The organism is Micromonospora sp. NPDC049529 (assembly GCF_055586685.1).
Map to the genome: position 1 here is coordinate 342,650 of NZ_JBVJHT010000002.1, position 57,671 is coordinate 400,320.

Below are 57,671 nucleotides of genomic sequence, written 5' to 3' on the forward strand. Positions count from 1 at the left end.
CGTCGAGGGTGAACGCACGAGCAACGCGACGCCAGCGCCGCCCACGGTGACCAACCCACTGCACCTGCGGCTCGGCCAGGTCTTCGTACCGTCCGCCGGAGCCACGCCGACCTTCACCGACACCCGTCAGTTCACCGCGGCACTCGGCGGCATCCTGCCCGTGCGCGGTAGCGCCGACCTGCCTCCCGAGGCGCCCGGCAGCCAGTTCATCTTCCGCCTCGACACGCGCGACCTGCAGATACGCCGGGGTACACAGTGGGTCAGCTACCGACCGCCGCGCGGCAGCGTCGACACCTGGCACCCGCTGTCCGCGTCGGGCTGGAAGAACCACCACGCGGAATACAACCCGGCGGCCTACACCATCACCGAGGACGGGTGGGTCCGACTGAGGGGTCTGGTCGAGACCTCCGCCGCACGTGCGACCGGCGCCGTGATCTTCACCCTGCCGGTCGGTTACCGGCCTCGCTACCGGCATATGTGGCCGGTGGTGTCGTCCAACGGGATCATCCGCATGGACGTCCACAGCACCGGTCAGGTCATCCTCGGCGCTGTCCTCCAAGCCAACGACTGGGTGTCTCTGGACGGCATCGCCTTTGCCGCGCTCGCCACCTACGGCACCTGATGAGCTACACGTATCTGGTCGCCGACCTGCTCAGCGGGACGATCCTGGACGAGCTACCGCTGACCGGGGTCACCTTCGACAAGCGTCTCAACGACACCGGCAGCCTGCGCGGGCAACTTCGGGTGGACGACCCCGGCATCCGGGTCCGCGAGCCACGGCTGCTCACCCAGCCGGGCCGGATCGCCGTCTACGTCGACCGCGACGGCGACCTGCTCTGGGGCGGAATCGTCTGGACCACCCGTTACTCCGCTGCCAGTGCCACCGTCGAGATCGGCGCCTCGGACTTCCTGTCGTATTTCGAGCATCGGCGCGTGCTCGACTATCCGATCACCGAGACGGGTGTGGTGACGTACACCGACACCGACCAGATGGTGATCGCAGCCGGCCTGGTCGAACGTGCCCGGTCCCACCCCGGCGGCGACCTGGGCCTGGATCTGCGCGGTGCCGAGGTGTCCGGTGTGACCCGGACCGTCAGCTACGGCGCGGGTGAGTTGAAGCCGGTCGCCGACGCGTTGCGTGACCTGGCCAATGCGGACGGCGGCTTCGACTTCGTGGCGGACGTCGAGTACGGCCCGGACGGGCAGCCGGTGCGGTTCCTCCGGTGCGGCTACCCCCGGCTGGGTCAGCCCGGCGCCCCGCATGTGTGGGAGTACGGCGCGAACCTCGTCGACTACACCTGGCCGGTGGACGCGGCGAGCATGGCGACGCGGGTCTTCGCGCAGGGCAGCAGCGCGACGGGCGGCGCCGTGCTGCGGTTCGCCGAGGACGATGGCGCGTACCGCGGCGGTTGGCCGTTGCTGGAGGAAACGGCCTCCCAACTCGACACCGAGGACGCGGCACTGGTACTGGCCCAGGCCCGAGGTGAGCTGGCCGCGCGTCGCCGTCCGGTGGTGCTGCCGGAGTTGACCGTACGCGCCGACCTGGACCCGGTTGTCGGCTCGTACGCGGTGGGCGACGACGTCCGCCTGGTCGTCGACGATCCGTTCTTCGCCGGTAGCCGCCTCGACATGACCGTGCGGCTGCTCGGCTTCGCGGTCACGCCCGGGGACGACGCCGGGCAGGAGCAGGTAACGCTGACGGTCGCGCAGACGGCGGAGATGTCATGACGAGGATCAACCGGCCCGATACGCTGCTGACCGAGTTACGTGACCTCAAACGGCGACTGCGTCTCCTGGAGGCGGTCCGGATGCGAGCACAGACAACGGTGGGTGCCACATCCCGCGCCGAGACGGAGTCGGACGGGCGGGTGACACTCGTGCCGCTCATGCCGGCGCGGCCGGCCGACTGGTCGGGGACCTCGGCAATCGGGTGGGAGCGGCTCGCCGTCACCTGGTCGGCCCGGAACGGCCGTCTGGCGGTGCTGCTGGTGGCGGATCCGGACACCACCGGGCAGGCCCGGGTCCTGGTCGACGGCGTCCCGGTTGGCGAGGTACTGCACGTGTCGTCCGTGCCGTCCCGGCAGACGGTGGACGTTGTCGCCGCCGGCCCGATCGAGTCGGAAATCGCGGTGGAGGCCCGCCGGACCACCGGCATCGGGCTGGTCCGGGTGGCCGCCGGACACCTCCCCGGCTGAGGCGTCTTGCGGTCGTGTTCGATTTTCCGGCGGGCGGGTTGTCGGCGGCGGTCATCACGGGGCGACCTGTGCCAGGTCACCTTGATGCGGGCGATGCGGGTCGGATGCGCTACTGTTTCTCCCAGCGACGCGGGGTGGAGCAGCTCGGTAGCTCGCTGGGCTCATAACCCAGAGGTCGCAGGTTCAAATCCTGTCCCCGCTACAAGAGAAACACCAGCTCAGAGCCCGTCTCCTGGGATTTCAGGAGGCGGGCTCCCGCTTGTTCAGTGGGCGATGAGTGGGCAAACGACGCGTCACGATGTGATATTTCGCGGCAGTGAGCAATCGCCAAAGCGCTGACCAACGGACTCGGCACCACGGGCAACGCCTGGACCGGGTCGGCACCATCGGGCGGGAAGCCCGAGTGGTTGATCTGACCGGGGAACTGGGACTGTCCCAGCCCACCGTGTCGGCGCACCTGGCCTGCCTGCGTGACTGCGGCCTGATCGTCGGCCGACCGGAAGGCCGGCAGATGTTCTGCGCCCTGACCCGCCCGGAACTACTCGACCTGCTCAGCGTTGCCCGACGTTACCGGTCCCGCCGCCCGCAGGGCCGTCCGCTACGCCCGGTTCACCATTGGTTACAACCTCATTGAGGGCGTCATCGCCGTCGCCGCAGGCCTGGCCGCGTCGGCGGTCTCCCTGATTGGCTTCGGTATCGACTCCGGCATCGAGGTCGCCGCCGCAGTGGTCCTGACCCGGCTTACCACCGAGATCCGTGGCGGCGAACCCGACGAGGCTAAGGAACGTCGCGCGTTGAAGTTCATCGCGTTGACCTTCTTTGCCCTCGCCACCTACGTCATCGTCGAGGGCGTCCGGGACCTGTTCGTCGGCGAAGTCCCCGACGCCAGTATTGTCGGCATCGTCATCGCCGGTGTCTCCATCGTGATCATGCCGTGGCTGGCCCACGTCAAACGCAAGGCCGGACGGCAGATGCACTCCCGGCTGGTCATCGCCGACGCCGCTGAGACCATACTCTGCGCCTGGCTGTCCGTCTCGACCTTCGTCGGACTGCTCGCCTTCGCCCTGGTCGGCTGGACCTGGCTCGACCCGATCGCCGGATTTGTCATCGCCGGGTTCGCGATCATGGAGGGTAGAGAAGCCTGGGAAGGCGAGCTCGTCGATGACGACTGACCCGAGTTCATTGTTCCTCGGACGGCAGCCAGGCGATGCGCGCGCTGGTGTGCGGGATAGGTCGGGGACCACGTAGCCATCTCGCAAGGCGACTGATCTGTCGCACGTACCGGACGGAACACCTTTGGACGGGTGGCGGCGTGCTCGGAGACTTTCCCCCCTGTCGGGCGGCACCGCTTCGAAGGCCGCCGTGGTTTGGTCCCTCCCGCTGAAACTGCTCATCGGGAGGGGCCAAACACGGTCGTCGTCACGTCACTATTCCCGATCTGGGATGTGTCCGTGATGGCGCAGCCCCTCCACCTGGTAGGGCTGTGGCTCAGGACCTAGCGGACGTGGACGAAGACGGGGTTCGAGTAGAACCAGAGGTCATCCCAGGGGCTTTCCTTGCCGTCGGCGAGGGGTTCGGCCTCGTCGGTGTTGGTGCCGCGTACCCGGGCGTACATGTCGGTCTCGACGTTGCGCAGAGTGTGCCGGATGACGTAGTCGCGGCCCTGCTTGCGCCAGTCGCGGGGGCCGAACCGGGCGACGACCTTCGTGGTGGGGTTGGTGTCGGCGTCGAGGTTGCTGTTCGGGCCGGTGATCTGGCCGGTGATCAGGTCGACGCGGCGAACCTGCGGGCGGTCGCCGTTGGCGTTCTTGCCCTCCAGGGGCCGGAACTTGATTTCGATCTCGACGTCGGTCCGGTTGCGGCGGTTCAGCGTGATGGTCTCGCTCACCGAGGCGTTGCGACCCTGGCCGGACGCGGTCAGGTCGAGGCTGGTGACCAGGTCGCCGGTGGTGACGAAGATCCGGCCGTTGCGCAGCCCGTCCATGATGTCGGCGTAACCCTGGCGGGCGTGCACGTAGGTCTTGCTGTACTCGCCGGGCCAGAAGTCGGAGCCGCCACGGGTCCAGTGCACGTGCGAGTCGGAGGTGGCGGTGATCCACCAGCGCCGGCCCTCGCCGAGCAGCGAGTCCCAGAGTCCGCCGACGCGGGCGGTCATCTGGTCGAAGCCGCCGTGGGTCGGGTAGTTGCCGTAGCCGCCCCGGGCGCCGCCGTTGAGCGGGCCGGCCTGGTGGCCGGGGGCGCCCTCGAAGCCGACGTAGATCTCCGGTGCGGCGTTGTTGCCGTTGCGGAACTCCCGCGGGGTGTCCTGCCCGTAGACGCCGAGGCCGGGCGCCGAGCGGGACGCGTGGTGGGCGATGACCAGCGGGCGCTGCTCCAGGCCGCGGGCGTACTTGAGGAACTCGACCATCTTGGCCTCGGTGTCCCGGGTCGGGTCCGCGGGGAAGGGGTCGTTCTTGGCGAACCGGCTCTCCAGTTCGAACAGCAGCTTCGCCTCGTCGTCGTGCCGCGGGATCATCAGCGTGTGGTGGTCCAGGGCCGGGGCGTCGAACTCCATGCCCCAGAACTGGAGCACCTCGGGGACCAGTTTGCGGGAGAGCAGCAGGTCGGGGTACGCCTGCTCCAGGTTCACCTTCGAGTGCGTCGGCCCACCGTGGTCGGTGCACATCGCCCAGGTCAGACCGAAGTTCTTCGCCATGATCGCGTTCGTGACGATCGGATACACCGCGTCCGCGCCCTTGAGGAACTTGGGCGGGTTGACCGACGTGTCGTAATCGCCGCTGTACTCGGAGTGGATGTGGTGGTCACCCGCGCGCCACGCCCGGCTACCGGAATCCCCGCCGCTGTTCTTGTCCTCCTTGCGGTCGTCGTCGTCGCTCGCGAACGCCGCACCGCTGCCGATCAGCGGGCTTGCGGCGGCGAGCGTCGCGCCGACGCCGGCGTACTTGACCAATCGACGCCGCGACATCTGCGAACGCTCGGTGTCTTCGATATTCTTGTCCTTCAAGGCGGAACCTCTCCTCGATACAGCGATGACCGTGCCAACCGGTGAGCATCGAAGGACCCGCTGAATATTCGGTGAACATGGGTCGGGTCGGCCACGAACAACGACCGCCCCCACGCTGAAGATCACCTCCTGCCGCATGCAAGTCATGCGGGAAATAGGTTGATAGGGGATCTCGCTCTACGGACAGTTGTTGTTTCGTTTCAGTCACACTCTGTTCGGTCGGCCTTGGTGCGGTTGTGTTGGTGTTCCAACCGCCCGATCACCTGGCCGATGTGGCTTTGCCTTCTTTCCGTCGTCAACAAGGCAGAGCCACCGAAGTGTTCTCACGGGTTGGTCTTCCCAGCGCGTTCCTTCGTCGCTGGTACTGGACGTCGCAGCCGAGGCGATGCGGGACCAACGCGGTGCGCTGACGGAGCGATATTCGTCATCCAATGCTGGCGACGCAGCGGGACCTAGTCAAAGAGAACACTCCGGAGGCGGGGGGTGCGTCGTGCGCCGCCGCCGTTGGTCAATGAAGTTACGCAGCCGAGGTCGCCCCGTATGGCGGGTGGGGAAAGGCCCGGCAGCGCCGTTGATTGTCGCGGCACGGGCTCCTGGTTGCCGGTGTTCCTCTGGCCGGGGTGATTCCGGTGAGCGTGGTGGGCGAGACGACCCGGGTTGCTGCGGGCAGGTGAGGTCGAGGGGTCGTCGCGCCGCAACACCAGCCCAATGGTGGTGTTGCGGGAGCTAAGGAGAGATTGCCTCGCCGCACGAAACTGGGATCGCCCGCGCGGATCCGGTGGTGGGATCCGCGCGGGCCGTACGGGTACCCATCGTCGGCCGACCTGACATTCGTCTCGGGTGAGGGCTCGTGACGGGGTGTAAGGGGTCAGCCCGGGCGTCGGAATCCGACGACAGGCATGACGTCGATGCTGCTCATCTTGACGAAATCGCCGGTGCGGGGGGCGTGCACCATCAGCCCGTTGCCGACATACATGCCCATATGGTGAAGGTCGCCGTAGAAGAACACCAGGTCGCCGGGGCGGGCCTGGGCGCGGCTGATGACCTGGCCCTCGGTCCACTGCTTACCCGTGTGGTGAGTCAGGGAGACTCCGGCTTTGCCCCAGGCGAACTGGGTGAGTCCCGAGCAGTCGAACGAGTTCGGCCCGTTGCTGGCCCACACGTACGGCTTGCCGATCTGCGCGCAGGCGGTCTTCACCGCGGTGCCCGCGGGACCCCCGATGTAGGTCGCCGGGCAGGGCCCCTTGCGTAGCGCGCCACCGGCGGTGCTCGAACCGTAGGCTGCCTGCCGCAACTGCTCCAGCCGCTTGATTTCGGCGTCGATCTGCTTGCGCTTGGAGGCCAGTTCGGTGTCCTGCTTCGTCTGCTGCGCGATCAACCCGTCGAGCTTCGCCTTTTCGGCGTTGAACTTGTCGCGGGCGGCGACCACTTCGGTGATCTGCTGCTGCTCCTCGCGGGCGAGCCGGTCGAGTAGCGTCAGTTGATCGGCGAGCATCATCGGGTCACCGCTGGTCAGCAGCGCGTTCAGGGTGGACGACGGGCCGCTGCGGTAGTAGCGGGAGGCGAGCTCGCCGACCCGCCCGAGGGCCATGTCGACCTGCAGGGCGAGCGGTTGGATCTTCCTCTTCAGGTCGTCGGACTTCTTCCGGTTGACGAGCAACTGGCTGTGGACCTTGTTGTACTCCTCGATCGTCGGCTCAAGCTGTTCCCACTGCTTGTCCATCTGCGTTTCGATCTCCTGCGGCGTGGGCGCCGCGTGCGTGACAGTGCCGGGCGCCAGGCCGACACACACCGCCGTGGTGACCAGCAGGAGACGACGGAGCGTCCGTGGCGGCCTCACGCGAGGGGCGGGCGGCCGGTCCGGCGAGCGGGACTGGGTGGGCACGTTTGCCACCAGTACGACTCCTTAGTTGATTGACCGTCGGGGTGCCTCGCCGAGGGCTGAGGAGGGCGAGGCCGACGCCCCACAACCGGTCGATGCACCACATTAGGGAAGGGTCCACTCCGACGCAAGATAGGAGATAGCCTGCCCGGTATCGGTACACACGAAGCCTTCTGGTGGTGAAGGTCGTTGTTCTCGGAACCCGGCGCCGTCGCCCGGCGCAGCGGCGACCACGTGCTCTGACACCTCCATCGGCGACCGGGGCGCGGGCGGCGCGCTCACCTGGGCGGGCAGGCCCGCGACGTCGCACCGAGTCGGCGTGTTGGTTCCCGGAAGGCCGACGTACGCCCCGGTTCGGTCCTGCCGTCCCATGCACATGGCAGTCATTCCCGGCTTGCACATATTGCAATGTGAGCATACGTTCGAGGTGGCGGACGGCTGAAGGGTGCGGGCATGGGCGCGGGTCACGATCATGGCGGTCAGGTGCTGCGGGCCGGTGAGCGGCACCGTAAACGCCTCTGGGCGGCGTTCGCCGTCCTGGCCGTGTTCATGCTGGTCGAAGGCGCGGCAGCCTTCTGGACCGGATCGCTGGCGCTGCTGTCCGACGCCGGGCACATGTTCACCGACGTACTGGGCATCGGTATGGCGTTGGCGGCGATCGCCGCGGCGAGCCGGGCGTCCCGCGAGGGGCAACGGACCTTCGGGTTGTACCGCCTTGAGGTCCTCGCCGCGCTGGGCAACGCCCTGCTGCTGTTCGGTGTGGCGATCTACGTGCTTATCGAGGCGGTGCGCCGGTTCGGTACACCGCCGGAGGTGCCGGCCGGGCCGATGCTGGTCGTGGCCGTCGGTGGCCTGGCGGCCAACATCGTTGCGTTCCTCCTGCTCCGGGCTGGGGCCAAGGAGAGCCTGAACCTGCGGGGCGCGTACCTTGAGGTCGTCGGCGACCTGCTCGGTTCACTCGGGGTGATCGCCGCGGCGCTCATCATCGCTACCACCGGGTGGCTGTACGCCGATCTCGTCGTCGCGGTCGCGGTGGGCCTGTTCATCCTCCCGCGCACCTGGCAACTGGGCCGGTCCGCGGTACGGGTACTGGTGCAGGCGGCCCCGGAGCACCTCGACGTCGGCGAGGTCGAGGCCCGGCTGCGGCAGGTGCCGGGCGTCACGGACGTCCACGACCTGCACGTGTGGACCCTGACCTCGGGTATGGACGTGGTGTCGGCGCATCTCACCCTCGCCGAGGGAGCCGATTCGGCCACCGTGCTCGCCGACGCGCGCGAGCAACTGCATGAGGGGTTCGGTATCGACCACGCCACCCTTCAGGTCGAGCCGCGCACTGCGGCGCAGGACTGCCAGGACTCCTGGTAAACGGCCGGGAACTTGCCTGCGGTTCGCAACGACTACCCGTTGGCCACCCGTCCCCGCAGGTCGCAGGAGTTGACGAAGAAATGCGTCTGCTGCGCCGAGTCGTGGCCGTCCTCGCCGCCTGCGTGATCGCAGTGGTCATCGCACCGTCCCCGGCCTGGGCGCACAACTCGCTCCGCAAGGCGACCCCCGCGAAAGGGGCGACGCCCGCGAAAGGGTCGACCCTGGACGTAGCGCCGACGCAGGTGGTGTTGGACTTCGCCGAGCGCCTGGACCCGAAGTTCACCACCATCGCGGTGACCACGGCCCGGGGGACGACGGTCACCGAGGGAAAGCCGGTCGTCGATGGGGTACGCGGCACCCAAGCCCTGACCCAGCCGCTGGCCGCCGGCACATACACGGTGGCGTTCCGGGTAGTCGCCGTCGACGGCCACCCCGTGCAGGGATCTTTAGCCGTCACCGCCGCTGCCGTCATCCCGACAACCCAGGCCTCCGCGCCGACTCCGACACCCGCGTCAACCTCCGGAGCACCAACGCCGACACCGGCTGCTGCCGTCACCGCGGATGACAGCACCACCGGCCGATCCGGCGCCGCGCTGGGATGGGGCCTCGGCGCCGCCGCACTGGTCGCCGCTGTCGCGGCTGCCCTCATCGTCCTGCTGCGGCGGCGCGGGACCAGCCGGTCGTGACCAGGACACCGGTTCACGGCTGGTGGCCGCGCGCGGTCGCGGCCCTGGCAGTCGCGGGCGGCGTGATGGCCGCGTTGCTCTGGTACGGCGGCGCGGCCCGCCGTGAGTCTCTGCCCGGGCTGGTCGACCCCGGGGCAGCCACCGCGTGGGCGTTGCCCGCTGCCCGGCTGGGCATGCAGGTGTTCGCGGTCGCGACGATCGGGCTCCTGCTCGCGGCGGTGCTGCTCTCTGCCCGCAGCGAGGCGGGCGGCCTGTCCGCGACCGGGTACCGGCGAATCCGTGCCGCCGGCTGGACCGCCCTGGCCTGGTGCCTGTCGTCCGTCGCAGCGCTGTGCTACACCCTGTCCGACCTCCTCGGCGTTCCCGTCGCCGACGCCGTCTCCATCAAGGCCGTGATCAACTTCGCGACCACGGTGGGACTCGGCCGCGCCCTCGGGCTGTCCGCGTGGCTCGCCGCGGTGATCTTCTTGCTCTGCCGCGCCACCATCACCCCGCGCGGTGCGACGACCGCCCTCGTCCTCGCGGTGGTCGCCATCATGCCCCCGGTGTTCACCGGCCACGCCGCTGCGGCGAGTAACCACCAACTCGCCGTGTCCGGGCTGCTGTTGCACGTCGTCCCGGTAGCGATCTGGGCCGGTGGGCTACTCGCCCTGGCCCTGACGAGTCGGGCACCGACGGCGGCACTGCCCGTCGCGGTACGCCGGTTCTCACCACTGGCGACCGTCTGCCTCGCCCTCGTCGGGGTGTCCGGGCTCCTCTCGGCCTACGTCCGGTTACCCGACCTCGACGCGCTCGTCGACACCCGCTACGGCCAACTCGTCCTGATCAAGGTGATCGCCCTGGTCGGGCTCGGCGCCGCCGGGTGGTGGCAGCGCCGGGCCGCGATGCCCGCCCTGAACGCGGGGGATCGCCGCCGGTTCGTCACCACCGCCACCGTGGAAGTGCTCCTGTTCGCCGCCGCTATCGGCACCGCCGTCGCTCTGTCCCGCACCCCGGCACCGGTCCAGGCGGCCAGCGAGGAAAGCGTCGCCCAGGCGCTGCTCGGCTACCCGATGCCGGGCCCGCTGACCGCCGACGGTCTGCTCGGCGACTGGCTGCCGGAACCGTTGTCGATCGCCGCCGCCATCATCGCCGTCGGCCTCTACCTGCGCGGCGTCTGGCGGCTGCACCGGCGCGGCGACACGTGGCCGGTGTCGCGGACCGTGGCGTTCCTGGCCGGCTGGGCGGTCATCGTCGTGGCCACGTCCAGCGGCGTCGCCCGGTACGCCCCGGTGCTGTTCAGCGTCCACATGACCCAGCACCTGCTCCTGACCATGGTCGCCCCGATCCTGCTCGCCCTGTCCGGGCCGGTCACCCTCGCCCTGCGGGCACTACCCGTCTCGAAAGACCCGCACTGGCCCGGCCCCAGGGAGTGGATCCAGGCCGCCCTGCACTCCCGGCCGGCGAGAATGCTGACCCACCCGGTGGTCGCCCTGGCCCTCTACGTCGGCAGCCTCTACACGATGTACTTCACCGGCCTCTACGAACTGGCGCTGCGCTCCCACGCCACCCACCTGATCGTGGTGGTCCACTTCGTCGCCACCGGCTACCTCCTCTTCTGGGTGGTCATCGGCATCGACCCCGCCCCCCGCCGCCCATCCCACCCGCTGCGGATGCTCCTCGTCCTGGTGGCGATGGTCCTGCACGCCTTTCTCGGCGTCGCCCTCATGCAGTCCCGCACCCTGCTCGCCGCAGACTGGTTCACCGCCCTGGCCCGTACCTGGGGTGACACCCCGCTGGACGACCAACGCACCGCCGGTGGCATCGCCTGGTCCTTCGGGGAGATACCGACGCTGATCGTCCTGGCCGTTCTCCTGGTCCAGTGGATCCGCGCCGACGAACGCGAGCAACGGCGCCTGGACCGCGCGGCCGACCGCGCGCAAGCCGAAGGCCGCGAAGACGACGCCCTCGCCGCGTACAACACCATGCTCACCCGCCTCGCGCAACGTGACCAGGCGACAGCCGGCCGCCAACCCGGCGCCATCCCCGAGACGCCAGACCATGCGGATACCTGACCCGACGAGGTCACCACTAGCAGTGGACCGGGCATGCTGCCGTGGCACGGCGCATCGACAGGAGCGGGCAACCCTGCACACTTCGGCCGATGACCGGTTCGCGCAGGCGGTGGCGCGATGAAAATGTTGTACCGTGGCCGCATGCCGGCGCCCGTTGACCAGCCGCGCGCGCCCCACGAGGCACGCGCCCTGATCATCATGGTCGCCGCTCTGGCACTCGCGTGGCTGCATGGCGTGCAGTGCGCGGCCGGTTTGGTCAGTCCCGCCGTGGCAGCCACCGGCACCGCGATCACCGCCGTCAGCCACATCCCCGAAAGCGTCGACGTCGCTCAGGGGGAGTCGCCCGGTTCGGACCTCGCCGTGGCCGTTGACGTCGCCGCCGGCACGGACCACGGCAGCGGGACCGTGATGACTGTCGGAGCATGCCTGCTCCTGCTGGTCCTCGCGTTTCTTCTCGTCAACCGCGAGACCAGGGGCTACGCCGCGGACGACCCGCGGACAGGGCCACGGCCCGGAGCACGACCGCGCCCGTCTCGGCCGGCGCTGTCCCAGCTGGGCGTCCTGCGAACGTAGCAGCCGGCTCCACGGCTCGTCGCCACCCTTCCCGGGATGGCGGACCTCCCTTGCCGCACCTGGGCGTCACCCGCGACCCCGGGCTTACGTAACCCCACCCAGGGGCCTGCCCGCATCACGTTGAGCGGGCCCCTTGGGCACCCACCGAAACCGGCCTGGCGTGCCTCCCACGACGCCGTCCCGGCGCGGGTGGCCCGCTGTGCCGTACCCGTGTGAACGCTCATGACCGAAGGCGGTCGACCATGCACGAAGCCGTCACCTATCACCTGATCGTGTCCGGACTGAGCGGTGTCCTGGACGCGGTCAGCGTCAACGACACCCTTCAGGGTCTGCCGGGGGTGTATCACGCCCATACCTCGGCCCGCACCGGGCGTTGTGTCGTTGACGCCGACCCCACCACCTGTGACCCCCAGCAGCTCGCCACCGCGCTGACGATCGCCGGCTACCCGACGGAGGTAGAACACCCGTGACCCACCCATGTGCCCTCTCGCCGTCGACGCCGATCCGGACCTCGCGGTGATGGCCGGCCTGTCGGACCAGTTGCTGGTCGTCTCCATGGGCTGTTACCTGGTGGCTCTGGTCGCGCACGCCGCCACCTACGCCTGGAGCCTGCGCAGCCCCGCACACCGCGCCCAGCCTGGGCACACCCAACTGGTGCGAGTCGGTGCCGGGCCGAAGGGTCCCGCGGTCGAGGCACCGCCCATCGCGACGGACGTCCCACCGAGCGCCGTCGAGAAATGGTCGGGCTCGGTGGCGGCGACGGCCACCGTCGTGGCCGCCGTCGCCCAGTCGGGTGCCCTGATCGCCCGCGGTCTCGCCGCGCAGCGGGTGCCGTGGGGCAACATGTACGAGTTCATCCTCGCCGTGACCCTCGCCGGCGTCATCGCGTGGTTGCTCGTGGCGAAACGACGGCCCGAGCTGCGCCCGCTCGGCCTCTATGTCACGACCGCCGCGCTGATCCTGCTCGGCGTCGCCGCCCTGCAGGTGTACACCCCGGCCGGTCCGCTCGTACCCGCCCTCAACTCGACCTGGCTGAAGATCCACGTCAGCGCGGCGGCCATCTCCTCCGGGGTCTTCCTCCTCGGAGCACTCACCGCGGCCGCGTACCTGATCGCCGTGCGACCCGACCGGGGGAGTAGCAGTCTGCTCAGCACCCTTGCCGCCCGGCTACCGAGCCCACCGGAGCTGGAGCGGCTGACATTCCGGCTGCACGCGTTCGCGTTCCCACTGTGGAGCTTCGCGGTGATCGCCGGGGCGATCTGGGCCGAGGCGTCCTGGGGCCGGTTCTGGGGCTGGGACCCGAAGGAGACCTGGGCGTTCATCTCCTGGGTCGTGTACGCCGGCTACCTGCATGCGCGGGCGACGGCGAGCGTCCGGCGTTCCACGACCGCGTGGCTCGCCATCGTCGGCTGGGCCACGATGATGTTCAACCTCTTCGCGGTCAACCTCGTCATCTCCGGCCTGCATTCCTACGCGGGCACATAGACGCAGCCGTGCCCGAAGGACTTCCGCCATCGTCGAACCCGGGCTACCCCGACCGCCCGGACCGGGCCGATCGCGGCTTGCCGGTCCCCAGCCGTCCGCCCGTAGGCGTGTACGTCGCCGCGCGGCGGAGCCGCACCACCCGATCCACCCCGTCGCCCCCATCACAACCACGACGCGAAAGGGACCACCGTGAGTCCGAAGAGCAGCCGCCGTCAGCGCAAGGCCGTCCCGGTACGCCCACCCCGGCCATGGGGTGTGATCGCCCTCGTCACAGCCGTGGGTGTACTCGCGGTCACGATCATCAGCTACGCGGGCTTCGCTTCCTGGCGGGGATCCCGACCCTGGTCCGATCGGCTCACCACCATCGCCGGGGTCGTCGACTACGTGTCCCAGAAGCCGGCCTGGCTCGACAGTGGCCACCGGTCCGGTCCGCTGACCTACGAGGTCACGCCGCCAGTCGGTGGCCAACACAACGGGGCTTGGCAGAACTGCGTCGGCGATGTCTACGACGCCCCGATCGCGAACGAACACGCCGTCCACAGCCTCGAACACGGAGCGGTCTGGATCACCCACCGTCCCGATCTACCGGCCGATCAGGTCACCGCTCTCGCCACCCAGGTCAAGGGCACCGAGTACATGCTGATGAGCCCGGTGGAGAACCTTTCCTCGCCGATCACCCTCCAGGCCTGGGGATACCAGCTCAAGGTGGACTCCGCCGACGACGCGCAGATCACCGAGTTCATCAACGCCGCACGGATCAATGCCGGTCTCGAGCAGGGCGCCGCGTGTTCCGGCGGGGTCACCGCGACGGGCACCACCCCACGCGACCTCGACGGCCAGCAACCATGACGCCGCACCGGGAACCATTCCCACCCCTGGCACCGACCAACGGTGCGTAACGGGGCGTATCAGCGTTTGTCCAGCAGGGGTTCCTCAGGAGGAGGTCAGCAATGCGCGTTTCTCACCTGCGCCGAGCCGTGATCGTCATCGCCGCCACCGGGGCGACGGTGGGCATGCTCGCGGCGCCCGCCCGGGCGCACGTCGAGGTCAGCGCGAACAATCCCCAGGCCGGGGCCCGCGATGTCACGGTCACCTTCGACGGCGAGGCCGAATCCACCCGCTCCGGCATCGTCTCCGAACGCGTGATCCTGCCTGCCGGCATCCGGCCCGAGGACGTCAGCCTGGCCAAGGCGCCACCCGGCTGGAAGCTGGTGCCGGCCGCCGACGGGTACACCGTGGCCGGTAAGGCCCTGCCAGTCGGGGAGAACGCCGTGCACTCGATCGTCATCACCCAACTGCCCGCCGATGCCACCGAACTCGCCTTCAAGACCATCGAAACCTACGGCGACGGCAAGGTTTCCCGCTGGATCGGTGTCGCCGCCGCGGGCCAGCCGGAGCCGGACAACCCGGCACCGGTGCTCAAGCTGAAGCCGGCGGCCCTGCCTGCGCCGACCTCCGCGGCACCGACAACCACGGCGCCGACACCCACGCCGAGCAGCGCGACGCCAACGGCCTCGGCCGACAGCAGCCCAGCCCCCACGGCGGGTGCGGGCCAGGACGACGGTCCGCCTCTCGGCCTGTGGATCGCCGTTGCCGGTGTGGTCGTGATCGCCGCGGCCGCCGTGGGTCTGGTCCTTTACCGCCGCCGGACGGGACGGGCGCGGACGTAGCAACACCCGCCCCGGGAGCATCGCGGTCGCCGGGAACCGCCGGGACACCGACCTGTCGCCAGCACTGACCGCGACCGGTCGGTGTCCCGGCGGGCGATCCTCAGCCGTTGGTCCGGTCGGACGTTCCCAGGACCGCCGCGGCGGGGTTTTGCAGGTGTACCTCGGATCCGCCGCTGCGGTGATGGGTGGCCCAGGTCAGTAGCGCGGTCCGGCATGCCTCGTCGAGGTGCCGCAGCTCGGACAGGTCGAGGGTGACGGCACGGTTGTGCGGGACGGACTCAAGGACGTCGAGCAGGCGCGGCAGCCGGAGGAAGGTGGCGTTGCCGGCGAACGCGATCCGCGTCGCACCGGCGTCGTCCTGCCGCCGTACCTCGACGTGCGACATGTTCCAGGCAGACTTGACCAGGGCCATGAGCAGCCCGGCGATGACCCCTTCCAGGAGGTTGGTGGCGACGATCGCCGTGGTGGTTCCGACGAACACCGCCACCTCACCCCGGTCGAACCGCCAGAGTGTCACCAGCCGCTTGAACGGCAGCAGCTTCACCCCGGCGTGGATCAGGACTCCGGCGAGGGCGGCCATGGGAATGATCCCGAGAACCGTGGGGAGGAACGCGGCGAACAGCAGCAGCCACAGGCCGTGCAGCGTACGGGACGCCTTCGTCGTCGCCCCGGCCCGCACGTTCGCGGCGCTGCGGACGATGACCGCCGTCATCGGGATCGCGCCGAGGAGACCGCAGATGCTGTTGCCGACTCCTTGGGCGACGAGTTCCTGGTTGTACCGGGTCCGGGGTCCGCGGTGCATCTGGTCCACCGCGGCCGCGCTGAACAGGCTCTCGGCGGAGGCGATGAGGGCGAACGCCACGGCGGTGCCGAGCACACCGGCCTGGGTGAGGGACGCGAGGTCCCCGACGGCGACGGGGTGCAGGGTGTCGAGGATTCCCTGCACCTGGACACGGTCCACGGGCAGGTCCAGAACGGCCGTGACGGTCGTCGCGATGGCGATCGCGACAAGTGACCCCGGGACGGCCCGTACCCGTTTCGGTGTGTGGGGCCACGCGGTGATGACCGCGATGGTCCCCAGTCCGAGGCCGGCCGCGACCAGGACGGCGGGAGTGTGAACCGCGTCGGACAGCAGACCGGGTAGGCCGGTCAGCCCCGCCACGGCGGACGCTGGGATCGCCTGGTCGAACGCCGCGTACGTCTGGCCGATCACCAGGACTACACCGATACCGGCCAACATGCCCAGGACGACCGACGAGGAGATCGCGCGGAACCAGCCGCCGACCCGTAACAGGCCGAGCAGGACCTGCACCACTCCGGCCGTGAGGACGATGACGCCCAGCGTTGCGAGGCCGTAGGCGCGCACGGCTTCGTAGACGAGCACAGTGAGACCGGCGGCCGGTCCGCTGACCTGCAGGCTGCTGCCCGGTAGGAGACCGACGACCAGGCCACCGACAATCCCGGTGACCAGGCCGAGTTCGGCTGGGGCACCGGATGCGACGGCGATTCCGAGGCACAGTGGTATCGCGACCAGGAAGACGACCAGGGACGCGGGAAGGTCATGACGGAGGGCACCGAGTGCCCCGCTGGTTTTGAAATTCATCGCTATCGCCTCGCGTGACAGGGCAGAAACGTCATGAGTTCGTTGCGGGGCGATCACCCGGCGGAATTCGCGGGCACGGTCGATCAAGGGCGCTCTGTGCGCCCGTTGAGGACAGTTGCGTCACCGTCGCGTGAGATTGCGCTTCAGGCAGGCTGAAACCCGGTGCTGAACTGAGGAACGTCGACGCGGAGCGTCTCTAGCAGCGGATCACCTGGGTCGACGGCACCGGAGGGTTGCCCGAGTCGGGACCGTCGCGCCGACAGGATCGGGCACCGGGATGCGCGGCGGCGGCCGGAGCGGTGGGCGCCGTCGCTGCCGTGCTCGGGTCCGGGATGCCCGTGACCGGCGCGGAGGAGACAGCCAGGACGGTGCGCCCCCGAAGGGCGTCGTCATGTGCCTGGTGGGGATGCGCGGGACCGCTCACCGAGGCACCCGGATGGGGTGTCGTCACCTGCGCCACCGCACAGTCGAGGCTGAGGCCGAAGGCGAGGAGCAACCCCACGAGCGGGACGCCGAGCGCGCCGGTGAGCGTTCGCATGAACGTCATCGCCCCACCCCCCGGCGTCTCCCAAACCCCCAAAAGGGGCCTACGACAACTAGGTGGGAGTTTGCCCGATTAGCGTCGATACTGTCAACGGTTACGTACCCCTAAAGACGAGTTGAATACCTTTTAGAATATGAATCCGGTTTCAGTTCATTGATAATGGTCCATCGGTGTGTGTCGACGGGCGTAGTGCGCCGTGGCGACGGAGGTTGACCCCGCCCGGTGAGTGGCTGACCGATCGCGGCGCCGGGCGGCGCTCGCTACAGTGAGGCCCGACGAGGAGGATCGACATGCGCGGGCTGGGGGACCTGGAATCGGCGATCATGGACCGGCTCTGGACGTGGCGCCGGGCCGCCACCGCCCGCGAGATCATGGAAAGCCTCTACGAGGAACGACCTCTCGCCTACACCACCGTCCAGAAGGTGATGGACAACCTCTTCCGTAAGGGTTGGCTCACCCGGACCCAGCACGGCCGGGCGCACCTCTACGAGGCGACCGCCTCACGCGAGGTCGCGGCGGCTAACCTGATGCGGGAGGCGTTGACGGACACCCCGGACCACCGCGCCGTCTTCGCGCACTTCCTCGCCGGCATGGACGACGAGGAGGCCAAGGCGTTACGGGCGGCACTGCGCCAGCGCGGGCGGCGAGAACAACAATGATCACCGCCCTGGTCCTGCTCGCCTACGCCACGGTCGTGGCCACCGCCGGGCGGCACCTGCTGGTACGCACCACCCAGCGGACCGCGTACCCGCTGGTGGCGGTCGCCGGCTGGCACATGACCATTGTGTGGATGCTCGCGGCCACGGCGACAGCTGCCGCTCTCGCAGCCCTGCACCCACCCGGGGTGATCACCGAACTCACCCTCACGTACGCGGTCGTGGCTAGCCGGGCTGAGGCCCACGTGCCGCTACTGGTCGGCCCCGCCGCCCTCGCCCTCCTCGTCGCGGTGGCGCTGCGTTGGACATGGGTCGCCGCGATCTGCACCATCGCCGACCTCAGACGACAGCACCGACACATCGGCATGGTCCGCCTCGTCGCACGGACCGACACCGCGCACGGGATACACGTCCTGCCGGCGGAGGAAGCCGCCGTGTACTGCCTCGCCGGCCGACCCCCCGTGATCGTCGCCACCAGCGGCGCCCTGCGGTCATTGACCGACGCCCAACTGGCGGCCGTCCTCGACCATGAGCGTTGCCACCTGCGTGAGCGCCACCACCTGCATATCCGCTGGTCGACGATCCTCGCCCAGGCGTTTCCGTTCGTGCCGGTCTTCACCGCCGCGCAACGGCACGTACCGGCCCTGCTGGAGCTACGCGCCGACGACGTCGCCGCGCACCGGCACGGCGCGCGGTCCGTCGCCGAGGCGCTCGCGGTACTGGCCACGGCACGACGCCAGGGCACGCTCAGTGCCGGCGGTCCCGGCGCCGCGGTGCGCGCGCACCGACTGTTGGGCGGACGCGCGGGCCGGGAGCGCCCGTGGCGGCTGGCCGTCGTCCTGCTCGCGATCGCCACGGGGCCGCTCAGCGTGTTGCTCGTCCCGTTCTGCTGGTAGGGACCGTCAGACCGGCGTGCCACCGGTTGCCGGTCGGTCGGGTTCACCCGACGGTCTCCACCCCGAGTTCCAGATCGACGCCGAACGACCGCAGCAGCGGAACGGGGTCGTGAGCCGCCCCGTCGGTGTGGATCTCCAAATGCAACCGGGGACCGTACGTGTCGCCGGTAGCGCCAACCACACCCAGGACGTCACCGGCGGACACCGACTGACCCTCGGTCACCCGCAACGTCGACGCGTGCCCGTACAAGGTCTGGAGGCCGTTGCCGTGGTCTACCACCACGCTGTCCCCGTAACCGCCCCGCCAACCGGCGAACGTCACCTTGCCCGCGTGCACCGCCCGGAACTCCCGCCCCCGGGCGGCGGTGAGGTCCACCCCGGGGTGGCTCTGCCCGGCGACGATCCCGTACGCGACGGTGAACTCGTACTCGTCCAGCGGCAGCCGCCACCGATCCTCAGCGGCCCGGACACCGTCCTGCGCGGAGCCGCGCGTTCTGGACCGGGACGCGCGCTCGGCGGACTCGGCCCGCGCCGCCACGTCGGCCGTCGGCGATCCGGCGCCGAGGTCGACCAACGCGGGGCGCTCGGCCGGTTTCGTGTCGGGAAGGTGCTGGATACCCGCGACGGTCAGTCCGGCGCCGACTATCGCGGCCATCGCCACGTTCCCGTAACGCCGCCGGGCCGGACGCGGCACCCGGCGACGCCCACGATAGCGATCGGATTCTGATGAAAGCCGTTGCCGCACACACTCTCCCGCCGTAACACCGTCAATGGTCGCGGTAACGGTATCCGCGAACTGCCGGCATCGCCCATCGGTACACTGACTATCGGTGGGCGTCCGTGGTTTCCGGAGGAGCCATCGTGGCGGCAGGGTGCCCGTTGAATGAGTTCAATGCAGCCTGACCAGGAATCGAGAGATCAGGAGCTTCGCGTGAGCGACGACCAGCAGCACCTAGTGACGTCCCTCACCGTGCGTCCCCGGCGACTGCGCCGAATCTCGATCGTGGCCGCGCCGATCATTCTCACCGCCTACGTCTGGTGGGGTTGGACACTGAGTGGTACGACCAGCAACGGCGGCGCGCTCACCGAAGAAGACCGGTGGGCTCTCATGGGTCTCGGCCCGATCGTCGCCGCCCTGGCCCTGCTTCCGCTGCGGCTGCGGGTCGATGCCGACCCCCATGGCGTGCGGGTACGCGGATTTCACCGCGACCTGACCGTGCCGTGGACGATGGTGTCGGCCGTCCGGTTCAACCGCACCGCCCTGTGGGGGTCACTGGTGCTGACGAACTCCGAATCGGTGCAACTGCTCGCCATTCAGATTTTCGACGGACCACGCGCCGTCGCGGCGATCCGGCAGTTGCGCGCAATTCACGCGGCCGCCCAAGCCGATACTTCCGCAAATGACCGCGCCACCGCGACAGCCGCAACCAGCGAATAAAGCGGCGGCAGCTCGTCAACGGTACCCCTGCCACACCTCAGATCGGCGCGGGCTGACCGCGACCGCCAACCTTCCCGGCGGTCGGTAACGTCGCAACTACAAAGCCGTTGCGCGGGCACTGTTCGAGCCTATTGAGGACCACGACGTGACCGCTGTAGTCGCAACTACAAAGCCGCTGCGCCGGCATCTCGACTCTCCACAAGCGGTTAGCGCTTCACGGACCGATGCACAGCACGATCGGTCGCGCCAGGTGTGTCCGCGCGCCTATCCCATGCGTGCTCCCGGATCGACCGACGCGGCGGCGAGCATCAGGACGGTCGCGTTGCGGTCCTGATCGTATGTCTGACCACATCCCGTACAGACCACCATCAGCGACGCCGCGTACCGCCCGTCGCGATCACCGACACGACCGCACACCGCGTGGGTCCGGGACAGGCCTGCGGCCGTCACCACCCGGACCGGAACGCCACGCCGCCCGGCGGCCTCCGTTACCGCCTGCCGCAACCGCCCCGGGGCCACCAGCGTCGCCCTCGCCCGTGCGGCATGGGCGACATGACCAGGCAGCACGGGGTCGTCCTCGGTGGCATCGTCGCGTTGCCTCAACACCGCGAGATTGGCATCGTCGACCACGACGAGCCCCGCCAGGCCCGCCAACCACGACCCGACGCGACGCCACGCGTCGTCACGAGCGTTCGTCACCTGGGCCCGCTCGTGGGCCTCCCACTCCCATAACCGGCGATCCTCGTGCCGCCACGCCTCCAGCGCTTTCACCACAACCCCGGCGTCGGGCGGTGGATCCTGGCGCCACCGCAACGCCAACGCGGCAAGCCGCCCCGGCGACCGCCACGCCCGTACCCGCGCGCCGGTCAACAGCCGCTCCGGATCCTCCGGGCGAGGATCGGGCTGCGGATGCTCGTCCAGCCACCGGGCCACCTCGTCGCGCGCCGGCGCGAACCCCACGTCCCGCGCCGACCTCGTCGCGTCCGGCCGCTCGGCGATCCCCATCCACCGGCCTGGGCCCGACGTCGCGGGACGGACCACGATCTCTCCCCAACTGCCGGCGTCGTCAGCGGTGACGATGTCGGCGAGGTGGCCCGGAACGGGAAGTGGGTCGCTGCTGGCCCATGTGGCGACCCGCACCGCGCCGTGGGGGCGGGATCTCCAACCGACGTGGACGGCGACCCGAGGCCCTTCGGTGACCGGCGACGGGTCCGGCAGCCGGACCGTCACCGCGACCTGCAGCGACCAGTTCCCCGCGGTGCGGCGACGGGTCAGCTGAACTTCCACGACATCGGCGTCGTCGGGCATCATCCGATGCACCTGGACCGGAACGGTGATCATTCGCCCACCGCCGATACAAAGGACAGCCTCACCGCGCCCGGCACGCCGCTGTTCGGCCCGGCTCATCGCCGCCCATTCGACCGCCGGCACCCAGGGCCGTAACTGGAACACCTTGCGCCAGCTACCCCCACCCGAGGCGAGCAAGGCGGGTGTACGCGGGGGCTGGCCGGAGCTGCGCTGCAACTGCACCCGGATCGTGCCCTCACCGGTCCACCGCCGGGACCGCAACTCGGCGGACTGTCCCTGCTTACGGCGGGCCTCGACAGCCTTCACGGTGGCTCGATGATGGTCGACGACACCGTTGTAGGTGGCCCAGTAGAGGCCACGCTGCTGGACGAAGTCCGCATAGGTCGCCTTGACCGCGGTGTTGTGGTCCGCTCGTAGTCGTTCGACGTCCGCCTTCAGCAGCGGGTATGCATGGTGGATCGCGTCCCGACGGGCGACCCGCGCCGCTCTCGCCTCAACACGGGCAGCCGCCAAGGCGGCCGCGGTGTCGGGGCGAGTGGCGGCCGAACCGTCCGCTACGTGCTCCTCGGCCACCTGTCGCAGGAGCTGCTTGACGCATGCGGTCGTCTCGTCGATACGGCTCTCCAACGCGGCGACGGTGGGGTTCTCCGACCACAGTGTCCGCATGGCCTGCTCGTGCTGGCGGGTGAGTTCCACGAGTGTGTGTCGCAGTTGGTAGGCGAGGTGGAGCTGTTCGACCGCCTCCCCGGGCAGCTCGAACCGCGCGGGTGTCCCGTACCGGTAGACGGTGGCGATGATCGTGGCCACTCCTTCCCGATCTCGAAACGTGCGGTTGCTCCCGGCCGTAGGGCCCATGCCGGGCATCGACGCGGGAGGTCTCACGCGGATGCCATCCGCTCAACCGAAAGGATTGCCTAACGGGTCTTCGGCGAGCTTCTGGAACCGCTGAGCGATCGAAGCACCAGGCTAAGGGACCCGTGACTCCGAAGCAAGATAGGAGATAGCTCGCTCGGGTGGGTCTGGCCCCTGCCTTCGTGGGTGCCTCGGGGACGCCCGAACGCCGCTGTTCCTGACCGGGACGCGGGTGCGGTGGTCCTGATCCTGTTCTCCGCCGCCTGTTCTTCGGTCCTGCCGGTTCCCGACGCGTCATGGTCCGGTACGCCTTCGGCGTCCACGAACCAGGCGGCGGCCACGGCCGTCGGAAGAAGGCTCTGGGCGACGATGATGCCGAGCGCGGCGAAGACTCCCCACACGCCGCCCATGAGGATCTGTCCGGCGAACAGTCCTGCCGCCGTACCGGTCGTGGCGAAGCAGATGTTCGCCGCAACCCCGAAGGCTGCGCCGAGCACCATCAGCCGCACCATTCCGATCCTGCGCCCGACGAACACGGCGAGGGGCATCAGGACCAGTTCGACGAGCGGCTGGATCCCGATGATGGCGCCGCTGAGCCACTCCGTCAGCTTGTCCGCGGTCGACGACCGTACACCCCGGAAGCCCGGATGGACACGGATCCGCGCCCGATGGTAGGCCCGTTTGGATCTGGTGACACGTTTTCTACCAGCACCCACATAGGCCGCATCGATCGTTGGGCTTCCAGGTGACGGGCCGAGGTGCTGGTGCCTCGTGGTGAGGGTCTTCGATGTCGTCCTGTTGACGTCAGGTTCATCTTCCGGGCACAGTCCAGGCAGACGAAACTCCACTTGGCGACACGGGATCGCGGTCTGTCGATCTGCCCTGTGTTGACGAGCGGCTCCGTGCCCGCGTCAGCTCTCGCTATCCAGGCTGGCCAGTACCGTCGTGGGCCCCTCTCGACAACTTGGCCGGTCGCGCTGCCGCACAGGATCCCGCATCCACCCGGGACCGACCGCCCGTGAACCGAGCAACCGAGGATCTCGTTGCAGACGCATGGCGTCGTCGTCAGGAGGACGGAACGTGCGGCTTGGTGGAATGTTCCAGCGTGGTCGTGGCTGGGTCGCCGGCTGTGTGGCGGCGGGTATCGCCGTCACCGCGGGCCTCTGGGTGGCCGCGTACGCCGATTCTGAGGAAATGGTCGGGCGGTCGCTGTCCGACGTCCAGATGTCGGCGGTCCTGTCCGCGGGACACGCCTGTCCGATGCTGTCCTCGGCTCGGATCGCCGGGCAGTTGATGGCCGAATCCGGCCTGGACACGAGCGTGACCCGCACGGTGTCCGGCGGCAGTGGGCTGGCCGGCCTGAGCGACCAGCAGTGGCGGCGGTGGGTGCCGTGGCCAGGCGCGTCGCGCGCCGACGAGCCTGCCACCGTGGCCGCGTTGTCGCACCTGATGTGCCAGATCAGCGGTCAGATCCGGCAGCTCGGGGTGGATGGTGAGCCGTGGCGGCTGTCACTGGCCGGTTTCCTGGTCGGCGTCCCGGCGGTGACCGAGGCCGACGGGGTGCCCGACACGGCGGCCGAGTATGTGGACCGGGCCGTCGGCTACGCGACCTATTACCAGGGCCTGCCGCACTTCGCGGACGCCGGAACCGTACCGGTCACGGGTGGGCCGGCGCCCGACGCCGTACCGCTGCCCGACGCGCTCGTGCCGTTGATCGCCCGCGCCGGCCGGCGATGCCCGCAGGTTCCCGGCGCCGCGCTCGCGGGGCAGTTGATGGCCGTGTCCGGGTTCCGGACGGACGGACCGGGCGGCATCGCCGGCACGTCCGCGAAGCTGTGGCAGCGGTACGCGCCCGCGAGCGCGTCGCCGCAGGACGCCGAGGACGCGGTCGACGTGCTCGGTGTGGCCATGTGCGGGCTGGCAGACGGGCTGGCCGGACTGCCGGGCGACCCGTACCTGCTCGCGCTCGCCGCGTGGCGTGCCGGCGAGGACACCGTCCGGCGCGCCGGTGGTGTCCCGGACGCGATGACTCAGTCCTTCCTGGAACGGGTCCGCCGGTACACCGACTACTACCGGCTCGACACCCGCCTGGGCGCCGTGCCCGCCCCCTCGCCGTCGACCACGCCATCCCCGACGCCGTCGACCTTCCCCGCCGCGCCGAGCGTCCCGGCGTCCGCCCCGGCGCAGCGGACGTCGGCGCCGCCCAGCCCGTCGCGGAAGCCGGCGACACAGCCCACCACGGTCCGCCCACCCACGGGAACGATGTTCGCGCACGAGCAGTCCGGCAAGTGTCTGGATGCGGGCGCGGGAACCGACCTGCTGGCCTCCCGCGTCGAGCCGTGCGATCCGTCCTCGGTCTCGCAACGCTGGCAGGTCCGCGCGGACAGCACGATCCGGTCCGCCCGCAGCGGGCTCTGCCTCGACGTCAACGACAGCGGCGTCACCGACGGCACCATCGTGCAGACCGCCAGGTGCAACAGCGCCGCCACCCAGCGCTGGACCGTCCGCGACAACGCCCTGATCAGCGCGGTGAACGGCGGCATGTGCCTGGACACCGGCCTGGACTGGACGACCACGGTCATCTGGACCTGCGTCTACCACGACAAGCAGACCTGGCGGCCGATCACCTGATCCGGTCGCCGGTCCGTGGTGAGGGAAACCCCCGGAGAACCTCTCGCGGCGCTTCCGGACGCCCCGCACCCGCCCACCGGCTGGTTGTCTGGTGGTGCCCAGCGATCATCGGCGCACAGGAGGCACCCAGCATGGCGATCACCGATATCACCCCGCAGGACGTCGAGAACGCCGCCAAGAACCACGACACCGCCGAGCAGGACCTCGACGCTCAGCGCAAGGGTCTTGACGACACTGTGAACACCCTCTACTCGGCCAACAGCGGCGAACTCATGGAGAAGCTGAACTCGGTCCAGGACGCCTGGAGCGTGGACATGCGCGGCATCCTCGACAAGCTCGTCGACTGCGCGGAGTACCTGCGCGAGTGCAAGACCGAGCTGGAGCGACTGAACCAGGAGCAGGGCAGCTCCCTCGTCTGATCATCGTCCTCACCCTCAGATCCCAAGAAGGAGCTTCCCCGATGTCGGATTTCATCAAGTACGACTACGACTCGATGGACGTCGCGTACGACGAGATGAAGCGCATCTCGGACAACGTGCTCGCCCAGCTGGATGTCCTTCAGCAGGAGGCGCGCAAGGTCCTCGCATTCAATGGTGACTACGTCATCAACTATGACAACAAGGCCCAGGTCATTCGGGACGGAATCACCGAGCTGAACGACACCACGCTCAAGCGGAGCAACGACCTGGCCGACAAGTTCGCCGACTACCAGGCGACCGACAAGAAGCTCGGCGCCATGTAGCCCGCGCGGGCGGCGGGGAGTCCCTGTGCCTCCGCCGCCGCCCGACCCGCGGAGCGTACGCATCGGCCCGGAGAGGAGCCAAGGACATGGCCAGCTCGGACAGCACCCAGATCGACCTCGCGGCGTTGCGCGACGCGGCGAAACAGATCGAGGGCCTCATCACCGACAGCAGCATGACGATCTTCGAGACGGCGGCGGACACAAGCACGCTGGAGGCCGGCAAGCTCGATGCCGCGCAATGGCTCGAGGCCGTGGTCGCCGACCGCGGCGCCGGACTGCACCAGCACGCCCTCGACCTGCAGGCATCCTTCGAGGCGCTCGGCGAGCGGCTGCGCACCATCGCCGACATCTTCGAGCAGCAGGACCAGGCGAACGCCGACTCGCTGCAGGGCAAGGCCACCGACGAGATCGAGGCGTGGACCGGGTCGGTCGGCGCCCTCACCATCCCGCCGACCGAGGGCGAGGAAACGTACGACACCGGAGACAACACCAACCGCGACGGCGCGCGACTCGGCTTCGAGGTCGACCCGATGACGGGCGAGGCGACGAAGGCCGAGGACGGGACCATAGCGGTCACCCTGCCGGCGCCCGAGGACCTGAACGTCACCGTCTTCCCCGACACCTCCATCACCCCCGACGTGGTCTTCGCCGACACCGAGGTCCTCGACTTCGACTACGAGGGCGGATTCTTCACCGACGGCAAGAACAACCAGTCGGTGCCGCAGAGCACCAGCTTCACCGTGGGCGTCGAGCCCGAGGACAACGAGAAGTAAGCCATGCCCGAGGATTCCGTCGGTTCACTTCAGACGCCCGCCCCCCGGGGACAGACCTTCGCCTCGCTGCACGTGTGGACGGACCTGCATCCCTACGTCAGCGAGCTAGTGGACAACACGGCCGAGACCGGCAACGCCTGGCACGACGCCGGCGCCGCCTTCGACAAGGCCGCGGCCGAGCTTGCCCTCATCAACGACGAGTTCGACCGGATCAAGAAGGCACTGGACCCGGGGTTCGTCGGCAAGGCGGGTGACACGTTCCAGGAACGGACGACGGAGCTCCTCAACCACAGCAGGGCGGTGCACGACCGGCTGGACGGGTACGGGCAACTGGTCGGCGACGTCGGGCACGACATCAAGGTGTTCGCCACCGCCTTCTGGGAGGCGGTCGAGACGTTCCACCAGCTCACCGACCAGCAGGAGGAGCTGTTCGAGCAGGCGGTATACAACGCCTACAACGCGGTCGAGATGTCCCCGCCGGCGGACATGCTGCAGAAGGCGCGGGACGCGGCGTACCAGATGGTCGAGCAGAACATCATGATGCCGCACATGCGGCAGTTGCTGATGACGCTGAGCGACAAATATGCCATCAAGGGCGAGGCAATGGATCCGCTGGAGATCACGCCGCCGAACGTCTTCACCAGCGCGGCGGACGACTCTTCCTCGTCTTCCTCGTCTTCCGACGACGATTCTTCGTCCGGCGACGACTCTTCGTCGTCCTCTGACGATGACGACTCTTCCACGTCGTCGGACGGCTCGTCGTCAGATGGCTCCGACTCGGAGTCTTCCTCCGATGGTTCCGGCTCGGAGTCCTCTTCGGGCGACGACGCGGCGGAGCGGGAGGAGGCTGAGTCCCGGGCGGAGGAGGCGATCGACGACCTGCAGGATGCCGCGCCGGACGACAGCGCGGGAAGCTCGGATGGGTCGCCAGGCGGCCTGTCCGGCAGCGGTCTCGGCGACAGCGCGCTACAGGGCAGCGAGTCCGGCTCGGGTTCCGGCTCCGGCTCGGGTTCCGGCGGTGGTGAGTCCGGCTCCGGCTCGGGTTCCGGCGGGGACGACGGCGAGGCGCAGCGGCAGGCCGCTCTGCAGGATGCGCAGAACGCGGCGAACGACGCGATCGACGGCCTGATGAACTCGGGCGGGGAGACCTCCGGCGCGGGCGGTGGCATGCCGGGTCTGGGCAGCGGCGGCGGGAGTCCGGGGTCAGGCAGTTCGGGGGGTGGCAAGGGCAGCGGCGGCGGGAGTCCGGGGTCAGGCAGCTCAGGTGGCGGCAAGGGCAGCGGCGGGGGCAGCCCCGGTGGGGGCCTCGGCAGCGGCAGCAGCCCGGGTAGCGGCGGAGGTAGTCCCGGCAGCGGCAGTTCCGGCAGCGGGGGCGGCATGCCGGGCGGCGGATCGGGCAGCTCCGGCGGCGGCAAGGGCAGCACCGACGGCGGTGCCGAGCAGGCGCGCCAGAAGGCGCTGGACGACGCGCAGAAGGCGGCCAACGACGCGATCGAGGGTCTCCAGTCGGCCGGCGGTGGAGCGCCGGGCAGTGGCTCCTCGGGAGGCGGTCTGCCGACCGAGTCCTCCGACCCGGCGAGCGGTGCCGGCGGCGTCAACCCCGGCACCGGCACAGAGACGGGTAGCGGCGGGGAATCGTCCGAGGCCGCGCGACAGAAGGCGCTGGACGACGCGAAGGAGGCTGCGGACGACGCGATCGCAGACCTGTCGTCGGGGATGCCCGGCGCGGGGACCGGCTCGGGCAGCGCCCCCGGTTCCGGTAGTGGCCCGGGTTCCGGTGGCGGTCCCGGATCGGGCAGTGGGCCGGGCCCGGGTAGCGGGCCGAGCGCCGCCGCCGAACGACAGCAGGCGCTCGACGACGCCCGGCAGGCTGCGGGCAAGGCCATCGAGGACCTGAAGGGCGCGGGCGAGGCGAGCACGGCCGGGGAAGCCGTGCAGGACGCGCGGGACGCGGCCAACGACGCCATCGATGAGCTGCTTGCGCAGAATGAGGCCAGTGGCGCGGACCCCGAGTCCAAGGAGCAGCGCCGGGACGCGCTTGAGGAGGCCCGAGACGCGCTTGAGGACAGCCTGGACGAGCTGGCCCGCTCGGCAGACGGCACCGTGGATCCGGAGGATGCCCTGCACGACGACGCCGTCGGCGATGCCCGGGAGGCGCTTGGCGACGCGATCGACGACTTGATCGCGGACGCCGAGGCCCAGCCCGGCGAGAGCGCCGAGGAGAAAGCCCGGATCGAGGCGCTGGAACAGGCCCGGGACACCGCGACCGCGGCCCTCGACGACCTCATCGAGGAAAACGGCGTGCACACCGGGGATGGCCGGTCGACCAGCCTCGCCGACTTCCTCGGCGGAGCCGGCTCCGGCGGAGGAGCGGGCGGCGGCTCCGGCTCGCCGAGTGGGCCGGGCTCGGCCGGCGGCGGGGGGTCGGCGGGCGGTGCGGGATTCGCGGGCGGTGTGGGCACTGCCGGCGGACCACTCACCGATCTGCGCCCGGCCGTCCCGACGGCGCAGGCCGGTCCGATCGGCCCGGGCGTCGACCCGTCCGCAGGTCAGGGTATGCCGATGATGCCGCCGATGGGCCAGGGCCACGGGCACCAACCGCCGCGTGACCGGGAACGCAGCATCTGGCTGGAGGGCGACGACGACGCCTGGGAGGAACACGGCGACGGGGCCTCCGCCGAGGCGATCGGACGGCCGTCGTGACCGTACCCATCGCGCCGCTGGAAGAGGTGGCTGCCCGGCTGAGCATCACGCCGCCCGCGTGGCTCTACGCCGCCGCAGACCGCTTCGAGGACCGCCGCCAGGCGTTCGCGGAGCTCGGCGACCGGTTCCGGCGAGCCCTGTGGGACGCCGAGGACGCCTGGCAGGTGACCAACCCCTCGTCCGCCGTGACGGCGTCGCCCGCTCACGTCGCGGCCGTACTCGACCAGCTCGCCGCAACCGACTTCGCGAGCGCGCTGCGCCGGGCCGGCGACTCGCTGGCCGACGCCCGCGACCGACTGGGCGAACTGGTCGCCCGGCAGGCCGCGGACCCGCAGGCCCGGCCCAGCTCGTACGACGTACAGGGGCAGGTGGTCCTGCGGTCCGCCGCCGTGGCGCTGGTCCAGGCCGGGCACGATCTGCCGGCGCCGCCCCCGGTCACCGCGACCGGGCGGCACCTGACCGGCTCGGCGCCCCCCGGAGTCGAGCTGTTCGCCGGCGACCTGGACCCGGATCCGGACATCCCGCCCGGTCCGCCGGGCAACGCGTCCCCCGGCGCGGGGGCACCCATGATGCCGATGATGCCGATGAATGGGATGGGCATGGGGATGGGCGCGGTCGGCACGCAGCAGCGCGAGCGGCGCGTGACCATCCCCGCGCCGGTCGATCCCGGACCCTGGGCCGAACCGGCCGAAGGCTGGGGAATCCCCGGACGCGGCCGGTCCACAACACCCGTACGCCCCGAGAGGAGCCCGTCATGACCGACCAGAGACACCCCGGTGCCGGTGACGCGACCGCCGGCTTCGAGGCCGCCTTGCAGACGCTCGCCGAGGAACGGGAAAGGCTCGGGCGGATGCACGAGCGAATGGCCCAGGGTACGACGACCACGTCGAAGGACCGCATGCTGTCGGTGACCATGAACGGTCGCGGCGAGATCCTCAAGCTGACATTCGCGAACACCCGGTACCGCCAGATGGCCCCGGCCGAGCTGGCCTCGCTCATCACCGAGACGATCGCGGCGGCCCGCGCCGAGACCCTGACCCAACTCGCCGACGTCGCCGGCGACGAGGTGCTGCCCGGCATCTCGTTCCGAGACCTGGCCGGCGGTGAGGTCGACCTGGATCAGGTGGTGGGCAGCTTCCTCAGCGCTTCGCTGGACGCCCTGCCGCCGACCGCGGTGTCCGCGGCCGACCGGGCGCGGTTGCGGGGGGACGGCTGATGCCCGAGATCACCTCCGCGGACGTACCCGGCGTCCACGGCATGGCCGACCGTCTCGAATCGGCGGGCGACCGGCTCGGCAACGCCCTCAAGGGTTTGCAGCGCGACCTCGGCGCCGTCCACGGCTGCTGGGGCGACGACGAGCCGGGCAAGGCGTTCGAGGGCAACTACGTCGGTCCCGCCGAGCAGCAACTCGCCGACATCGGCACCACGGCCGAGACCCTCGGCGTGGTCGCCGACAACCTGCGCCTGATCGCCGACGCGTTCCAGCAACTCGACGCCGAAGGCGGCGGCGTGCTGGAGCTGCGCAACGAGTAGAGAACGGCGCGGAGGACCAGATGGCGGAGGATTCCGGGCCCGGGGTCGTCGACCTGCCTCCCGACCTTCAGCGGCTGCTGAAGGTCGTGGTCGGCATGGAGTGGCCGGAGGGCAACGAGGCGCTGCTGCGACGCATGCACCAGATGTGGACCGACCACGGGGAGGTCCTGCGGGCGCTGCGCGACGAGCTGCCCCGGCTGGCCCGCTCTCTCGGCGACGCGATGACCGGCTCGGCCGCCGCGGCGTACACCGATCTTGTCCGCCGCGATGTCCCCAGTGTCGTGGACGCCCTGACCAGCGTCGTCGAGGACCTTGCCAAGACCTCGATGAATGCCGCCGCGGACATCCAGAAGTCCAAGGTGACGATCATCGTGCAGCTGATCGTGCTGGCGGCGTCCATCGCCTGGCTGCTGGCCACCCTCTTCGGTGCCCTCTTCATCCCGGTGGTGGTCGCCACCGCGCGCGGCATCCTGTACGCGATCCTCCGGACACTGATAACGGAGATCGCCACCGAGGTCGCCATCGGCTTCGGTGTGGACCTCGCCACCCAGCTCGCCCAGCTCGCCCGCGGCCTGCGCATCGGCGGTCTGGACACCGACTCGCTGCTGGTGTCCGGCGTCGGCAGCGTGCTCGGCGGTGTCGGTGCCGGCGCGGGCCGCCTCGTCGCCGGCGAGGCGGCCCGGCACCTGGCGAACGCGTGGACGAACTCCACCCGGAGTATCACCGGGGACGGGCTGCGCGAGATCACGGACATCAGGTTCAAGGGTGCGTACGGCGCCATCTCCGCGACCGCGCAGGGCGTCGGCGGGGCCGTCGCGGACGCGAGCACCGGCGCGATCTTCGGCCAGCAGTTCAACTGGGGTTCCGTGACCGCGGCGGCGATCGGCGGCGCGTCCGAGGGCGGTCCATCCGCGGGCGGTCACGGCGGCGGCGTGGGCGAGGTGGCGGTGCCGGATCTGGACGGCCTTCCCACCTACGAGGAGGCCGTCGACGAGTCCGACGCGAAGCCCGGCGACCAGGTCGGGGAGAAGTCCGGCGATGACGTCACGGAAAATTCAGGCGACGGGTCCTCCAAGGAGGACACCTCAGTTGGCGTGCCGGACGCTGGGTCCAGTTCGGAGGGCGCGTCGAAGGCGGGCTCCCCACCCGTGTCAGCTTCAGCCGCACCTGTTTCGACGCCCACGGATTCGACCTCGGCGTCGACCGGACCGGTGACCTCCGGTGGCGCGGCGGCGGTGTCTGCGTCGCCGGTCTCGTCTGCGGGACCGGCGTCTACAGCCACGCCCGCCAGGGGTGCGAGTTCCGGGGTCGCCGCAGGACCATCGGTCGGATCGGCTCAGACAGGAGCCACCTCCGGGACCGCGTCGGCGGCTTCCGGGTCCGGTACGCCTACGGGTGTTGCGGCCGGCAGCGCGCCGGTCGCGACGGTCGGCGGAGCGTCGGCGGGACAGCTCGGCGGCGGCGCCGCGCCGACCGGTTCGGCAACGACGCCCACGTCGGCATCGCCGAACAGTACGTCCGCAGGTGGGGGCGGGTCTTCTTTGTCCACGCCCGGCGGCGGTACCTCGCCGGTTCCGGTGTCAGCTGGCGTCGGGTCGCAGAGTCCGGTGGGAGGGGAGCCGACTGCGATCGCAGGTTCGACCGCAGCGGCTCAGGGCTCGGAGTCGGCGGCCGCCGGTCCTTCCGGAACGGCGAGCCACGGCGGACCTCCTGCCGCAACGGATTTCGGCAGCGGTGTCACAGGCCCGACGGCGAGCGAGGGCGGTCCGCTGACCGCCACCCCGGAGGGTGCGCATACCGGGTCCGGTCCGGCCGGCGACCGGGAGTCCGGAAGCCCGGCGGTCGGCCCCGCCACCGCATCACCCGCCGCCTCGGCGCCAGGCATCCCGGCGGCGACGACGGCCGGTACGGCGGTGCCCGGATTGGCTGCGACCTCGTCGCCGGCCACGTCAGCTCCATCGCTCACCACGGCACCGTCGTCGACACCGACGACCGCAGCACCTCCGGCGGTGACGGTCGGCGGAACACCGCTCGCGACCGCCGGCGCACCATCACCAGCCACCGCGGCGTCGGCGTCCACACCGGCGTCGGGATCAATGACGCCCACCGGTACGCCGACGTCCGCCGCTGCGACCCCGACCCCGACCTCACCGGCTACGCCGCTGTCGACAGCGACATCCGCACCTGCGCAGGCGCCGGCAACCACCTCAATGTCGACGGCTTCGCCGACTGCGGCGTCCGCCCCACCTTCGGCGGCCGCCTCGACGCCGACGGCTACCCCCTCCTCGACGGCGTCGCCGACGTCAACTGCCAGCTCGGCGCCGATGGCAGCGTCGACATCAGCGACCACTCCGTCTTCGTCGGCCGTGCCGTCGCCGGCCGCTACCCCCGTCCCACCAGCCACCCCGACGCCGAATCCATCCCCACTCCCGTCCCCGTCCCCGACTCCGACAACGTCCCCGTCCCCGACTCCGACAACGTCCCCGTCCCCGACTCCGACAACGTCCCCGTCCCCGACTCCGACGGCCACGCCGACTTCGACGGCCTCGATGACGCCTATGCCTGCGGCGGGGGATGCCGCGTCGGCGAGGCCGGCGTCGACCGTCTCGTCCGGTGATCCTGCAACGGGTGCCCGGCATCATGGGCAAACCGCCACGACCGGCGTCAGCGTTACGCCCCATGTCACCGGACCCAACGCGCCGGCCACGCGGGACGACGGCGACGCGAGTGGCGCCGTGTTCGGATACGTGGTGCCGCGCCCGGCCGCCCGCCCCAGCGACGACCGGGCATCGACCGGGACGCCGACGTCCGCCCCGGACGGGTCGAGCGGCGACCTGTTGACCGCGGCGGACGTTGCGGGCGCAGTGCCCGTCGATCGCAGCGAATGGGTCCCGGTAGGCGATCCGCTCACCGTGGACGATATGCGGGAGCGCTACCCGTACCTGGACCGAGCCAACCCGTCCCGGTCGCTGCTGAACTGTGTGTTCGCTGCGGTGGTCACCGATCTGCTGCTGCGCTCGGGTGGGCGGGACCGGTTCGAGGCGCCCGCGTCGGTCGCCACCGAGGTGGGGGTGCTGGGCTTCTACGCGGGACGGCCCGTTCAGGAAGCCGACGGCTACGCGGCCGTGGTCGACGCGATGCGCGAGGCACCAGTGGGGTCGCGCGGTGTCGTGGTCGTCAACGGCGTCGCAGGGTCGGTGGCGCACGCCGTGAACGTGGTGCGTGACGAGCACGGTGTGTTCTTCCTCGACGGTCAGACGAACGCTCCGGCGATCGTGCCGCCCGCGCCGTCGAGGGTCCGCTTCGTCGCCACCACGACGGACGTGCCGGCGCCTGCCGTACCTGCGGCTCCGGAGCCGACGACACATCCCGACCTCGCCGGATCGGATTACGCCGCGCTGTTCGGCCTGCAACCGCTCACCGACCGGCCGGGCGACCTCGTCGCCGCGGTGCTCGCCGCGACGGGCCAGCCGCAGGAGCCGGACCCGGTGGCGCGGCGGTGGGGCACGAACGATCCCGGCCGCCTCGCCGACGGCCTCCGGCTCCGGCTCGTCGTGGTCGGCGAGGACGGCGCTCTGCGGGCGTACGGCGATCTCGGCCGGTCCGAGGCGTTCGTGGCGCGGCGTGGCGGCGGCTACGTGGCGCTGACCGCCACCGCTGGGCGCGAGCCGGTGCTGCCGGGTGACGGGGACGTCGAGGCGATCGGACAGTCGCGGGGCCTGACCGGCCGGGACGGCGACGAGCCGGTACGCGCAGTCGTGTCGGACCTGCTCGACACCCACGACGGTGGCGTCGATCAGCATCGCTGGACCCTCGACGGCCGCCAGGTGAATCTGAGTCGTCTGCTGACCCTGTCGTCCGTGCACCGGCTCCTGCCCCGGCTACTTCACGATGGCGGCCTGGTGCTGCGGCCAGACCGGTCCGGCCCGCGGACGCACCGGTTCGAGCTGCGGCTGACCGCGCGCCGCGCGACTCCGTACGACCTCGGTGTGGACCACCTCGGCAGCCGGGTCGACGTCACCGTGACCCTGCACCGCATCGGCCAGGTGCCCGGCACCAGCAACCGCGAGTGGCGGCGCACGGTGGAACTCACCGAGGAGTTCCGGCGTACGGTCCCGCTCCTGCCCACCCTGTCGTCCGGGCTGTCGGAGACGACGGGCGTCCCCTTTCCGGTCACGTCCGATCAGCTCCGCACCGGCGCGGTGACCGTCGGCGCGACGAGCGCTACGCCGGGCCGGGCCCGGCCTTCGGTGTTCACGGACGCCTCACCTGTCGGCTTCGTCCAGCTCGGTGACCGCTACCGCCTGGTGGTCCAGGCCGACCGGGACGGAAGTCCGGTGGAACTGTTGCTCGACGTCACCGCCGCCGCCGAGCTGCGGGACCACTTCGCCGGGCCGGGTCTGGCCGGCCTGGCGCCGTACGAACGCCCGCCGGGGTACGAGGAGCCGTCGCGCGGCCTCGGGCCCGCGCCCGCCGGAATCGATCGCGTGATGTGGGCCGTGGTGCGCGACGACCCGGCCGTCGACCTCGACCGGCCCCGATGGGACGCGCTCACCGTGACCGGCCCGGACGTACCCGCCGCGCGGCTGCTCAGCTGGATCCGGGTGATCGGCCGCGCGCCCGGCGACCTCACCGCCCTGGCCGGCCGCGTCGGAGTCGACCCGCGGTCGTTGCTGACACTCGCCGTCGAGCTCGGCGTCGACCCGCAGGCGCTGACCGTGTTCGCCAACCACCTCACGCAGCCCGGTCCGGTCACCGCGCGCGAGCTGCGGAACAGACTCGATCCGTACGGTCGGATCACCGACGACGACGTCGTGGCGGTCGCGGACATAGCCGGCCGGTTGGGCCTCGAAGCCGACGCCCTGCCGGCGGTCCTCGGCTTCGTCGGCCATGGTGTGCCGTTCGACCTTCTCACCGCGCTGCCGGACACCCTGCTCGCCGAGGCCGTCGTGGTGGCCCGGCTGCGTCACGCGATCGAGACACGGGCCGACCGGGTGGCCGGGGCGCTCGGCCTCGACAACCGTGACCAGGTCGAGGACCTGGCGATGGCACTCGGCGTGGAGCCCGGACATCTGGCGGTGATCGCGCCGGAGATCCGGGACGCCGCATTGCCGGACCTGGACGTTCCCGGCCCGAGTAGCGCCCCGGCGGCCGGGCGCGCCGAGGCCGTCCGCGACCTTCTGCGCCGCAACGGCTACCTGCCGCACGGCAGCGCGGCGGGCCTGACCCGTCAGCTGACGCTGGCCGGCCGGCTCGGCTTCCACCCCGGTCAACTGTCCTTCCTCCTGCCGTCGCAGCACATCGTGCTGGTGGCCCACGAGTTCCTTGGCGACGTGCCGCTGCAGCGGGTCGAGTTCACCCTGCGGTTGCTCGCCGAGGACCTGACCGGCCCCTCGGGAGCGCTGCTGACGGGCCTGCCGCGCACCGACGTCACCGATGCGGAACTGACCGAGTGGGTGGACCCGTTGACGACGACGGAGGTGGTCGCCCAGGAGTTCCGGGCCCACGCCCGATTGTTGCTCGACCGGCCGTGGGGTGACCTGGCCGTGGCGACCGCGCTGGGTTACCGGGCGGGGTCGTCGTTCCTGAACCGCTTCCTCGACGTCGCCAGGGTCGCCGAGGCCAGTGGTCGGATGCCGGTGGACCTGCTCCGCCTCGCTCACCGCCTGAACCTGTCGGTGGACACGGTGCTGGCCGCGGCCGGCGTCATCGGGATCGACCCGCGGTACCTGCACCCGTTTCACGCGCCGCTGGTCCGCAGCGAGCTGCCCGCGTCCGACCCGGACCGTCAGAGCGTGGTGGAGATCGCCGCGATGCTCCGGACGTACGCCGCCGGTCGGTCACCGGTGCAGGACGAGTCGCTGCGCGTGTCGTGGATGTTCCGGCAGGCCGCGCGGGGTGCGGCCGGCGCCTGGGGCGCCGTGTTGACCCCGGCGGTCCTGGCTGCGGCACTGGATCGGCTGGGGCGCTCGGAGGCGCCCGAGTCCGGCACCGACCGGCTGCACGACCGCGCCACCCGGCTCCGCGAGGCGGCGGTGCGGTTCGCCGACGACCTGCCCGCCGACCGGATTGCCGGTCTCGGCGACCTCCCCGACCTGCTGATCCGGTGGACGCGAGGGCTGGAGCAGATCACCGGCATGTACGCGGCCGTCGCGGCGGCCACCGCCGGCCGGGACCCGCTCCGCAACGCCGTCGTGGCGCGCGACCGGCTGGAACGGTCGATCACCCGGCTACTGAGCGCCGACCGACCGACCGTGTCGGAGCTGCGGGCGGCGTGGGTCGACCGGGACGGGGCGCTGTGGCGGCTCACCGTAGAACCGCACCAGCGCATCCCCCGTACGCTGCCCGGATTGTTCCTCACGGTGCTCACCGCCGACGCCCGATACGCCCGGCTGCTGTCCGCGGCGGTCGCCGTGGACCTGCGGCAGCGGGTCGAACTCCGGGAACCGGAGGGGTCACCGCACCCCGCCGTCGCCGACCTCGCCGACGCGTTGGCGGCGGCGGGAAGGACGTTCGAGGAGAACCTGCACAACCAGCCGTTCTTCCAGCGCCCCGACGACCTGACCGCCCTGGAGCTGGACGAACGTCTCGCAAACGCGCTGCCGGACACGTACGGAAACGTCGCGGACGACGCCGAGGGCAGGGCGCGCTCCGGTGAGGCGTGGCTGGGGACGTACTGGACGCGGCGGTTCGCCGACCCGCGGTTCGACCTGGCGACCTTCGACCGGGACAACGAACTGCGGCCGTGGCTCGACCACCGTACGGTCCTGGCCCTCGCCCGGGCCGCCGGCGAGTCCACGTGGACCGTTCACCGCCTGGTGGCCGACCAGTTGGAACGGACCCCGGCCGAGCTGCTGGACCCGGCCAACCGGCACGGCATCCCACTCGGTCGGCTGTTGTACTACGCCGGCCGCTGGCTCCTCGACCCAGCCGTGTTCGGGCTGCTCGACCACGCTGCGCTGGCGGACGACGACCGGCACGGGGCGTACGCCGAGCAACTCGAGGAACTCCTGGACGACCGGGACAGCGACGTCAGCGAGTTCGTGTTGGCCCGCGCGACGCAGGGTCGGTTCGCCGGGCCGCCGGCTGACACCATGCTGTTCGACGACCCGGCGGCCGTGGTGCTGAGCATGGGCCTGCCGCGGGCATGGGGAACGGGTGACCCGCTTCCACGGCCGGCACTGGAGGAGTTCGCCCAGATTCATACGGCGCTCGTCGACGTCACGGGCGTCCAGGAGCCGTCCATCGCCCTGGGCGCCGAACTCGGCGTGCCGTCGATGTGGGTGGCCATGGTCGGCGCGCGGATCGGCCGGGTGCCGCTGGACCTCGCGGCACACGCCGCGCGGCTCGGGGTGGCGGACCCCTTGCTGCTGTTCGCCCTGGTCGCGGAGATCGGCGTGGACCCCGCGGTGCTCACCGCGGCCGACGGCCTGTGGGCGCTGAACGACCCAGCCCCGCTGGAGGACCGGTACGCGCCGGTGCGTGCCCTGATGGCGGACCCGGTGACCGGCCCCCGGCTCGCCGGGGCTCCGGCCCGCCCGGGGGCACGGGTCAACCCGGCACCTGGCGGCGACCGACCGCCGGCGCCGCTGCCCGAGTCGCTGTGGCACATCTACCGGGCGACCGGCCGCGTACCCACCGATCTCTTTCGGCTGGCGGCCAGCGCGTACCTGCACCCGGCCGTGCTCGCCGACATCGCCGCCGACCTGGGGATGGACCCGCGCACGGTATCGGCGATGGTCCAGTCCATGCCGGACGGCCCACACCGGGACCCGGCGTCCGCCGCGCCTCCCGCGCCCCGGGTGGACCGGGCCGGCCGGGTACGCGGCATGGCCGCGGAGTGGGCGGACCGGATCCAGCGGCGCCACTCCGTGTCCACGGACGACATCGCCCCACTGTTCTTCTTCCTCCAGGGGCGTGGGCACACCCTCGCCATCCTCGACGACGGGCCGGCCGTCCGGGTCGCGGAACTGCTGGCGCAGTGGCATGCGGAGCGCTCCGCGCGGCAGGCTCGCGCCGGCACCGCATCACCGGTGAACTCGCTCGACAGCGAGGACACCCTCGACAGCGAGGACAGCCTCGAATTCCAGGACACCCTCGAATTCCAGGACACCGGCCCCGGGGCTCGGCCCGACGCGATCGAGGACCCGCCCGGCCTCCTGGACTCTCTGCGGGCCATCCCGGGAATCGAGGTAACCGACCTGGCGGACGCGGAGCCGGAGGACGTCGCGGCGCAGTGGTGGACAGCCGGAGCGCGCCCCGGCGAGCCGGCCGGCGACTCGTCCAGCGCCTCGGCGGACGACTCGTCCAGTGACTCGGCCGGCGACTCCGCCGATGGCGACGCAGGCAGTGCCGTCGACGCGCTGACGCCGGCACGGCGTTCTGCCACGGAACCCGGAGCGATCGGCGACCGCGACACCGACGGGATCGCGTACCCACGGCCGCCGGCCGCTGAGATCGTCGGGCGCGCGCTGCCCGGTTTCGGCCAACCGGGTGGCCGAGACCCCGAGCGGCTGCGGCAGTGGGTGGCCGAGGTGGAGCCGGACCGGCCCGGCGACGAGGTGGTGCTGAGCGAGACCGACTGCGTCGTCCGGGCGTACGGCGCCTTTGTCGCCCTGCACGGCCGCAGCGCGAACGTCGCCGACAACCGGGCCGCCGCCTCACCCGAGTCGATGACCGTCCGGGACCTCCAGGATCTGCTCGACGGGTCGCTGACCCCGTTGACGGACTGGTCCGCCCTGGTCGACGGGTTGCGCGCCACCCCGGGCGCGATGGCGCTGATTCACCTGCCGGCCAGCGACCTGGTGCTCGCGCCGGGTAGCGGTCCGGCCCGCGGGCACGTGTTCTGGCTGTGGTCCGACGACCGCGACGGGACACCGAAGCTGCGGGTGATCGACACCCAGCGCGCCGGCCTGCTCGCCGACGAGGCGTTCACCGGCGGGCCGGGCACCCGTTGGGAGCGGGCGCTGACCGGACACGGCGTCCGCGCCCTGCTGATCGACCCGGACGGCCGTCCCCGGACGTCGCAGCTCGATCCGGACGGCCGTCCCCGGACGTCGCCGCCGCTCCACACCACCTCGGTTGACGCGCTGACCCTCGCCCCGCGCTCGCCCGCGGAGCCGGGTGCGCTGGGGACACGCCGTGGGACCGGCTCGGACGCCGTGGCCGCCGCACTGACCCTGCCGGGCCGCGACACCGGCCGCGACCCGGACCGGTTGCGCAACTGGGTGCGTACGGTCGAGGCGCAACGCCCGCCGGAATCGATGAGTCATGACGTTGCCCGCGCGTACGGTGCCTTCGTCGCGATGCACGGCCGGGCGGCGAACGTCGTGGACAGCCGGATGTCGGCGGACGCCGCGGCGCTCACCCTGCCCGAACTCCAGCGGATCCTCGGCGGCGTCGCCCGACCGCTGAACGACGTGCCCGGCATGCTCACCGCCCTGCGCGCCGCGCCCGGCGCGATGGCACTGGTGCACGTGCCCGACCGCGACCGCGTGTTCTGGCTGTGGTCGGACGGAGCCGGCGATACGCCGGCCCTGCGGGTCGTCGACCCCACCCGTGCCGGGCTGCTGGAGCGCCCCGCCCCCGGCGTGCTCCAGAAGTTCCTGCGGATGCCCGGCGTCACCGTCCTCGGCCTGGACCCGGCCGGCCGGCCCATCGGCGACCCGCCGGCCCGCGCGGTGCCGCCACCGGCCGCAGCGGATCCGGAAACGACCGTGCCCTGGTACCTGGAGGACGGCGCGCTCGGGCAGTTCACCGTCCTGTCCGCCGGCCGCCCGGCCGCCGCCACCGACTCCCCGGCGCGGATCGCGGAGGGCCTCGTCACCGGTCTCCCCGCGATCCCCGGGGTCCCGGACCGGGACGAGACGGCGATCCGGGACGCGGTGCGGCGGGAGATCACGCACGCGCTGACCGCGCCGGAACGCGATTCCGGCGACGCCGCGTACGAGCAGCACCTCGAACACTGGGACGAGAGGCTCACCAGCGGTGCCCACCTCAGCGTCGGCGGTCGTCTGGTGTGGATCCTGCCGGTGCCACGGGAGGCCCGGCCGGCCCCGCCCGCATCCGAAACCGATGCCCGGGTCTACAAGGTCAGCTTCGGTTCCACCTCCCGTGGCTGGAGCAGAGACGCAGAGCGGCCGGCCGGCGGAGTCTTCAGCCCGGACACCGCGCTCGGCGGCCTCAGCCGGTATCTGACCCGGGTCATCTTCCAGCTGCCGGACATCACGTTCGGCAGCCACCGTGAGCGCGGCACCTCCGAGGGCCGCAAGGTGCTCGCCGGCCGTCAGATGTTCGTCACCGACTCCACCCCGTTCCAGGCCGGCCTGGCGTTCAAGGTGTACGTCGACGGTCGGCACTGGGCCACCACCGAGACCCGGCCAGCCACAGACGAGCTGCTGCTCATCCAGTTCCCCGAGCCGTACACCCATCCCGCGAACGGACAGCCACGCCCGGCCCGCGCCGACGTTCCCACTGCCGCGCCGGCGGCCAGCACCTCGCACGCCGACCGGGTGTTCAACGCCCTGGCCACCGAACAGCTGATCACAGGCTGGCACCGGGCCCTGCGGGAGAGCCTCGACTCCGACGAGGCCGCCGACTTCGCCCGGCAGGGCGTGGCGCAGTTGCTCAACGAGCGGACCATGCTCAACCGCAACCGGCGCCTGCTGCACGGCTCGGACCGCGCCGCCGGCCTGCACCACGGCCGTAAGACCATGTCACTGCACCTGATGCTGCGGCCGGTGAGCCTGCAGCACCTCGGCGACACGCACGGCGTCGCGGTCCGCGACGACCTCGGCGTCATCGCGGAGGCAGGCACCAGCGCCGACGGCGCCCGGCACGTCGCAGTCGCTGGCGAGGTGGCGTCGTACGGCATCAGTCACCTCGCCCGCGCCCTGCCCGCACCGGACGGCACCCTGCCCAAGGACAAGCGGTGGCAGGGCACGGTCAGCGGCGAGGTCGGCGGCAGCGCCGGCCGCGACGCCGGCGTCGAGCTCGGCGAGAGCGTGCTCAACCACACCGTGCTCAAGCGCACCGGCCCGCAGACGCGGTACCGCCAGCAGTTCGAGGTGGTTCTGCTGACCCGGCTGAACTCCGGCGAGGTCCGGCCGGTCGTGCTGCTCGCCATGCCCGGCGAGGTCGCCGTCTGGCAGGACCAGCGCGCCGCGTACGAGCAGGCTCTGCTCGGGGCCCCCGCGCACGGCCCGATCGTGTCCGTGCCGCCGGCCGCCCGGCGCACCGGGCGGCCGGTCGGCGAGGCGGAGATCAGCGCCCGCCTCGGGCCCCGCGCCGTCCGGACCCTCACCGGCGGCCGGGTCGTCGACCCGTCGACCCGCCGACTGATGCCCACCGTCGAGGCGCCGCAGCTGCGCGGCCGGTACCCGGCGGCTCCGGCGCCCGGTGAACCCCTGGCCCTCGCCACGCGGCGCGGCCTGGGTCCGACCGCGCCCCTGTCCCTGCCCGGCGCCGAGGTCGTGCTCGACACCGCCACCGAAGGTCTGCTGGCCCTGTCGCACCGGGACGAGCTGCCCGTCGACGTGCTTGAGGACCTGGAGATCTACCTCGGGCGCGACGCCATGGAGGCGGACTTCAGCCAGTTCCAGCCGGGTCGGCCGTTCCAGGTCACGATCGACCGCATCCCGTACGACGTGCTCGTCACCGCGTACGTGGAGGAGTTGCGCGACCAGACCGCCTATCCGATGGATGTCAACCTGCGCGCCCTGCAGGGCAGCTCGGTGGAGGGGTCGGTTGGCTCCTCAAGCGGCCTCGGTGGCGGATTCGGCGGCGGCCTGCTCATCCCGCTGCCACGCGACGAGTGGAAGTTCCAGCTCGGGCGTGGCGAGCTGCAGGGCGAGTGGGAGTGGTCGCGCTCCGACGCGTACGACGGCGCGGTCAAGCACTACCGGCGCACCGAGACGACCGGGGACGTCACCGAGTTCCGATACCGGGTGATCTACGAGGTCGTGCTGCGCCGGGCGCTGGAACCGCGGGTCACGTACCTGATCGGCGACGACGAGAACGAGCCGGACGTCACCGCGCTGCGCACGGTGCTGCCCGACGAGCACCGGCCGGAGCAGCCGGTCACGCCGGCCGAGCGCGACCGGGCCGGACGGGCGGCCAACGTGACGTTCCGCGAGTGGAACCGGGCCGGCCGCATCCCGTACGAGAACGAGTCCGCAGCCGGCGTCTTCCCCTTCCTGAGTGGCCTGCCCGAGGTCGCCGCGCGGGCCGCCGACGCGTACGCGCAGCTCAACAACCTGGACCGTACGTGGTTCGAGGAACCGCTCAACTGGCCGCGCCCGCTGTGGGACCTGGGCATCGCCAGCCAGCTGGCCGGGCGCCTGGCCGAGTTGACCGACGGCTACGGCTGGCTGATCCCGCTGCCCGACGCGGGTGGGCACCACCAGGCCGTACGCGTACAGCTGCGGGCGTTCGACCCCGAACAGACCCGCGGCGCGTCCGACATCGAAATTGAGCACTACCAGCAGTTCAGCGCCGGGCACAAATGGTCGCGCGACACCGGTCGCGGCGTCGGGATCAGCATGTCCGCCGGTCCTGTCTTCCCGCTCGGCGGCTCCGGCAAGGCCGACGACCCGACCGACCGGGGCGCCCCGTCCACACCGGTCCGTCGGCAGATCGGCGGCATCGGCAGCGGCGGCGGCCCGCTGCCCAGCGGCGACACCACCGGTGAGGGCGGGCTCGGCCGTATCGCCTTCGGGCCGTCCGGCGGCTACCGGTGGTCCCGCGAGGACGGCGTCTCCGACGAGTCCGGGTACATCGACATCACCCGGGCGACGTACGGTGGCCGGACCCGACACTATCGCAGCGACCTCGTCTTCAAGATCACCGCCGAGCGGTGGGACGGCGAGCAGGGCGACATTCGTACGGAGACCCGGTACCTACGCATCAACCTCGGCAAGGACTTCATCGCACCGGACCGCCTCGCCGCTGCCCTCGGGCTGCCCGACGCCACCGCCGTCACGCCGTCCCGGCCGCCGGCCCACCGCCCGGTCGATCCCGAACCCGTCCGCGCGTGGTCGCACCCGGAACGGCTCGCCGCCCGTGCCGTGCTGCCCGCCGTCACTCGCGCGCTGTCCGTCTGGAAACTGCTGCCGCGCCGGGCCGACCCGGCCGACCTCCCGCCGACCATCCTCGTCCGCGCTCTCACCGCCCGGCTGCGGCCCAGCGCCCTCGAAGGACAGTTCGCCACCCTGACCGGCTCCGGTATCCGGTTGTGGCAGCCGATCGTCACCGACGGGAAGATCCGGTTCCTGCTCGTCCAGGTGACCGGGGACCTCCAGCCGCCCACCGAGGACCTGCCCCGCGACGACGTCGCCCTGACCGAACGCAGCGAGGCGGTGACGGCGCACTCGACGGACACCGCGCACTCGGGCACGCTGCACGTCGGCGGCCGAACCCGGGCCCGCGGCGAGATCGCCTCCAGGGCCGACCTGGCCGGTGAGTTCCGGGCCGAGTGGCAACGGTCCACCGGCGTGGGCAGCGGCCTGGCCGACGAGACCAAGGACATCATGCGGCTCGGCATGAAACGGTCGCACGAGTTCACGCAGCCTCTCACGTTCCGGGTCGACATCGGTCTCACCACCGAACTGCCGGAGCTCGTCCGGTTCCTCACCACCGCCGGCACCAACCTCTACCGCGCACTCGAAGGGCTCGTCCTACGCGACGCCGGCTCGTGGAGCCGCTGGTCGGCCGACGCGCCGGTGATCGGCCGAGCCGAATGGTGGGAACGGACCACGGTGATCACCGACATCACCGGCGACGCGCGGCTGCTCGTTCCGGCGTACCTGACGATCCCGGACAACCCGCCCGCCGCCGTCGGGCCCGTGAACGGCAGCTGGGCGCCGGCCGGCCCGGCCCGGCCCGCGGCGACACCCGCGGTGCGGGTCGAACGAGGCCCTCGCCCGGCAGCGCCCGCCCTCAACGCCGAGGTGCTGGCCGACCCCACCTTCACCCCGCAGTCGATGCGGCGGATCGCGCAGTCCGCCCACGCCTGGGCGAAGCTGGTCACCGAGCCCTTCCGGACCTGGCCGGGCACGTTCGACGAAGACCGTCCGCCGCGGATCAGCCGCAAGGGCGACTACAGCTCCCTGGGCCACGCGGTTGCCCACCACACCAAGGACCGCCAGCTCAACCGGCGGTTCGACGAGCTGCTGGAGCACCGGTACGAGGTCGGCGACACCGGTATCCGGTTGGGCCTGGACCTCCGGGGCGCGTCGTACAACGTGGACCTCGCCCCCGACGGCACCGTGGGGCCCCGCGGCTTCGACCACAAGGGACGCAACTACCGCCAGCGGGACGCCAAGCCCAGCTATGAGGCGTCGGAGAGCACCAGTTCGTCGGTGGGCGGCGGGGCGACGTTGCGCGGCACCATCGGCAACGTCCGGACCGGCCCCGGCGGCTCCGGGTACGGCGGGTTCGGCGGTGGCCGGGGTTACGAGGGCGAGACCAGCAACGTCGGCGAGCGAAACAGCGAGCGGCGGGCCAGGTACCACCTCATGCGGTACGACGTGACCCTGGTGATCTACCCGCCGGGCGACCCGGGCCACCGCCTGGTGATCGACCGGGACGGGGCGTTGTTCGCGGTGACGACCGTGCGGCCGGACACCACGTATCAGCCACCGGCGCGGTTCGAGCCGCCCAACGTCGATCCCGAGCAGGGCATGGAACTGGGGCGCCGCATCGACAACACGCCACCGGACCGGCAGGAGGCGCGGCAGGGGGAGGAGGCACGGCAGGGGGCGGAAGCGCGACAGGAGGAGGCAGCGCGGCGGCAGGAGGAGACGCGCCAGCAGCAAGAGGGGCAGCGACAGGTGGAAGCACCCCAGCGGGATGAGGCATCCCAGCGGGATGAGGCGCGCCAGCGGGATGAGGCGCGCCAGCGGGATGAGGCACCCCAGCGGGATGAGGCGCGCCAGCAGGAAGGGGCACGCCAGCAGGAAGGGGCAGGGGAGGGCACCGCGCCGGCGGGTGGGGCGTCGCGGCCCGAGGCGCCCGCGCGGACGGAGGTGGAGACCCCGCCGGCCGAGGCTTCCGGTGCGCGGAGGCCGGCCCGGGAGGTGGCCGATGTCCTTCGGCCGGTCAGGCCGGTTCCGCCGGAGCGGGTACCGCTGCCGCAGACACCGCCGGGCGTGGAGTCGCCACCGCGGCGTGCCTCGCAGGAGAACCTCGACCGGCCCGTGCCACTTCCGGTCGATCCGCCGCAGTGGATTCCGCTTCCGCTCACGCCGGTGGAGGACGCCGCACCGGTCCCGACGGACGAGTTCGAGGTGGCCCTCGTCAAGCACGACGACCCCCCGGCCCCGGACGTCCTGAGCCTGCTGGGCACGGTGAACCCGTCGCTCGGCAAGCATCCCGACGCCCTGACGAACTGTGTGCTGGCCGCGATCGGCACCGACATGACCCTGCAGCACCGGGGATCCGTCACCCACCAGGTCCCGCCCGACGGCCTCCAGGACCTGACCACGCTCGTCGCGTACGCGAACGACCCGGCACGCGGAGTGCCCCTGCCGCCGGAGCCGTTCCACTTCGTCCGGACAACCGTCGGGCAGGTCCGGACCGGGCTCGCCGCCGCCGACCGGTGGGAGCGGGGGGTGGTCGTGGTGCCCGGCCGGCCGCTGCACGCGGTCAACGCGGTCCACTCGCCGCAGGGCGTGGTGTTCCCGGACGGCCAGGCGCACCGTCTCGTGGACCTCGCCGACGACGTGGAGGCACTCTTCCTACCGCTGACCGTGGGGACCGGGGTCACCGGCGCGACCGTCACCGACGACGAACTGCGGGGCATCAGGGCGGGTGCCACGGTCGATCTGGAGGCGGTACGGGCCACTCTGCGGAACCGGGCGGCCGCCGGCGACGACCCGATCCCGTACCGGATGGCGGATGTCCTTCCCGGCCCGGACGCATCCGGCCTCACGCTGACGCTGCACACGGCCCGGCCGGTGGACCTGGCCGGGCTTTCCGGGCGGCTGGCCGACCCGGACGCGGTGACCGCCGATCCGGACGGCCACGGCGTGACCCTGCACGTGTCCGACAGCCGCGACACCTGGGCGGATCTGCGGGCCGTGGCCCGGCACCTGCGGGCGTCCGGCGAGCGGGCCGTCTCCGCCACGGTCGACGCGATGCTCGGGCCGGGCGACCACACCGCGCTCGCCGGGCTGGTGTCCGCCCACCGCGCGGCGCTCGACCGGATCGTCGGGGTCACCGAGACGACCGCGGACGCGTTGCGCACCTCGATCGCCCGGACGAGCCTCAACCTCGGCGTTCTACAGGCCCAGATCCGGCTGGTGCAGGCGCTGCGCGGCGCCGGCGCGGCAGCCGCGCCGGCCTGGGTGGGCAACCACCACTACTGGTGGTGGGACGACGAGCCGGCCGACGTGTCGCAGCAGGCGCGCCGCCTGCTGGAGGTCGTCGCCGCAGTGCTGCCCGACCACGCCGATCTGGCCGCCCTCGCCGTGCTCGCCGACGGCGTGAACCCGGGGACCACCGACCTCGTTGGACAATCATGACTATCCGCATGATCTGGGCTGGCGGCCGTCGGCACGTGTCGGCCGGACATCCGGCGGACCTGCTCGCCGAACTGATTCCCGGATACACCAACCTGCCGCCTCAGCGTCGCCGCACGGCGCGGGTCACCCACGCGGAGAGCTCGCTCGTCCGGATCCGGCGGCGGCTCGCCGCCGCGTTCGGCTCGGACGCCGCGGCACCGACGGTCCTCGTCGACGTGCGCCACCCGGACGAGCCGCGCGACGCCGCCGAGCCGGTGATCTGGCTGTCCACCGACGACGACGAGCGCTATCTGCGTTCGCTGGCCACCGCCGGCGAGATATTCCTGACCTTCGCGGAGGGGCATCCGCGCGGGATGCCCGCCGCCCCCGCCCCCGCCGCCGCGACCGACGACGGCGGCCCGGCCGCCCGCGCCCGCCGGTAGGAACCGGGCATGCAGAGACGGCATACGGTCGTGGGCCGGCAGGCGGAGCTCGACGTACTGACCGCCGCCGCGCGCGACACCATGGACAGCGGCCGGTTCGCGCTGGTCCGCGGCGTCGCGGGCAGCGGACGGACGGCACTGCTGGCCGCCGCCGCCGACGCGTGGCGGGTCGAGGGCGCCGCGGTGCTGTGGATGCCGCCCGCCGGGCCGGGGGAGGGACCCACCGCCGGGTTCGAGGCGCTGCTGCACGCCGTCCGGCGGCACTACGAGCTGCTGGGCGAGTCGACCCTGGCGGCGCCGGTCGCTGCCCTCGGCTCGCTGTGCGCGCCGCCCGCCGACCGCTCGCCGGGCCGGACAGCCGCGATGGCCCGGGAGGCCGCCGCCCTGTTCTACCTGATCGGCCGCCGTGGCCCGGCCGTCCTCGTCGCCGACGACGCCGGCGGCGAGCCGGGCCGGGTCCTCGCGCTCGGCGCCGCCACCCGTCCGGGCGTCCTGGTCGTCGCCGCCACCGAGCCGGACGCGCCGGCCACCGGACGCCTGGAGGCGGTGGCCGAGGTGGTCGTCGACCTGCCGCCGCTGTCCGTCCACGCGGTACGGGACCTGCTCGGCCGCCGGTACGGCACGCCGGTCGACGACGCGCTCGTCCCCGCCCTGGGGGAGGCACTCGGTCCGTTGGCCGGGCACCCGGCGACCGTCGTGGCGACCGTCGACGCGCTGCGCCAAGAGGATCGGCTCACCGTCGCCGGCGGGCACCTGTGCCTGCGCGACCCGTACGAGCCGATCCCGCTGCCGCCCGGCCACCCGCTGACCGCCCGCCTGCACACGTACGGCACCGCCGCTGTGCGCCTGGCCACGATGGCGTCGGTGGCCCGGTTCGGCCTGGCCGACCTGCCGCTGTTCGCCACCGCCACGCTCGGCGACCCGGACGGTTACGGTGCGATCCTCGACGAGCTGGTGTGCGCCGGGGTGCTGGTCGCCGACCGGCTCGGCGGCATCCGGCCGCAGAGTCCCGCGCTGGCCGCCCGCCTTGTCCGCGACGCCGGGCCGCAGGCGGTGGCCCGGCTGCACCGGGCCTGTGCCGCCGCACTGTTCCGTCGCACGGGCGCGGGTGACCCCGCGGACCGGGCCACGCTCGCCGACCACGTCACCTCGGCCGGCGCCGCGGTGCCGCCGGATCGGCGTACCGCGGTCACGTTGCTGTCCACCGCCGCGCGGGCGACCGAGCGGGAACCGGGCCGGGCGGTGCACTGGTTGACCGCCGCGCTGCGGCATTCCGACGGTGGCGACACGGCCGGGGACATCCAGGCGCGGTTGCTGCGGCTGCTGGTCCGGACCGGCCAGTTCGCTCAGCTTGCCGCCGAGGTGGACCGGATCGCCGCTTGCGGCGTACCGCCCGCGGACCGCGCCGACCTGGCCGCCGCCGTGCTGCTCGCCGCCCTGCACACCGGCGACCCGGTGCCGGAGCGGGTGCGCGCCGCGCTGGCCGGCCCGGACGGGATGGTGGCGTTCGGGGACGCGTGGCCGGCCGGCGACCCGCTCCCGCCCGCCGATTCGGCCGGCGCGGGCGCGTCGCTGCTGACGGTGCACGAGTTCGCCACCGTCCGCCGGGCGCTCACCGGCGGCGCGGGGGCTGACCCGCTGCTGCGCGTAGGCGGCATCGGCGACCTGGCCATGGTGCTGCGCCTGGTGCTGGGCGACGCCCGGTACGGCGTGCCCGTCGCCGGCCCGGTCGCCGCGTACCACCGGCTGCACGAGCACCGCGCCCGTGGCGACCTCGCCGGTGTGCTGTCGGCCGCCCGGGAGGCGAACCTCACCGGGGCGCCGGACCGGCTCGTGCCGAGGCTGGCGCGGCTCTGGGCGGCCGAGGCGCTGGCGCTGCGCGGGCAGACCGAGGCCGCGGCCGAGTGGGTGCGGTCAGTGCCGGCCGAACCGCCGTACGCGGCCCTGCGCTGGTGGGTCTCCAACGGCCCCGGATGCGAGCCGTGCGACGCGGCGGAGGCGGCCGGGCGGATTGCCGCCGGCTGGCGCGCCTACGACGCGCAGCGGGCGTACGGCAGCGCGATCGGCGTCGAGCAGCTGCTCGTCCGGATCGCCGAGATCGATGCCCGGTTCGGCACCACCACAGCGGACGTCCGGCTGCGGGCCCTGCGGGCGGCCGGCGGTCCACCGCTCACCGCCGAGGCGGCGTCGCTGATCCACGCGTTCACCGACCGGGACGCGGCGGCCGCCGAGGAGGGCGCCGGTCACGTACGGGCCCGCGGCCACCGCCTCGACCTGTGGCATGCCACCCTGGCGCTCGGCCGGACCGCCGTGGACGCCGGGGCGTGGCTGCTGGAGGCGCACGCGGTGGCCCGGACGCTGGGCGCGGCGCCGGCCCGTGCGGCGGTCGCCGGGGCCATGCGCGGGCGGGGGATGCCGTTGCCGCAGACGCGCAGCGCCCGGCCCGCGTTCAGCGCGGTCGAGTTGCAGATCATCGAGCTGCTGCGGGGCGGACGTACGAACCGGCAGATCGCCGCCCGCCTGCGGCTGAGCGAGAAGACCATCGAGAACCACCTGACCCGACTGTTCGCCCGTACCGGACTGCGTTCCCGGGTGGAGCTGGCTGCGGCGACGTTCGGGACGGACGTTCTCGGTGCGGTTTCCTGACCGGCTGACGTGGAGGTACGACCCGTCGTGAAAAGCAAGAGGATCCTCGTCTCCCGGACCGCCGGCGGGTCCTGCCGCAGCATCCGTGAGGCGTTGCAGAAGGCCGAGCCCGGCGCGCTCATCATGGTGGCGCCGGGCCACTACCCGGAGAACCTGGTGCTGGACAAGGTGGTCACCGTGGCCGCCGAGGAGGGGCCGGGGACGGTCAAGATCACCGCAGCCAGTGGCCCGGCGGTCGTGCTGACCGCCGAGTCCGCAGCTCTCAACGGACTGACCATCGAGGCGCTCGACGCGGACAGCCCGGCCGTGGCGTTCGAGGCCGGTCAGCTCGCGGTGACCGAGTGCGAGCTTTCCGCGGGCTCCTGGGCGACCGTCTTCGTCCTCGGCCGTGGCGCCCTCACCATGCGCGGCAGCCGCATCACCAATCACGCCGGTGCCGGGGTGGTGGTCACCGCCGCGACCGGCAGCGTCCTCGACGACTGCCGCCTCGTCCAGCTCGGCACCTCCGGCGTGGTGGTCGGCGAGAGCGGCGTTCTGCGCATGAGGGCCAGCACGGTGGAGGGCGCGGGCGGCAACGGCGTGTGCCTCAACGGGCGCGCGTCCATCGACCTGGAGGACTGCGAGATCATCGCCGCGGCCAAGCCCGCCCTCGCGGTGGAGCAGCAGGCCGCCGGGGTGATCCGGCGGCTGACCGTCACCGGCGGCGACGGCATCGGCGTGTACCTGGCCACCACCGGGGCGGTGTCCGTCGAGGACAGCACGATCGCGGGCAACGGCCACGACGGCGTGTTCGTCAGCAGCCGGTGCGCGCCGAGGCTGACCCGGGTGGCGGTGCGCTCCCCGGGCCGGCACGGCCTCCGCTTCGTCGGGCAGGCCGCGGGTGTCTTCGAGCGGTGCGCGGTCTCCGCAGCGGGCGCCGCCGCGGTCAGCGTGGACGAACGCTCCACGCCCGAGTTCAGCGAGCTGGAGGTGGACGGTGGCGCCGACGCGGCGGTCCGGATCGAAGGCGGCGCCGACCCGTTCTTCCGCCGCCTGCGGGTGACCGGCTGCACCGGCACGGCCGTCGTGGTCACCGGTGGTGCCCGCGGCACGCTCGACAACATCAACGTGGACCAGCCCGGCGGCCACGGCCTGACCGTCGAGGACGGGGCGCGCATCACCGTCACCGGGCTTAGCCTGCGCGGCGCCACGGCCACCGGCCTGCGGGTCGCCCAAGCCGTCCTGACCTGCACCGACGCCGACATCGCCAGGTCCGGTGGTGCGGGGATCGAGGCAGTCGCCGGGGCCGAGCTGTCGCTCACCCGTTGCCGGGTGCACGATGGCCGGGCCGACGGGTGCGCGGTGGCCGCCGGCGCGTCCGGCGTGATCGCGGAGTCGGAGTTCGACGGCAACGCGGGCAACGGCGTCACCGTCGCCACTGCCGAGCCGGTGCGCCTGACCGGCTGCGCGGTGCGTGACAACCGCGGGTCCGGGCTACGTCAGTTGGTGCCGGGCGAGCTGACCGTGGACAGGCTGAGCAGCGCCCGTAACGGCGCCCCGGACGCGTACGGGACGACCGCCGCCGGCACCGCCACCGCCCATGCCGAGCTTCAGCCACCGGAGCGCGCCGAGATCCGCCGTGCCGGTGACCCGCTGGCCGAGCTGCACGACCTGGTCGGCTTGCAGAATGTCAAGCACGAGGTGTCGTCGTTGATCAATCTCAACAAGATGTCACAGCGCCGCAAGGAGGCCGGCCTGAGCGCCCCGCCCATGGCCCGCCACCTCGTCTTCGCGGGACCGCCCGGCACCGGCAAGACCACGGTCGCCCGGCTGTACGGTGCGATCCTCGCCGACCTGCGCGTCCTCCGCTCCGGGCATCTCGTCGAGGTGTCCCGCGCCGATCTGGTCGCCCAGATCATCGGTGGCACCGCGATCAAGACCACCGAGGCGTTCAACCGAGCGCTCGGCGGCGTGTTGTTCATCGACGAGGCGTACACGCTCAGCACCGGCCGTGGCGGAACCGGCCCGGACTTCGGTCGGGAGGCGATCGACACTCTGGTGAAACTCATGGAGGACCACCGCGACGACATCGTGGTCATCGCCGCCGGCTACTCCAAGGAGATGCAGCGCTTCCTCGACACCAACCCCGGCCTCGAATCGCGGTTCAGCCGGACCATCGAATTCCTCAGCTACAGCGCCGCCGAGCTGGTGACCATCGTCGAGGAGCAGTGCCGCCGGCACGACTACCACCTGGACGAGGCGGCGGTGACGCTGCTGCTGGAGCACTTCGAGACCATCCCCAGGACCGGCACGTTCGGCAACGGCCGCACCGCCCGCAAGGTGTTCGAACAGATGGCCGACCGCCAGGCGTCCCGGCTCGCCGCGTCCGACCGACTCACCGACGCGGACATGCGGCTGCTTACCGCTGCCGACTTCACCGACGACGCATGACGGGCGCCGACCTGCTCGGCGGGCCGGCGCTCACCGTGGTCACCGGGCCGGCCGGCGTCGGCCGTACCTACGCGCTGCGGGCCGCCGCGGACGCCGCCGCCCAGCAGGGCAAACCTGTGCTGACGCTGCGCTTGGCGCCCGAGGACCGCCGCGAGCCGTGGTACCTGGCCGGGCGCATCCTCGCCTCGCTCAGCCTGGCCCGTCCGCCCGGCCGGGCCGCCGGGCCGCCGGCCGCCGCCCTCGCCGGCCTGCTGCGCCGCCGGCCCGGGCTGGTCCTCGTGCTCGACGACGCCCAGTGGGCCGACACCGAGTCGGCGGAGGCGATCCGGGACGTCCTGGACGAGCCGGCGGGCTCGCCCATCCTGTGTGTGGCCGCCGTCCGTACCGGCGGCGGCCCGCCCGTCCCGCGCCTGCGGCCAGGTCTCCGGGCCCGGGTCGTGCCGTTGCGGCCACGCCGTGCCGACGACGCCGAGGCGCTCGCCGCCCGGCTGCTGCGCGCCACACCACACGAGGACCTGGCCGCGGCGCTGCGCCGGTACGGCGTCGGCGTGCCCGCCGCGATCGACGCGGTCATCACCGGATACCGCGACACCGGGCAGCTCGTCGTGGCCGACGGCCGGGCCGGGTTGCGCGACCCGGCAGCCGTCCCGGTCATCCCTGCCGGGCACCAGCTCCTGCGGCCGGTGCACCGGCTCGGCCGGCCGGCACGCGCGGTGGCGCGGGCCCTCGTCGTGCTGCAACCGTTCGGCCCGTCCGCGCCCGCGCTCATCGAGCGGGCCCTCGGACTGACGGCGGACCAGGTACGCCGGCAGCTCGCCGCGGCGCGGGCGGAAGGCGTGATCCGTTCCGGGGCGGGCGGCTGGACCGTCACCTCGCCCGCCCTGGCGCTCGGTCTCATCGCCGGCCAGGGCCCGTACGAACGGCGCCGCATCGCCCGGGTCGCGGTCGAGGCTCTCTGGGCCGACCCGTCCGCCGTACCCGATCCGCACTACCTACCCGACCGTCTCGCCGAGGCTGGCGCGTCGGTCGACCCGGACCGGGCCGTCGCCCGGCTGCGGGACGCCGCGACCGCCGAGGCGGGCCGGTCACCGGCTGACGCGGCGCGCTGGTGGGCCGCCGCCGCCGAGCTCAGCGGATCGGTCTCCGACCAGGCGGAGGCCGCCCTGAGCGAGGCGACGGTGGCGCTGCGGCGGGGGCTCCGCGACGAGGCCGCCCGCGTTCTCGAGCCCCTGCTGACCGTCTACGCCGACGACCTCACTCCGGTCCAGCGCGACGAGGCCGTAGGCCTTCTCGCCGGGACCGTACCGGATGCGGATGCCGCGGGCCGGGACACCGCGCCCGGCCGCGAGCGGAGGCGGGCCGCCGCGGCCCTCTCCCGGGTCCGGGACGGGGATCCGGGTGCGGCCGGGCTGCACCCGGCACAGCTGACCCTGGCCGACCGGTGCCTCCTCGACTTCCGGGCCGGCCGGTGGACCGCAGCCCTCGACGGTGCCGTCCTCGCCGAGGCCGCCGGGCAGGCCGCAACCGGCTCGTCGGTCGCCAGGATCGCCGCCGAGGTGCTGCTCGCCCAGGGCCGGCCGGCCCGCGCCCGGACCGTGCTGGACGCCGCCGTCGACCAGCCGCCGCACCTGCTGGCGCCGGCGCTCACCGACCTGCACCGCGCCCTCGGCGACCCGGCGGCGGCGGCCCGGACGGTGCGGGCCGCGCTTGACCGGTCGGCCGCCGGAGAGCTGTGGGTGTTGGCCGCCGAGTTGGCCGCCGAACACGGCGACCCAGCCACGGCGCGGGCCGCGAGAGAGGCGCGGCTGCCCGCGTACCCGGCGGCCGTCGTCCGCATGATCGTCGACGGGGACTCCGCCGCGGCGGAGGAGGCGGTGGAGCGGGCGCGAACTCTGGGCCAGCCGTACGAGTTGGCACGCACCCTGGAACGCGCGGTGCGCTGGGCCGGCCGGAACCCGGTCGCGCTCGCCGAGGCGTACGAGATACTCGGCGGCCTCGGGGCGCTGCTGCACCGGTCCCGGCTCCGCCAGGCCGCCCGGGAACGCGGCACCTCGATCGCCGGCCGCGCCGAAACCGTCGCCGAGGGCGACCGGCTGCTCGCCGTCCTCGTCGCCGACGGACTGTCCAACAAGGAGCTGGCCGCGGCGACGCAGAACAGCGAGAAGAGCGTCGAGGGTCGACTGAGCCGCCTGTTCGCCCGGACCGGCTACCGCTCCCGCGTCGAGCTGGCCACCGCGGTGCTGGCCGGGACGTTCCCGGCCTGAGCCGCAACAGTCAGCGTCGGTCCGTGGCGATGAGGCTGGACAGCGGCAACTCGATGCCCTTGGCCCGGGGCCGCCACCGGTCATTCTCGGCGTACAGTACCTGGTCCACCGTCGTCCGCTCGTAGTAACGGCTGGGCAGCAGCATCGTCACCCCGTTCGCCACCAACTCCGGCAGGCGCGACCGTACCGATGTCAGACCGGCCAGCGCGGCCGCGCTGGCCACCACGTCCACCGCGCGGTTCGGCGCGACCTGCAGACGGACCAGCCGGTGACCGGCCCGGACGGCGGGACGCCTCGCCAGCAGGACCAGCAGGTCGTCGTCCGTCACCACGGCGTCCGGCCGGTCCGGCACCACCGCCCACATCCGCCCGCCGCGCGGCGCGAACACCACCTCGTTCGGCAGGCCGTCGGTGCCGTGCCGGGCGCCCTTGCAACGCAGCGTCAGCGGGTTTGCCGGCAGCTCGACCGGATCCCGCGGCTGCCCGGCCTCGTCCACTCGATAGCCCTGCTGGAGGCGGGCCAGGTCCAGCCACCCCGCCGGCAGCAGGAAGGTGCCGTCGGCCACCTGGTGACGCAGGTCCGCAGGCAGGTCGACGCCCACCCGGCCCAGGTCCACCGCCCCGCCCGCCTCCACCCGCAGGCACAGCAGGTGCCGCTGTGGGCTGGTCCGGGCCAGCCGGTCGCCCGCCAGATGACCGACCAGGTGGAGATTGGCCGACGGCACTCCCTCGACCGCGACGCGCTGCGCCGGCCACGGCGACGACAGCCACAGCCGCACCGGCGCCGCGTTGACCTCCGGCCGCTCCGGCAGCCACCTGACGCCGTGCGGGCGGCTACCCCGCGCGGACACCGTCAGCGGCGGCCGCGGACTGGGCGGCGGCAGCGGACCGGCCGTCGCCGGGGCCATCGCGGCCGGCTCCGTCACGGCCGCGGCGACGGGCGACGGCTCCGGGATCCGCTGCCGCACCGAGACCAGCCAGCCGTCGTCGTTGCACCACCGGCTGCCCTCCGGGTCCGGTCCGGCACCGGCCGCACGCTGCCAGCGTGCTGCGAGCCGCTGCTCGTCCACGGCACGCGGCAACCCCTCCTGTACGGACACCTCGGCGCCCGGCGCGAGCGTCCACACCTCCACGCCCAGTTCGTCCTCCAGCACCCGCAGGTGCTCGTGCAGGCCGTCGACCCGTTCCGGCGGCACCGGGGTGAGCAACACCAGGTCGCCGCCGTGCCAGCCGGACATCTCCAGCAGTCGGCGCAGCTGGGCGGTGCCTGCGGCCAGTACGCTGCCGTCACCATGGCGCAACCCCAGCCGGCCGTCCTCCAGGATCGTCAGGTCGATGAGCGTCATACCCGGTTCGGCGGTCAGTTCCCGGTACCGGTCCCGCATCTCCGTCTCGCGCCGCTGCGACGTGCTTATCAGCGCCACCTCCCCGGCCGAGGCGACCGTGACGCCATCCGCCGGGGTGAGCCGTCCGTCCAGGTCCGTGTCGAAGACCGACTCACCGGACGCGTACGGGGGACGGACCGCCCGCCACGGCACCGCGTGTCCCGACCGGTCCCGCGCCGCCAGGTCCTGGCAGCCTTTGAGTAGCAACGCCTCCGCGCCGACCGGAGGAGTCCACACCGTCGCGCCGGTCGCCTTGGCCAGCGCACGCACCTGGGTGTCGAGTATGCGCTGCTCCGCCTCGTCCATCGGCCAGCGCAGCCACAGCCGCAGGTCACCGCCGTACAGCGGGATCGAGGACAGTGCGGCGGCGACCTCGTCGGCGCCGTGCACGCCGGTGCGCCCCCGGTACGTGGAAAGCACGAAGTCGCCACCACGCGTGGCGAGCGCCACGGTCGCCAGATCCGGATGAGCGGTGCCCAGCCGGGCCGCCGCCGCCCGCCGCACCACGTAACCCTCCCGGTCGGCGAACTCCAGACCGTTCGGCAACGGCAGGGTGACCAGCCCGCCGCGGTGCAGGACCAGACCACCCGCCAGGTCGTACCAGCCCGGTAGCCCGGTGCGCATCGACGCCGGCTGGACCAGAACCCAGTCGACCACCTCCCCGCTCGCCCGGTTCACCGGCACGGCCTCGGTCCGGCCCGCGGCCGCCGGCGTCGGCTGGACTGTCGCCCCGGCCGGCGTCACCAGCACGTCCCGGCCGAGCGCGTCCGCCAGCCGGCCGAACATCGCCGCGTGCCGGGCGCCGTCGTCCATCAGCACCCGCAGGTCCTGCTCCCCGGCGCCCGCATTCCGGGCGAGGTCGGCCAGGGCCTGGACGGTCAGCGCCGTGCCCGGATCGTCCGGCAGGGCCAGACCACCCTCGTCGGAGCGGATCAGTTCGATGTCGGCGAGGCCGAGCACCGGCGCCGGGCGGTCGTCCGGGTTGCTGGTCGCCACATCATCCGCGAACTCCGGAGTGCGGGTCTGTCGCATCATCTCGCCGGCCCTTCTGTCATCGCGCGTACGGACCATCGAGCCGACGGGGCCTCGCCGATCACCACCGGGACGGTACGGTGCCCGGCCGTGGCCAGCGACCGGCGCTCTCGCCACAGGGTGCCCGCCGACGTCCCCGGGCAGAAGACCACCCGCAGCGCTGCCGGCTCCAGCCCCGCCAGCTCACCCACGGACGCCAGGCGGCGGGTCCGCTCCGGCAGTGGTTCCGCGCCGAAGGCGTCGCCGATCACGACGACGTCCACCGCCGGGGCGAGCTGCGCGAGCAGCCGTACGCCCAGCCGCCGGCAGGTGTCCTCGTCGCCGTGAAGGGTGAGCGCGTCGGGGGCGGCTGCCAGATCGACCCACAGCCGCCGGCCGTC

39 protein-coding genes, 1 tRNA gene and 2 pseudogenes (2 of these 42 running past the window's edge) are annotated in these 57,671 nt (G+C 72.1%); 31 read left to right on the forward strand and 11 right to left on the reverse strand.

Annotation, left to right across the window (positions count from 1 at the left end):
• The 6 genes and pseudogenes from ACZ6QQ_RS04305 to ACZ6QQ_RS04330 all read left to right on the forward strand — a co-directional run.
• Positions 1–622, forward strand: partial view of a hypothetical protein gene (locus ACZ6QQ_RS04305; RefSeq protein WP_465874232.1) — the 3' portion only. 335 nt of this gene lie to the left of the window's left edge; only the last 622 of its 957 coding nucleotides appear in the window; its start codon lies beyond the left edge, outside the window; it ends in the stop codon at positions 620–622.
• The gene (locus ACZ6QQ_RS04310) at positions 622–1,728 is read left to right on the forward strand and encodes a hypothetical protein (RefSeq protein WP_465874233.1); all 1,107 of its coding nucleotides are present in this window, start codon (positions 622–624) and stop codon (positions 1,726–1,728) included. The genes ACZ6QQ_RS04305 and ACZ6QQ_RS04310 overlap by 1 nt, the downstream gene beginning before the upstream one ends.
• Positions 1,725–2,195, forward strand: coding sequence for a hypothetical protein (locus ACZ6QQ_RS04315; protein ID WP_465874234.1), 471 nt, complete (start codon positions 1,725–1,727; stop codon positions 2,193–2,195). The genes ACZ6QQ_RS04310 and ACZ6QQ_RS04315 overlap by 4 nt, the downstream gene beginning before the upstream one ends.
• Before the next feature lie 128 nt (positions 2,196–2,323).
• A tRNA-Met gene (locus ACZ6QQ_RS04320) sits at positions 2,324–2,397 on the forward strand.
• A 192-nt stretch (positions 2,398–2,589) separates the two neighbouring features.
• Positions 2,590–2,829 (forward strand): annotated as a pseudogene (locus ACZ6QQ_RS04325) (ArsR/SmtB family transcription factor); the annotation flags it as partial.
• Entirely contained in the window at positions 2,753–3,367 is a 615-nt protein-coding gene (locus ACZ6QQ_RS04330; protein WP_465874236.1) for a cation efflux transmembrane domain-containing protein, read from the forward strand. The pseudogene ACZ6QQ_RS04325 and the gene ACZ6QQ_RS04330, both read left to right, overlap by 77 nt.
• A gap of 323 nt (positions 3,368–3,690) precedes the next feature.
• Here the strand turns inward: ACZ6QQ_RS04330 and ACZ6QQ_RS04335 are convergent, their stop codons facing one another.
• Positions 3,691–5,160: a phosphoesterase gene (locus ACZ6QQ_RS04335; protein ID WP_465874237.1), complete on the reverse strand. Its 1,470-nt coding sequence runs from the start codon at positions 5,158–5,160 to the stop codon at positions 3,691–3,693.
• A 907-nt stretch (positions 5,161–6,067) separates the two neighbouring features.
• The gene (locus tag ACZ6QQ_RS04340) at positions 6,068–7,084 is read right to left on the reverse strand and encodes a C40 family peptidase (protein WP_465874537.1); all 1,017 of its coding nucleotides are present in this window, start codon (positions 7,082–7,084) and stop codon (positions 6,068–6,070) included.
• 450 nt (positions 7,085–7,534) lie between these two features.
• Between ACZ6QQ_RS04340 and ACZ6QQ_RS04345 the strand changes: the two genes are divergently transcribed.
• From ACZ6QQ_RS04345 to ACZ6QQ_RS04380, 8 genes are all read left to right on the forward strand, one after another.
• Entirely contained in the window at positions 7,535–8,446 is a 912-nt protein-coding gene (locus ACZ6QQ_RS04345; RefSeq protein ID WP_465874238.1) for a cation diffusion facilitator family transporter, read from the forward strand.
• Positions 8,447–8,526: 80 nt separating this feature from the next.
• On the forward strand, positions 8,527–9,132 hold the full coding sequence (locus ACZ6QQ_RS04350) for a copper resistance CopC family protein (RefSeq protein WP_465874240.1): 606 nt from the start codon (positions 8,527–8,529) through the stop codon (positions 9,130–9,132).
• A gap of 65 nt (positions 9,133–9,197) precedes the next feature.
• A complete protein-coding gene (locus ACZ6QQ_RS04355) occupies positions 9,198–11,186 on the forward strand; it encodes a bifunctional copper resistance protein CopD/cytochrome c oxidase assembly protein (protein ID WP_465874539.1) in 1,989 nt (662 codons plus the stop codon).
• Between the two features lie 141 nt (positions 11,187–11,327).
• Complete coding sequence (locus ACZ6QQ_RS04360; protein WP_465874241.1) at positions 11,328–11,759, forward strand: hypothetical protein; 432 nt, start codon at positions 11,328–11,330, stop codon at positions 11,757–11,759.
• Between the two features lie 242 nt (positions 11,760–12,001).
• Positions 12,002–12,229 (forward strand): heavy-metal-associated domain-containing protein, encoded by a 228-nt coding sequence (locus ACZ6QQ_RS04365; RefSeq protein WP_465874243.1) that lies wholly within the window; start codon positions 12,002–12,004, stop codon positions 12,227–12,229.
• A gap of 49 nt (positions 12,230–12,278) precedes the next feature.
• Positions 12,279–13,244 (forward strand): c-type cytochrome biogenesis protein CcsB, encoded by a 966-nt coding sequence (gene ccsB / locus ACZ6QQ_RS04370; protein WP_465874541.1) that lies wholly within the window; start codon positions 12,279–12,281, stop codon positions 13,242–13,244.
• Positions 13,245–13,520: 276 nt separating this feature from the next.
• The gene (locus tag ACZ6QQ_RS04375; protein WP_465874244.1) at positions 13,521–14,093 is read left to right on the forward strand and encodes a DUF3105 domain-containing protein; all 573 of its coding nucleotides are present in this window, start codon (positions 13,521–13,523) and stop codon (positions 14,091–14,093) included.
• 101 nt (positions 14,094–14,194) lie between these two features.
• Positions 14,195–14,914 (forward strand): DUF1775 domain-containing protein, encoded by a 720-nt coding sequence (locus tag ACZ6QQ_RS04380; protein WP_465874245.1) that lies wholly within the window; start codon positions 14,195–14,197, stop codon positions 14,912–14,914.
• Positions 14,915–15,014: 100 nt separating this feature from the next.
• Here ACZ6QQ_RS04380 and ACZ6QQ_RS04385 read toward each other — a convergent pair whose 3' ends face one another.
• Together ACZ6QQ_RS04385 and ACZ6QQ_RS04390 are read right to left on the reverse strand one after the other, a co-directional pair.
• Positions 15,015–16,517 (reverse strand): SulP family inorganic anion transporter, encoded by a 1,503-nt coding sequence (locus tag ACZ6QQ_RS04385; RefSeq protein WP_465874247.1) that lies wholly within the window; start codon positions 16,515–16,517, stop codon positions 15,015–15,017.
• 196 nt (positions 16,518–16,713) lie between these two features.
• Positions 16,714–17,064: a hypothetical protein gene (locus ACZ6QQ_RS04390; RefSeq protein WP_465874248.1), complete on the reverse strand. Its 351-nt coding sequence runs from the start codon at positions 17,062–17,064 to the stop codon at positions 16,714–16,716.
• Between the two features lie 287 nt (positions 17,065–17,351).
• On the opposite strand from ACZ6QQ_RS04390, the gene ACZ6QQ_RS04395 reads away from it, so the two are divergent.
• Positions 17,352–17,720, forward strand: coding sequence for a BlaI/MecI/CopY family transcriptional regulator (locus ACZ6QQ_RS04395; protein WP_465874250.1), 369 nt, complete (start codon positions 17,352–17,354; stop codon positions 17,718–17,720).
• Entirely contained in the window at positions 17,717–18,613 is an 897-nt protein-coding gene (locus tag ACZ6QQ_RS04400; protein WP_465874252.1) for a M56 family metallopeptidase, read from the forward strand. Before ACZ6QQ_RS04395 ends, ACZ6QQ_RS04400 begins: the two co-directional genes overlap by 4 nt.
• Before the next feature lie 43 nt (positions 18,614–18,656).
• Here the strand turns inward: ACZ6QQ_RS04400 and ACZ6QQ_RS04405 are convergent, their stop codons facing one another.
• Positions 18,657–19,358 carry a murein hydrolase activator EnvC family protein gene (locus ACZ6QQ_RS04405; RefSeq protein ID WP_465874253.1) on the reverse strand — a complete coding sequence of 234 codons (702 nt, stop codon included), beginning with the start codon at positions 19,356–19,358 and terminating at the stop codon, positions 18,657–18,659.
• 186 nt (positions 19,359–19,544) lie between these two features.
• Here ACZ6QQ_RS04405 and ACZ6QQ_RS04410 point away from each other — a divergent pair, with 186 nt between their 5' ends.
• Positions 19,545–20,051, forward strand: a complete 507-nt coding sequence (locus ACZ6QQ_RS04410) for a PH domain-containing protein (RefSeq protein ID WP_465874255.1) — start codon at positions 19,545–19,547, stop codon at positions 20,049–20,051.
• A 264-nt stretch (positions 20,052–20,315) separates the two neighbouring features.
• On the opposite strand, the gene ACZ6QQ_RS04415 is transcribed toward ACZ6QQ_RS04410, so the two are convergent.
• Together ACZ6QQ_RS04415 and ACZ6QQ_RS04420 are read right to left on the reverse strand one after the other, a co-directional pair.
• Complete coding sequence (locus ACZ6QQ_RS04415) at positions 20,316–22,166, reverse strand: transposase family protein (protein ID WP_465874256.1); 1,851 nt, start codon at positions 22,164–22,166, stop codon at positions 20,316–20,318.
• Positions 22,167–22,273: 107 nt separating this feature from the next.
• Positions 22,274–23,059, reverse strand: a complete 786-nt coding sequence (locus ACZ6QQ_RS04420; RefSeq protein ID WP_465874258.1) for a hypothetical protein — start codon at positions 23,057–23,059, stop codon at positions 22,274–22,276.
• Between the two features lie 232 nt (positions 23,060–23,291).
• Here ACZ6QQ_RS04420 and ACZ6QQ_RS04425 point away from each other — a divergent pair, with 232 nt between their 5' ends.
• The 9 genes and pseudogenes from ACZ6QQ_RS04425 to ACZ6QQ_RS04465 all read left to right on the forward strand — a co-directional run.
• The gene (locus ACZ6QQ_RS04425) at positions 23,292–24,842 is read left to right on the forward strand and encodes an RICIN domain-containing protein (protein ID WP_465874259.1); all 1,551 of its coding nucleotides are present in this window, start codon (positions 23,292–23,294) and stop codon (positions 24,840–24,842) included.
• A gap of 131 nt (positions 24,843–24,973) precedes the next feature.
• Entirely contained in the window at positions 24,974–25,261 is a 288-nt protein-coding gene (locus ACZ6QQ_RS04430; protein ID WP_465874261.1) for a WXG100 family type VII secretion target, read from the forward strand.
• A gap of 41 nt (positions 25,262–25,302) precedes the next feature.
• Positions 25,303–25,584, forward strand: coding sequence for a hypothetical protein (locus tag ACZ6QQ_RS04435; protein WP_465874262.1), 282 nt, complete (start codon positions 25,303–25,305; stop codon positions 25,582–25,584).
• A gap of 86 nt (positions 25,585–25,670) precedes the next feature.
• Positions 25,671–26,357 (forward strand): WXG100 family type VII secretion target, encoded by a 687-nt coding sequence (locus tag ACZ6QQ_RS04440; protein ID WP_465874263.1) that lies wholly within the window; start codon positions 25,671–25,673, stop codon positions 26,355–26,357.
• Between the two features lie 3 nt (positions 26,358–26,360).
• Positions 26,361–29,060, forward strand: coding sequence for a hypothetical protein (locus ACZ6QQ_RS04445; protein WP_465874265.1), 2,700 nt, complete (start codon positions 26,361–26,363; stop codon positions 29,058–29,060).
• A complete protein-coding gene (locus ACZ6QQ_RS04450) occupies positions 29,057–29,818 on the forward strand; it encodes a hypothetical protein (RefSeq protein WP_465874267.1) in 762 nt (253 codons plus the stop codon). The genes ACZ6QQ_RS04445 and ACZ6QQ_RS04450 overlap by 4 nt, the downstream gene beginning before the upstream one ends.
• Positions 29,815–30,276: a YbaB/EbfC family nucleoid-associated protein gene (locus ACZ6QQ_RS04455; RefSeq protein WP_465874268.1), complete on the forward strand. Its 462-nt coding sequence runs from the start codon at positions 29,815–29,817 to the stop codon at positions 30,274–30,276. Before ACZ6QQ_RS04450 ends, ACZ6QQ_RS04455 begins: the two co-directional genes overlap by 4 nt.
• Positions 30,276–30,593, forward strand: a complete 318-nt coding sequence (locus ACZ6QQ_RS04460) for a WXG100 family type VII secretion target (RefSeq protein WP_465874269.1) — start codon at positions 30,276–30,278, stop codon at positions 30,591–30,593. Before ACZ6QQ_RS04455 ends, ACZ6QQ_RS04460 begins: the two co-directional genes overlap by 1 nt.
• Before the next feature lie 95 nt (positions 30,594–30,688).
• Positions 30,689–30,979: pseudogene (locus ACZ6QQ_RS04465) on the forward strand (WXG100-like domain-containing protein); the annotation flags it as partial.
• A gap of 950 nt (positions 30,980–31,929) precedes the next feature.
• Here the strand turns inward: ACZ6QQ_RS04465 and ACZ6QQ_RS04470 are convergent.
• Positions 31,930–32,142: a hypothetical protein gene (locus ACZ6QQ_RS04470; protein WP_465874555.1), complete on the reverse strand. Its 213-nt coding sequence runs from the start codon at positions 32,140–32,142 to the stop codon at positions 31,930–31,932.
• 102 nt (positions 32,143–32,244) lie between these two features.
• Positions 32,245–33,123, reverse strand: coding sequence for a hypothetical protein (locus ACZ6QQ_RS04475; protein ID WP_465874557.1), 879 nt, complete (start codon positions 33,121–33,123; stop codon positions 32,245–32,247).
• A gap of 391 nt (positions 33,124–33,514) precedes the next feature.
• On the opposite strand from ACZ6QQ_RS04475, the gene ACZ6QQ_RS04480 reads away from it, so the two are divergent.
• Genes ACZ6QQ_RS04480 through ACZ6QQ_RS04500 form a run of 5 tightly spaced genes read left to right on the forward strand, consistent with a single transcriptional unit; the run spans position 33,515 to position 54,875 of the window.
• Positions 33,515–47,113 carry a toxin glutamine deamidase domain-containing protein gene (locus tag ACZ6QQ_RS04480; protein ID WP_465874545.1) on the forward strand — a complete coding sequence of 4,533 codons (13,599 nt, stop codon included), beginning with the start codon at positions 33,515–33,517 and terminating at the stop codon, positions 47,111–47,113.
• 8 nt (positions 47,114–47,121) lie between these two features.
• Positions 47,122–47,535 carry a hypothetical protein gene (locus tag ACZ6QQ_RS04485; protein ID WP_465874271.1) on the forward strand — a complete coding sequence of 138 codons (414 nt, stop codon included), beginning with the start codon at positions 47,122–47,124 and terminating at the stop codon, positions 47,533–47,535.
• Positions 47,536–47,544: 9 nt separating this feature from the next.
• A complete protein-coding gene (locus ACZ6QQ_RS04490; protein WP_465874272.1) occupies positions 47,545–50,181 on the forward strand; it encodes a helix-turn-helix transcriptional regulator in 2,637 nt (878 codons plus the stop codon).
• 27 nt (positions 50,182–50,208) lie between these two features.
• Entirely contained in the window at positions 50,209–52,611 is a 2,403-nt protein-coding gene (locus ACZ6QQ_RS04495; RefSeq protein ID WP_465874273.1) for a right-handed parallel beta-helix repeat-containing protein, read from the forward strand.
• The gene (locus ACZ6QQ_RS04500; protein WP_465874275.1) at positions 52,608–54,875 is read left to right on the forward strand and encodes an AAA family ATPase; all 2,268 of its coding nucleotides are present in this window, start codon (positions 52,608–52,610) and stop codon (positions 54,873–54,875) included. Before ACZ6QQ_RS04495 ends, ACZ6QQ_RS04500 begins: the two co-directional genes overlap by 4 nt.
• 10 nt (positions 54,876–54,885) lie before the next feature.
• Here the strand turns inward: ACZ6QQ_RS04500 and ACZ6QQ_RS04505 are convergent, their stop codons facing one another.
• Positions 54,886–57,294 carry a hypothetical protein gene (locus ACZ6QQ_RS04505; RefSeq protein WP_465874276.1) on the reverse strand — a complete coding sequence of 803 codons (2,409 nt, stop codon included), beginning with the start codon at positions 57,292–57,294 and terminating at the stop codon, positions 54,886–54,888.
• A protein-coding gene (locus ACZ6QQ_RS04510; RefSeq protein ID WP_465874277.1) for a LysM peptidoglycan-binding domain-containing protein crosses the window boundary here: on the reverse strand, positions 57,291–57,671 show its final stretch. 2,019 nt of this gene lie beyond the right edge of the window; the window shows 381 of its 2,400 coding nt (coding positions 2,020–2,400); the start codon falls outside the window, past its right edge — the gene reads right to left on this strand; it ends in the stop codon at positions 57,291–57,293. The genes ACZ6QQ_RS04505 and ACZ6QQ_RS04510 overlap by 4 nt, the downstream gene beginning before the upstream one ends.

Excerpts from the sequence above, each read along its gene's own strand:
- ACZ6QQ_RS04435 (WP_465874262.1), top strand. The coding sequence starts at position 25,303 with ATGTCGGATTTCATCAAGTACGACTACGACTCGATGGACGTCGCGTAC.
- ACZ6QQ_RS04445 (WP_465874265.1), top strand. The coding sequence starts at position 26,361 with ATGCCCGAGGATTCCGTCGGTTCACTTCAGACGCCCGCCCCCCGGGGA.
- ACZ6QQ_RS04480 (WP_465874545.1), top strand. The coding sequence starts at position 33,515 with ATGCGGGAGCGCTACCCGTACCTGGACCGAGCCAACCCGTCCCGGTCG.
- ACZ6QQ_RS04380 (WP_465874245.1), top strand. The coding sequence starts at position 14,195 with ATGCGCGTTTCTCACCTGCGCCGAGCCGTGATCGTCATCGCCGCCACC.
- ACZ6QQ_RS04395 (WP_465874250.1), top strand. The coding sequence starts at position 17,352 with ATGCGCGGGCTGGGGGACCTGGAATCGGCGATCATGGACCGGCTCTGG.
- ACZ6QQ_RS04310 (WP_465874233.1), top strand. The coding sequence starts at position 622 with ATGAGCTACACGTATCTGGTCGCCGACCTGCTCAGCGGGACGATCCTG.
- ACZ6QQ_RS04455 (WP_465874268.1), top strand. The coding sequence starts at position 29,815 with ATGACCGACCAGAGACACCCCGGTGCCGGTGACGCGACCGCCGGCTTC.
- ACZ6QQ_RS04360 (WP_465874241.1), top strand. The coding sequence starts at position 11,328 with ATGCCGGCGCCCGTTGACCAGCCGCGCGCGCCCCACGAGGCACGCGCC.
- ACZ6QQ_RS04440 (WP_465874263.1), top strand. The coding sequence starts at position 25,671 with ATGGCCAGCTCGGACAGCACCCAGATCGACCTCGCGGCGTTGCGCGAC.
- ccsB (WP_465874541.1), top strand. The coding sequence starts at position 12,279 with ATGGCCGGCCTGTCGGACCAGTTGCTGGTCGTCTCCATGGGCTGTTAC.
- ACZ6QQ_RS04355 (WP_465874539.1), top strand. The coding sequence starts at position 9,198 with ATGGCCGCGTTGCTCTGGTACGGCGGCGCGGCCCGCCGTGAGTCTCTG.
- ACZ6QQ_RS04350 (WP_465874240.1), top strand. The coding sequence starts at position 8,527 with ATGCGTCTGCTGCGCCGAGTCGTGGCCGTCCTCGCCGCCTGCGTGATC.
- ACZ6QQ_RS04385 (WP_465874247.1), bottom strand. The coding sequence starts at position 16,517 with ATGAATTTCAAAACCAGCGGGGCACTCGGTGCCCTCCGTCATGACCTT.
- ACZ6QQ_RS04460 (WP_465874269.1), top strand. The coding sequence starts at position 30,276 with ATGCCCGAGATCACCTCCGCGGACGTACCCGGCGTCCACGGCATGGCC.
- ACZ6QQ_RS04365 (WP_465874243.1), top strand. The coding sequence starts at position 12,002 with ATGCACGAAGCCGTCACCTATCACCTGATCGTGTCCGGACTGAGCGGT.
- ACZ6QQ_RS04500 (WP_465874275.1), top strand. The coding sequence starts at position 52,608 with ATGACGGGCGCCGACCTGCTCGGCGGGCCGGCGCTCACCGTGGTCACC.
- ACZ6QQ_RS04390 (WP_465874248.1), bottom strand. The coding sequence starts at position 17,064 with ATGACGTTCATGCGAACGCTCACCGGCGCGCTCGGCGTCCCGCTCGTG.
- ACZ6QQ_RS04335 (WP_465874237.1), bottom strand. The coding sequence starts at position 5,160 with ATGTCGCGGCGTCGATTGGTCAAGTACGCCGGCGTCGGCGCGACGCTC.
- ACZ6QQ_RS04485 (WP_465874271.1), top strand. The coding sequence starts at position 47,122 with ATGATCTGGGCTGGCGGCCGTCGGCACGTGTCGGCCGGACATCCGGCG.
- ACZ6QQ_RS04505 (WP_465874276.1), bottom strand. The coding sequence starts at position 57,294 with ATGATGCGACAGACCCGCACTCCGGAGTTCGCGGATGATGTGGCGACC.
- ACZ6QQ_RS04430 (WP_465874261.1), top strand. The coding sequence starts at position 24,974 with ATGGCGATCACCGATATCACCCCGCAGGACGTCGAGAACGCCGCCAAG.
- ACZ6QQ_RS04345 (WP_465874238.1), top strand. The coding sequence starts at position 7,535 with ATGGGCGCGGGTCACGATCATGGCGGTCAGGTGCTGCGGGCCGGTGAG.
- ACZ6QQ_RS04490 (WP_465874272.1), top strand. The coding sequence starts at position 47,545 with ATGCAGAGACGGCATACGGTCGTGGGCCGGCAGGCGGAGCTCGACGTA.
- ACZ6QQ_RS04315 (WP_465874234.1), top strand. The coding sequence starts at position 1,725 with ATGACGAGGATCAACCGGCCCGATACGCTGCTGACCGAGTTACGTGAC.
- ACZ6QQ_RS04400 (WP_465874252.1), top strand. The coding sequence starts at position 17,717 with ATGATCACCGCCCTGGTCCTGCTCGCCTACGCCACGGTCGTGGCCACC.